57 protein-coding genes and 4 tRNA genes (2 of these 61 only partly in view) are annotated in these 54,989 nt (G+C 63.1%); 45 read left to right on the plus strand and 16 right to left on the minus strand.

Annotated elements, in window-relative coordinates; translation table 11 throughout:
• Window positions 1-833: the 5' portion of a transglycosylase SLT domain-containing protein gene (locus B0E46_RS13245; protein ID WP_343124472.1), read on the minus strand. The gene continues 235 nt to the left of window position 1, outside the view; the window shows 833 of its 1,068 coding nt (coding positions 1-833); it begins with the start codon at window positions 831-833; its stop codon lies beyond the left edge, outside the window.
• 158 nt (window positions 834-991) lie between these two features.
• A complete protein-coding gene (gloB, locus tag B0E46_RS13250) occupies window positions 992-1,753 on the minus strand; it encodes a hydroxyacylglutathione hydrolase (RefSeq protein WP_077556256.1) in 762 nt (253 codons plus the stop codon).
• 248 nt (window positions 1,754-2,001) lie between these two features.
• Between gloB and B0E46_RS13255 the strand changes: the two genes are divergently transcribed.
• The 13 genes from B0E46_RS13255 to B0E46_RS13310 all read left to right on the plus strand — a co-directional run bounded on the left by B0E46_RS13255 (window position 2,002) and on the right by B0E46_RS13310 (window position 10,919).
• Window positions 2,002-2,691 carry a methyltransferase domain-containing protein gene (locus B0E46_RS13255; protein ID WP_077556257.1) on the plus strand — a complete coding sequence of 230 codons (690 nt, stop codon included), beginning with the start codon at window positions 2,002-2,004 and terminating at the stop codon, window positions 2,689-2,691.
• 25 nt (window positions 2,692-2,716) lie between these two features.
• The gene (rnhA, locus tag B0E46_RS13260; RefSeq protein ID WP_077556258.1) at window positions 2,717-3,160 is read left to right on the plus strand and encodes a ribonuclease HI; all 444 of its coding nucleotides are present in this window, start codon (window positions 2,717-2,719) and stop codon (window positions 3,158-3,160) included.
• Window positions 3,157-3,861 (plus strand): DNA polymerase III subunit epsilon, encoded by a 705-nt coding sequence (gene dnaQ, locus B0E46_RS13265; RefSeq protein WP_077556259.1) that lies wholly within the window; start codon window positions 3,157-3,159, stop codon window positions 3,859-3,861. The genes rnhA and dnaQ overlap by 4 nt, the downstream gene beginning before the upstream one ends.
• Window positions 3,862-4,309: 448 nt before the next feature.
• A complete protein-coding gene (locus tag B0E46_RS13270) occupies window positions 4,310-5,668 on the plus strand; it encodes a site-specific integrase (RefSeq protein ID WP_139350544.1) in 1,359 nt (452 codons plus the stop codon).
• On the plus strand, window positions 5,665-6,120 hold the full coding sequence (locus B0E46_RS13275) for a hypothetical protein (RefSeq protein ID WP_077556261.1): 456 nt from the start codon (window positions 5,665-5,667) through the stop codon (window positions 6,118-6,120). Before B0E46_RS13270 ends, B0E46_RS13275 begins: the two co-directional genes overlap by 4 nt.
• A gap of 79 nt (window positions 6,121-6,199) precedes the next feature.
• Complete coding sequence (locus tag B0E46_RS17900) at window positions 6,200-6,532, plus strand: helix-turn-helix domain-containing protein (protein ID WP_077556262.1); 333 nt, start codon at window positions 6,200-6,202, stop codon at window positions 6,530-6,532.
• 29 nt (window positions 6,533-6,561) lie between these two features.
• Complete coding sequence (locus B0E46_RS17410; RefSeq protein WP_139350545.1) at window positions 6,562-7,005, plus strand: DNA primase; 444 nt, start codon at window positions 6,562-6,564, stop codon at window positions 7,003-7,005.
• The gene (locus tag B0E46_RS13290; RefSeq protein WP_077556264.1) at window positions 7,002-8,390 is read left to right on the plus strand and encodes an AAA family ATPase; all 1,389 of its coding nucleotides are present in this window, start codon (window positions 7,002-7,004) and stop codon (window positions 8,388-8,390) included. Before B0E46_RS17410 ends, B0E46_RS13290 begins: the two co-directional genes overlap by 4 nt.
• A 464-nt stretch (window positions 8,391-8,854) precedes the next feature.
• Window positions 8,855-9,166 carry a hypothetical protein gene (locus tag B0E46_RS13295; RefSeq protein ID WP_139350546.1) on the plus strand — a complete coding sequence of 104 codons (312 nt, stop codon included), beginning with the start codon at window positions 8,855-8,857 and terminating at the stop codon, window positions 9,164-9,166.
• Between the two features lie 110 nt (window positions 9,167-9,276).
• On the plus strand, window positions 9,277-10,296 hold the full coding sequence (locus B0E46_RS13300; protein ID WP_168171213.1) for a phage major capsid protein: 1,020 nt from the start codon (window positions 9,277-9,279) through the stop codon (window positions 10,294-10,296).
• Between the two features lie 11 nt (window positions 10,297-10,307).
• Window positions 10,308-10,502 carry a hypothetical protein gene (locus B0E46_RS13305; protein ID WP_139350547.1) on the plus strand — a complete coding sequence of 65 codons (195 nt, stop codon included), beginning with the start codon at window positions 10,308-10,310 and terminating at the stop codon, window positions 10,500-10,502.
• Window positions 10,495-10,677, plus strand: coding sequence for a hypothetical protein (locus tag B0E46_RS17415; protein ID WP_139350548.1), 183 nt, complete (start codon window positions 10,495-10,497; stop codon window positions 10,675-10,677). Before B0E46_RS13305 ends, B0E46_RS17415 begins: the two co-directional genes overlap by 8 nt.
• A complete protein-coding gene (locus B0E46_RS13310; RefSeq protein WP_077556268.1) occupies window positions 10,674-10,919 on the plus strand; it encodes a hypothetical protein in 246 nt (81 codons plus the stop codon). Before B0E46_RS17415 ends, B0E46_RS13310 begins: the two co-directional genes overlap by 4 nt.
• Window positions 10,920-11,088: 169 nt before the next feature.
• Here B0E46_RS13310 and B0E46_RS13315 read toward each other — a convergent pair whose 3' ends face one another.
• The 5 genes from B0E46_RS13315 to B0E46_RS13335 all read right to left on the minus strand — a co-directional run bounded on the left by B0E46_RS13315 (window position 11,089) and on the right by B0E46_RS13335 (window position 14,068).
• Entirely contained in the window at window positions 11,089-11,649 is a 561-nt protein-coding gene (locus tag B0E46_RS13315) for a TIR domain-containing protein (protein WP_077556269.1), read from the minus strand.
• Window positions 11,649-12,344 carry a macro domain-containing protein gene (locus tag B0E46_RS13320; protein ID WP_217316350.1) on the minus strand — a complete coding sequence of 232 codons (696 nt, stop codon included), beginning with the start codon at window positions 12,342-12,344 and terminating at the stop codon, window positions 11,649-11,651. The genes B0E46_RS13315 and B0E46_RS13320 overlap by 1 nt, the downstream gene beginning before the upstream one ends.
• A gap of 194 nt (window positions 12,345-12,538) precedes the next feature.
• A complete protein-coding gene (locus B0E46_RS13325) occupies window positions 12,539-13,048 on the minus strand; it encodes a TIGR02391 family protein (RefSeq protein WP_077556270.1) in 510 nt (169 codons plus the stop codon).
• Window positions 13,032-13,742, minus strand: a complete 711-nt coding sequence (locus B0E46_RS13330; protein WP_077556271.1) for a DUF5343 domain-containing protein — start codon at window positions 13,740-13,742, stop codon at window positions 13,032-13,034. Before B0E46_RS13330 ends, B0E46_RS13325 begins: the two co-directional genes overlap by 17 nt.
• Window positions 13,743-13,978: 236 nt before the next feature.
• A tRNA-Ser gene (locus B0E46_RS13335) sits at window positions 13,979-14,068 on the minus strand.
• Between the two features lie 111 nt (window positions 14,069-14,179).
• Between B0E46_RS13335 and B0E46_RS13340 the strand changes: the two genes are divergently transcribed.
• Window positions 14,180-14,881, plus strand: coding sequence for a protein phosphatase 2C domain-containing protein (locus B0E46_RS13340; protein ID WP_077556272.1), 702 nt, complete (start codon window positions 14,180-14,182; stop codon window positions 14,879-14,881).
• A gap of 68 nt (window positions 14,882-14,949) precedes the next feature.
• On the opposite strand, the gene B0E46_RS13345 is transcribed toward B0E46_RS13340, so the two are convergent.
• The 3 genes from B0E46_RS13345 to ppsA all read right to left on the minus strand — a co-directional run bounded on the left by B0E46_RS13345 (window position 14,950) and on the right by ppsA (window position 19,946).
• Window positions 14,950-16,338, minus strand: coding sequence for an outer membrane protein transport protein (locus tag B0E46_RS13345; protein ID WP_077556273.1), 1,389 nt, complete (start codon window positions 16,336-16,338; stop codon window positions 14,950-14,952).
• Window positions 16,339-16,468: 130 nt separating this feature from the next.
• Window positions 16,469-17,269 carry a TetR/AcrR family transcriptional regulator gene (locus tag B0E46_RS13350; protein ID WP_077556311.1) on the minus strand — a complete coding sequence of 267 codons (801 nt, stop codon included), beginning with the start codon at window positions 17,267-17,269 and terminating at the stop codon, window positions 16,469-16,471.
• A gap of 304 nt (window positions 17,270-17,573) precedes the next feature.
• A complete protein-coding gene (ppsA, locus tag B0E46_RS13355; protein ID WP_077556274.1) occupies window positions 17,574-19,946 on the minus strand; it encodes a phosphoenolpyruvate synthase in 2,373 nt (790 codons plus the stop codon).
• 232 nt (window positions 19,947-20,178) lie between these two features.
• Here ppsA and B0E46_RS13360 point away from each other — a divergent pair, with 232 nt between their 5' ends.
• Window positions 20,179-20,994, plus strand: a complete 816-nt coding sequence (locus B0E46_RS13360) for a pyruvate, water dikinase regulatory protein (RefSeq protein ID WP_077556275.1) — start codon at window positions 20,179-20,181, stop codon at window positions 20,992-20,994.
• 27 nt (window positions 20,995-21,021) lie between these two features.
• The gene (locus B0E46_RS13365; protein WP_077556276.1) at window positions 21,022-21,483 is read left to right on the plus strand and encodes a DUF1249 domain-containing protein; all 462 of its coding nucleotides are present in this window, start codon (window positions 21,022-21,024) and stop codon (window positions 21,481-21,483) included.
• 72 nt (window positions 21,484-21,555) lie between these two features.
• Here B0E46_RS13365 and B0E46_RS13370 read toward each other — a convergent pair.
• The 3 genes from B0E46_RS13370 to B0E46_RS13380 all read right to left on the minus strand — a co-directional run bounded on the left by B0E46_RS13370 (window position 21,556) and on the right by B0E46_RS13380 (window position 21,823).
• Window positions 21,556-21,632 (minus strand) — tRNA-Asp (locus B0E46_RS13370).
• Window positions 21,633-21,662: 30 nt separating this feature from the next.
• A tRNA-Glu gene (locus B0E46_RS13375) sits at window positions 21,663-21,738 on the minus strand.
• Between the two features lie 9 nt (window positions 21,739-21,747).
• Window positions 21,748-21,823: transfer RNA gene (locus B0E46_RS13380), tRNA-Ala, on the minus strand.
• A 176-nt stretch (window positions 21,824-21,999) separates the two neighbouring features.
• Between B0E46_RS13380 and B0E46_RS13385 the strand changes: the two genes are divergently transcribed.
• The 5 genes from B0E46_RS13385 (at window position 22,000) to B0E46_RS13405 (ending at window position 27,061) form a co-directional block, all read left to right on the plus strand.
• Window positions 22,000-23,772 (plus strand): cation:proton antiporter, encoded by a 1,773-nt coding sequence (locus tag B0E46_RS13385; RefSeq protein WP_077556277.1) that lies wholly within the window; start codon window positions 22,000-22,002, stop codon window positions 23,770-23,772.
• Window positions 23,773-23,952: 180 nt separating this feature from the next.
• A complete protein-coding gene (locus tag B0E46_RS13390; RefSeq protein ID WP_077556278.1) occupies window positions 23,953-24,723 on the plus strand; it encodes an FKBP-type peptidyl-prolyl cis-trans isomerase in 771 nt (256 codons plus the stop codon).
• Between the two features lie 146 nt (window positions 24,724-24,869).
• A complete protein-coding gene (locus B0E46_RS13395) occupies window positions 24,870-26,210 on the plus strand; it encodes a UDP-glucose/GDP-mannose dehydrogenase family protein (RefSeq protein WP_077556312.1) in 1,341 nt (446 codons plus the stop codon).
• Window positions 26,210-26,431: a SlyX family protein gene (locus B0E46_RS13400; protein WP_174567085.1), complete on the plus strand. Its 222-nt coding sequence runs from the start codon at window positions 26,210-26,212 to the stop codon at window positions 26,429-26,431. The genes B0E46_RS13395 and B0E46_RS13400 overlap by 1 nt, the downstream gene beginning before the upstream one ends.
• 30 nt (window positions 26,432-26,461) lie before the next feature.
• Window positions 26,462-27,061: a DUF2058 family protein gene (locus B0E46_RS13405; RefSeq protein WP_077556280.1), complete on the plus strand. Its 600-nt coding sequence runs from the start codon at window positions 26,462-26,464 to the stop codon at window positions 27,059-27,061.
• Between the two features lie 86 nt (window positions 27,062-27,147).
• Here B0E46_RS13405 and B0E46_RS13410 read toward each other — a convergent pair whose 3' ends face one another.
• Entirely contained in the window at window positions 27,148-29,214 is a 2,067-nt protein-coding gene (locus B0E46_RS13410) for a 3-hydroxyacyl-CoA dehydrogenase NAD-binding domain-containing protein (RefSeq protein ID WP_077556281.1), read from the minus strand.
• Window positions 29,215-29,518: 304 nt separating this feature from the next.
• Here B0E46_RS13410 and B0E46_RS13415 point away from each other — a divergent pair, with 304 nt between their 5' ends.
• The 11 genes from B0E46_RS13415 to recO all read left to right on the plus strand — a co-directional run bounded on the left by B0E46_RS13415 (window position 29,519) and on the right by recO (window position 41,777).
• Window positions 29,519-30,013 carry a hypothetical protein gene (locus B0E46_RS13415; protein WP_077556282.1) on the plus strand — a complete coding sequence of 165 codons (495 nt, stop codon included), beginning with the start codon at window positions 29,519-29,521 and terminating at the stop codon, window positions 30,011-30,013.
• 13 nt (window positions 30,014-30,026) lie between these two features.
• Entirely contained in the window at window positions 30,027-32,591 is a 2,565-nt protein-coding gene (locus B0E46_RS13420; RefSeq protein WP_077556313.1) for a GGDEF domain-containing phosphodiesterase, read from the plus strand.
• Between the two features lie 195 nt (window positions 32,592-32,786).
• Window positions 32,787-33,410, plus strand: coding sequence for an RNA polymerase sigma factor RpoE (gene rpoE / locus B0E46_RS13425; protein ID WP_174567086.1), 624 nt, complete (start codon window positions 32,787-32,789; stop codon window positions 33,408-33,410).
• Window positions 33,407-34,087, plus strand: a complete 681-nt coding sequence (locus B0E46_RS13430) for a sigma-E factor negative regulatory protein (RefSeq protein WP_077556283.1) — start codon at window positions 33,407-33,409, stop codon at window positions 34,085-34,087. Before rpoE ends, B0E46_RS13430 begins: the two co-directional genes overlap by 4 nt.
• Before the next feature lie 179 nt (window positions 34,088-34,266).
• Window positions 34,267-35,739 (plus strand): DegQ family serine endoprotease, encoded by a 1,473-nt coding sequence (locus B0E46_RS13435; protein ID WP_077556284.1) that lies wholly within the window; start codon window positions 34,267-34,269, stop codon window positions 35,737-35,739.
• A gap of 186 nt (window positions 35,740-35,925) precedes the next feature.
• Window positions 35,926-37,719: a translation elongation factor 4 gene (lepA, locus tag B0E46_RS13440; protein ID WP_077556285.1), complete on the plus strand. Its 1,794-nt coding sequence runs from the start codon at window positions 35,926-35,928 to the stop codon at window positions 37,717-37,719.
• 45 nt (window positions 37,720-37,764) lie between these two features.
• Entirely contained in the window at window positions 37,765-38,697 is a 933-nt protein-coding gene (gene lepB / locus B0E46_RS13445) for a signal peptidase I (RefSeq protein WP_077556286.1), read from the plus strand.
• 154 nt (window positions 38,698-38,851) lie between these two features.
• Window positions 38,852-39,235: a DUF4845 domain-containing protein gene (locus B0E46_RS13450; RefSeq protein ID WP_077556287.1), complete on the plus strand. Its 384-nt coding sequence runs from the start codon at window positions 38,852-38,854 to the stop codon at window positions 39,233-39,235.
• A 3-nt stretch (window positions 39,236-39,238) separates the two neighbouring features.
• Window positions 39,239-39,898: a ribonuclease III gene (rnc, locus tag B0E46_RS13455; protein WP_077556288.1), complete on the plus strand. Its 660-nt coding sequence runs from the start codon at window positions 39,239-39,241 to the stop codon at window positions 39,896-39,898.
• 118 nt (window positions 39,899-40,016) lie between these two features.
• Window positions 40,017-40,958, plus strand: coding sequence for a GTPase Era (gene era, locus B0E46_RS13460; RefSeq protein WP_077556289.1), 942 nt, complete (start codon window positions 40,017-40,019; stop codon window positions 40,956-40,958).
• Between the two features lie 105 nt (window positions 40,959-41,063).
• Window positions 41,064-41,777 carry a DNA repair protein RecO gene (recO, locus tag B0E46_RS13465; protein ID WP_077556290.1) on the plus strand — a complete coding sequence of 238 codons (714 nt, stop codon included), beginning with the start codon at window positions 41,064-41,066 and terminating at the stop codon, window positions 41,775-41,777.
• An 8-nt stretch (window positions 41,778-41,785) separates the two neighbouring features.
• Here recO and B0E46_RS13470 read toward each other — a convergent pair whose 3' ends face one another.
• Window positions 41,786-42,523, minus strand: a complete 738-nt coding sequence (locus B0E46_RS13470) for a response regulator (RefSeq protein ID WP_077556291.1) — start codon at window positions 42,521-42,523, stop codon at window positions 41,786-41,788.
• A gap of 45 nt (window positions 42,524-42,568) precedes the next feature.
• On the opposite strand from B0E46_RS13470, the gene B0E46_RS13475 reads away from it, so the two are divergent.
• The 11 genes from B0E46_RS13475 to fabV all read left to right on the plus strand — a co-directional run bounded on the left by B0E46_RS13475 (window position 42,569) and on the right by fabV (window position 53,269).
• Window positions 42,569-44,590 (plus strand): hypothetical protein, encoded by a 2,022-nt coding sequence (locus B0E46_RS13475; protein WP_077556315.1) that lies wholly within the window; start codon window positions 42,569-42,571, stop codon window positions 44,588-44,590.
• A gap of 47 nt (window positions 44,591-44,637) precedes the next feature.
• Window positions 44,638-45,243: a YdbL family protein gene (locus tag B0E46_RS13480; protein WP_077556292.1), complete on the plus strand. Its 606-nt coding sequence runs from the start codon at window positions 44,638-44,640 to the stop codon at window positions 45,241-45,243.
• Window positions 45,244-45,328: 85 nt separating this feature from the next.
• Window positions 45,329-46,669 (plus strand): 23S rRNA (uracil(1939)-C(5))-methyltransferase RlmD, encoded by a 1,341-nt coding sequence (rlmD, locus tag B0E46_RS13485; protein WP_077556293.1) that lies wholly within the window; start codon window positions 45,329-45,331, stop codon window positions 46,667-46,669.
• 9 nt (window positions 46,670-46,678) lie between these two features.
• Window positions 46,679-47,200: a CYTH domain-containing protein gene (locus B0E46_RS13490; RefSeq protein WP_077556294.1), complete on the plus strand. Its 522-nt coding sequence runs from the start codon at window positions 46,679-46,681 to the stop codon at window positions 47,198-47,200.
• The gene (gene nagZ, locus B0E46_RS13495) at window positions 47,194-48,210 is read left to right on the plus strand and encodes a beta-N-acetylhexosaminidase (RefSeq protein ID WP_077556295.1); all 1,017 of its coding nucleotides are present in this window, start codon (window positions 47,194-47,196) and stop codon (window positions 48,208-48,210) included. Before B0E46_RS13490 ends, nagZ begins: the two co-directional genes overlap by 7 nt.
• Window positions 48,207-48,767, plus strand: coding sequence for a hypoxanthine-guanine phosphoribosyltransferase (locus B0E46_RS13500; protein ID WP_077556296.1), 561 nt, complete (start codon window positions 48,207-48,209; stop codon window positions 48,765-48,767). The genes nagZ and B0E46_RS13500 overlap by 4 nt, the downstream gene beginning before the upstream one ends.
• A complete protein-coding gene (locus tag B0E46_RS13505; RefSeq protein WP_077556297.1) occupies window positions 48,764-49,510 on the plus strand; it encodes an S-methyl-5'-thioinosine phosphorylase in 747 nt (248 codons plus the stop codon). The genes B0E46_RS13500 and B0E46_RS13505 overlap by 4 nt, the downstream gene beginning before the upstream one ends.
• Before the next feature lie 159 nt (window positions 49,511-49,669).
• Window positions 49,670-49,876 carry a cold-shock protein gene (locus B0E46_RS13510; protein ID WP_072320702.1) on the plus strand — a complete coding sequence of 69 codons (207 nt, stop codon included), beginning with the start codon at window positions 49,670-49,672 and terminating at the stop codon, window positions 49,874-49,876.
• Window positions 49,877-49,955: 79 nt separating this feature from the next.
• Window positions 49,956-50,993 carry a N(4)-(beta-N-acetylglucosaminyl)-L-asparaginase gene (locus B0E46_RS13515; protein WP_077556298.1) on the plus strand — a complete coding sequence of 346 codons (1,038 nt, stop codon included), beginning with the start codon at window positions 49,956-49,958 and terminating at the stop codon, window positions 50,991-50,993.
• Between the two features lie 12 nt (window positions 50,994-51,005).
• Window positions 51,006-51,749 carry a copper homeostasis protein CutC gene (locus B0E46_RS13520; RefSeq protein ID WP_077556299.1) on the plus strand — a complete coding sequence of 248 codons (744 nt, stop codon included), beginning with the start codon at window positions 51,006-51,008 and terminating at the stop codon, window positions 51,747-51,749.
• A gap of 317 nt (window positions 51,750-52,066) precedes the next feature.
• On the plus strand, window positions 52,067-53,269 hold the full coding sequence (fabV, locus tag B0E46_RS13525) for an enoyl-ACP reductase FabV (RefSeq protein WP_077556300.1): 1,203 nt from the start codon (window positions 52,067-52,069) through the stop codon (window positions 53,267-53,269).
• A 123-nt stretch (window positions 53,270-53,392) separates the two neighbouring features.
• Here fabV and B0E46_RS13530 read toward each other — a convergent pair whose 3' ends face one another.
• Complete coding sequence (locus B0E46_RS13530) at window positions 53,393-54,310, minus strand: hypothetical protein (RefSeq protein WP_139350549.1); 918 nt, start codon at window positions 54,308-54,310, stop codon at window positions 53,393-53,395.
• Window positions 54,311-54,563: 253 nt separating this feature from the next.
• Here B0E46_RS13530 and B0E46_RS13535 point away from each other — a divergent pair, with 253 nt between their 5' ends.
• Together B0E46_RS13535 and B0E46_RS13540 are read left to right on the plus strand one after the other, a co-directional pair.
• Window positions 54,564-54,833 (plus strand): YlcI/YnfO family protein, encoded by a 270-nt coding sequence (locus B0E46_RS13535; RefSeq protein WP_077556302.1) that lies wholly within the window; start codon window positions 54,564-54,566, stop codon window positions 54,831-54,833.
• Window positions 54,830-54,989 carry the 5' portion of a type II toxin-antitoxin system RelE/ParE family toxin gene (locus B0E46_RS13540; protein ID WP_077556303.1) on the plus strand. Its footprint extends 149 nt past the window's final position, so 160 of the gene's 309 nt are visible here — the first part of the coding sequence; the start codon lies at window positions 54,830-54,832; its stop codon lies off the right edge, out of view. The genes B0E46_RS13535 and B0E46_RS13540 overlap by 4 nt, the downstream gene beginning before the upstream one ends.

Raw genomic sequence — 54,989 nt, forward strand, 5'->3', positions numbered from 1 at the left:
CTGGCGGTCGAGCGGTTGCCCTGATCCAGCAAGGCGTCGCGGAATTGCTTGGCATGACCTACCGGCAGCAGCAGGTAGGACGCGGCAGCGCTGTCGATCGTGTCGCTGCGGAATGCCGCATTGAGATCCTTCAATGCACTCACCGACATGCCGGCGTGATCGGCGGCTTGCGCGATCGGCATGGAGCGGGGAAGGGGTACCTGCACCAGATGCTGTTCGTCGGGCAGGGTCGGCAAACTGACGTTGAAGCGATCCGGCTCGCGCACGACGCAAGCCATCGCGAGCAGTTTGGCCAGGTGTTCGCGGGTTACTTTGCGTACCGGCCATGCCGGCATCGCGGGCTCATCCGCGGGCATGCCGTGCCGCTGGATGTATTTCTTTACCGTGAATTCGCCGGCGTTGTAGGCGTAGTCGGCTACGCGCCAGTCGCCAAACTCATCGTGGTATTGCTTGAGCAGTTTCATGACGGCGTTGGCGGCCGCGGGCACATCCAGGCGGCCGTCGTAATGGCCGTCGACACGCAGTCCCATCGAGCCCGCGGTGACGGGCATGATCTGCCAGATGCCGGCAGGACGGTTCCTGCGGCCGGGCACGGGCCGGAAATGGCTTTCGATCCAAGGCAGCAAGACGAACTCGCCGGCTACGTCGTACTGCGCGGCAACCTGCTGCACGTAGGCCAGTTGTGGCAACACGTCGTGCAGCTGATCTTCGAATTGCTGCGGATTGCGGGTGTAGCGCGTGGCCCAGGCCAGTATCTCCGGGTCGGCGTCGCAGTCAGCCATGGCGAAACTGCCGCGCAACTGCTCCCACATGTCGACCGTTACTGGGGTCACTGCAATTTTGTCGACCGAAGGCGTGACGGGCGTATCAGCGGTCGCCGTCGCAAGCGGCTCAACCGGGGCTCGGGGGGGTGCCTGCGTGGGTGCCCCAGCGCAGGCGGCAAGCAGAATCGAGAGGGTTAGGGGCAGCAGTTGTAGGTGGCGAATGCGCATCAGCTGAATCCGTCCTTGGCTTCGCGCACGGCGGCAAAACGCGCGACGCGGTCATCGTGGATACCGCGTTGTCGGCACCATGCAGCAATCGCATCCGTGTCGACGCGCAGGAACGGGTTGGCGGCCAGTTCATCGGCGAGTGCAACCGGCAACGTGGGAAGCCGTTGCGCTCGCAGTGCGGCGACTTCTTGCTGGCGTTGGCGCAGCTCGGGATTTTCCGGATCAATGGTGCGAGCGAATCTTGCGTTGACTTCGGTGTATTCGTGGCCGCCGCAGACCAGGGTTTTTCCAGGCAGTGTGGACAGGCGGTCCAGCGAGGCAAGCATTTGAGCCGGACTGCCTTCAAACAGCTTGCCGCAGCCCAGACTGAACAAGGTGTCTCCGCAAAGCAGCACACCCGCCCCGTGGTAGGCGACATGGCTCAGCGTATGGCCGGGTATCGCAATGACGTCGAAGTGGATCTGCGGCAGCGTCAGCTCGATCGAGTCACCGTCGTGCACCCGCACGGTAACCTCGCCGATGCGCTCGTCGACGGGTGCGTAGACGGGCACGGCATGATGCCCGCACAGCTCGCTGACACCGCCGGTGTGATCGTGGTGATGGTGGGTCAACAGAATCGCGCGCAGCTTCAGCCGGCGTGCCGCCAGGGCCCGCTCCACGACCATGGCGTCGCCGGGGTCGACCACCAGGGCATTGCCGCCGTCGTCGTGCAGCAACCAGATGTAGTTGTCGACCAGGGCCGGTAACGGAACGAGATGCAAGATTGAGCTCCGCTGCGTTTAAGGAGCATCCCGATGAACGGAATGGCGATTCCTAGATGAACGACAGACGCAGCCGTCCGGGGCGCGCATGAAGCGAAGGACTATAAAGAGGCTTTGCGGCCAGCTCGTTAGAAGATCGTTAACTGGGCGTTCGGCCATTCAGCTGCGTGCGGCAGTTCCATTTTGTCTGCTACCGAGCGGGCGTCAGCCGCTACACTCTACGAACAGATTGGGATCAGGCCGGCTGCATGCTTCAACGTGATCGCGACATCTATGCCAGTGCGCCATTGCGCCGATTGCTGGATGACCAGTCACGTGTAATGGCGACCGATCTGCAGCGCTGTTTCGGCACACATGGATTGCTGCTGAGCGCGACGGCCGACGATGCGCCGCCCGTCTTGCCGTTGCTGGGCAGTTGGACCCGATTGTGGGCGAGCGAAGACCGTTATCGCGGCGACCTGCACGCCATGGCTGACGAGCCGCTGCCATTCGTCGACGATGCGTTCGAGCTGGTGCTTTTGCGTCACGCACTGGAGGTCGTTCCGACGCCAGCAGCTGTGCTCGCCGAAGCGGTCCGTGTGCTCGCACCTGGCGGCGTGCTGGTGGTGACCGGTGTGCACCCGCTCAGCGGTTGGGCCCCCTGGTTCTGGTGGCGTACCCGCGGTGGCAAACAGGCCCTGCAAATGCCACTGCGGCTCAGTCACGGGCTGCAACAGGCCGGGCTGAAGATCGAGCGAGCCCAGCGGGTGGGGCACACCTGGCCGGCTGGCATGGAGGCAGCGGGGCCCACTGGCGTGAATGCGTGGGGTGGCGCCTATGTGCTGCTGGCGCGCAAGCGTCGCCGCATGGCCACGCCGCTGCGGATCAAACCGGTACCGGTGCGGGTACCGGCGAACAGCCGACTGTCGCCCGGTACGCGGCGCAGTGCGGCGCTGTGACTTTCAATGGAATACGTGGACAACGATGAGCGAAGTGGAAGCATTTACCGACGGTGCCTGCCTGGGCAATCCGGGCCCCGGTGGCTGGGCTGCCTTGCTAAGGGCCAAGGGCAGCGAACGCATGGTCGCCGGCGGTGACCCGGCCACCACCAACAACCGGATGGAGCTGATGGCGGCGATCGGCGCCCTTGAGGCACTGAAGCGCCCGTGCCAGGTGATGCTCACTACCGACTCGCGCTATGTGATGCAGGGCATCGAGGAGTGGGTGCCGAAGTGGCGCGCGAACGGCTGGCGTACCGCCGACAAGAAGCCGGTCAAGAACCAGGATCTGTGGCAGCGCCTGTCCGCGGCGGTCAGCACGCATCAGGTGCGCTGGAAGTGGGTGAAGGGCCACAACGGTCATGTCGAGAACGAACGGGTCGACCAAGCAGCGCGTGAACAGGCGGAACTGATGAAGGGCGCGGCATGAGGCAGATCGTTCTCGATACGGAAACCACCGGCCTGGAAGTTCGCCAGGGACATCGGCTGATCGAGATCGCCTGCATCGAGATGGTCGAGCGCCGGCTTACCGGCCGGTATTACCAGACCTATCTCAACCCGGATCGCGCGATCGATGAGGGTGCGCGCCAGGTCACCGGCATCGCCGACGAATTCCTGCTCGACAAGCCGCGCTTCGCCGAGGTGGTGGACGAGTTCCTGGCCTTCATCGATGGCGCCGAACTGATCATCCACAACGCCAGTTTCGATATCGGGTTTCTCGATGCCGAGCTGGGGCGACTGGACAACGGCAGTGGCCGGATCGGCGATCGCTGCAGCGTGCTCGACACGCTGGCGATGGCGCGCGACCGCTACCCAGGTCAACGCAACAGCCTTGACGCGCTGTGCAAGCGGCTGGGTGTGGACAACTCGCGGCGTGACCTGCATGGCGGCCTGATCGACGCGCAGCTGCTTGCGGATGTCTACCTGGCGATGACCTCGGGGCAGGAGGCGTTCGATCTGGGTTTTGCTGGTACGGCTGAACAGCGCGCCACGGCGGTCATCGCACCTGTGGTGTTGCATGCGCGTCCGCGCGTCCTGCATGCGTCGCCGGAAGAGCTGGCGTTGCATGAGCAGAGGCTGGATGCGCTGGACAAGAGTGCGGGTGGGGTGAGTGTTTGGCGGGTGGGGTGATTAGCAGGAGAGGCAACGCGTCGCATGTGCGAGGTGGCGGCGAGTGGGTGTGGGATTGTTCGGCCCATCCTTGGGCTGAACCCCTTCGCGCTATGCACTGCGGGGCCAGCCATGCGGCTGTCCAAATCTGTTCCTGACAACTTTGTCGAACCCGGGCTGGTTGTCACCGCCAGAAAAGCAAAACGCCCCACGAGGGGGCGTTTTGCTTTTCTGGCGGAGAGGGTGGGATTCGAACCCACGGTACGCTTACACGTACGCCTGATTTCGAGTGCGCCATCGGGATGACCGCAACCCCTTGAATGGCAAGGCTTTCGACGCTTCAATTCACTCGTAACTCGTTGATCACGTTGTATAATTGCGCACATGGACGGTACGGTCGTGGTGCATCCGCGTAGCATTGGCGGGGCACAAAAAATCGTACACAGACCGTACACAGACGGACGTCCATATGGCCAAGATCAAGTTTACCGAACCCTTCATCAAGACCCTGCCACTGCCTACGGCGCACCATGTGCTGTACCACGACGAGGTGGCGCGCGGCCTGGCCGTGCGCATCACCCGGACAGGTTCGCGCTCTTTCCTGTTTTGCTACTCCCATGACGGGCGGGAGCGTCGTCTGTCCATGGGGCCATGGTCGCCCCCTGCGTCTAACCGCCTGGGCACACTGGCCACCCGTAAGGCTGGCGGCACGTTGGACTGGGCGCGACAGGAGGCCGCCCGCCTGCGGCTGCTGGTGCAGTCAGGCGCCGATCCGATGCAGCAGAAACAGGACGCCCGCGCCGAGCGCGAAGCGGCCCGGCAGCAAGCTGCCCGTGAAATCACCATCGAGACGCTGGCCAGCCGCTACATCGCCGAGTGGGCCAAGCCGCGCAAGCGCACGTGGCCGGAGGACGAGCGCCGGCTGGACGCCATCGTTGTGCCAGCCTGGGGCAAGCGCAAAGTGAAATCCATAACGCGAGCGGATGTCAGCGCGTTGCTGGCACCTGTGGCCACAGGTGCGGGCATGCGCCCTGCTGAAGCCGGCGCACGACTGGCGCTGGTGCGCAAGTTGTTCTCCTTCGCGATGGATCAGGGGATCATCGACATGCACCCCTGCCTGCGTATGCAGTTGCCGTGTGGCAAACCCGCGCCACGTACGCGAGCGTTGACCACAGCGCACGACCTGCGGGTTCTTTGGCGCGTCACCGAACCGGGTAGCCTGTGGGCGCGCGAGCCCGCCAACAGTGCCCTGCGCGAGCGCCGCTTTATAGAGGCGGAAGCGGACGCGTTGCGGTTGCTCCTACTCACAGCGGCACGCGCCAGTGAGGTTACCGACATGCCGTGGAGTGAACTTGACCTTGATGCGGCCATATGGGTGCTACCTGCTGCGCGCAGCAAAAACAAGCGAACGCACCTTGTCCCGCTGGTGCCGGCTGCTGTGGAACTGCTGCGCAGGCGCCGTGAAACGTCGGACAGCGAATACGTGTTTCCTGCCACGCGCCGCGACCACATCACCGACAGGAACCTGAGCCGCCCACTCAAGGAAGTCTGTCAGCGCCTGATTGCGTATGGCGTGGACATTGCGCCCTTTACCCCGCACGACCTGCGCCGCACGGTGGAAACCGGCATGGCGGCATCACGGGTGCCAAAGGAGTACCGCGACCGTGTGCTGAATCACGTAGACAGCAGCGTGGGTGGCATGCACTACAACATGTATGACTACATGGACGAAAAGCGCGAAGCGCTAGAAAAGTGGGCGCGCCGACTTGAAGGCTTGCTCGCTGACACTGTGGCCACGGTGGTGCCGATGCGCAGGAGGATTGCATGATGGATACCACGTGCACGGTGACGTTGGTAGAACTTTGGGAATGGTCGTTGCCGGGCCTTTGCAAGATGGCTAAACAGGGCGACCCAGACGCACAAAGAGCGTGGGCCGGCACGCTGGCTCGCCTTCTTCAAGCAGGAAAAATTCCCACAGACGCGGTGGAGGTATTCCGTCAATTAGAGGCAGGTGAAGAAGCCGCTCAGGTCACCCACACACAAAAGCCACCGAATCGTCACGGCTTACGTTACCGAGATCAGCGCATCACACTTGAAGTCCAGTCGCGCATTGATCTGGTCAAACTGGTGGAAGCCCGACGCACCGAGTGGGAAGCGGAAGGTCACGCTGTACCGCAGATGCCAACCATCAAAAAAACGATCTATGGCCAAGTCGCCGAACTATTTGAGATTAAAGCGGATCGCGTGAAGGAGATTTACGAGGACAGAGGCAAAAAGTAGAGGGGGTAAAAGCACCCGTTTATTTCCCCCGCTGGGCGACCTCAGCATGTTGCGTACCTAAGCAAACGAGGTACGCAACATGCGCAGTAAGGCACAAGACTGGGTAAAGCCCAGCAGAACCACCACCAGCGCAAAGCTGGTTGGCAGCACTACGAACTGCACGCCCGATGGCGACGACATGGACAAGCAGACTGGAGAGCGCGGTGCCAAACGCGGGCTCATGGACGATTACGCTCCGCCGTCCGAAGCCGCTCGCGAGCTGCACAAGCACCCATTCACATTGAAGCGCTGGCGTCGCGCAGGCTATGGCCCGCAGCCAGTCAAGATAGGTGGCCGCCTGTACTACAGGCGATCGGATCTTGCACGGTGGCTCGAATCGCTGAATTCGCAGGGCGGCGAGGCCGAGGTATGAAAATCCCTCCGCCTCCACCGCCGCCGCGCATGACGCGACCGCTAGAAGTGCTGCTGCCTCATCTAGCAAACGTCAGGCCGTCAGGCAGCGGCTGGCGCGCCGATTGTCCCAATGGGCACAGCAAGACCCGTGGTTCATTGTCGATTACCGAAGCCGGCGACGGTCGCGTGCTGCTGCACTGCTTCGCATGCAGTGACGTGCCAGGCATCTTGTCGTCACTCGGCCTGCAACTGGCCGACCTTTTCCCACAGCGTATTCGCGACGACTGGAACCCAGCAGCGCGTAAGGCCGCCATTGAGATGGCTCGTCGTAACGATTGGGAGGCCGCACTTCGCGTGCTTGATCGTGAAGCGACGGTGGTGCTGATTGCCGCCGGCGATATGCACGAAGGCAAACAGCTTAGTAACATAGATGATGCGCGCCTTGTTCTGGCGGCGCATCGCATCACGCAGGCGCGGAGTGTGCTCGCATGACGCGCCATGAATCACTGCCGGCAAGCGTTAGCACCTTGGAAGAGCGCGCCGAACGCGACCGGGCCAAGGTAGAGGCTGCTGCCTCGCCGCCTGGACAAACGTCGGTCAGCGACTACGTCAAGTTGACTAACGCATCCAGCATCACGCCCAAACCAATTCAGTGGGTATGGCCAGGCTACTTGGCGTGCGGCAAGCTGCACCTCTTGGCGGGAGGTCCTGGTACGGGCAAGACCACCATCGCCATGGCCGTGGCGGCGTGCATTACTTCAGGGCAACAACTTCCATCTGGCCACTGCCCAACGCCCGGGAGTATCGTGATATGGAGTGGTGAAGACGACCCTGCGGACACGCTGGTGCCGCGCTTGTTAGCCGCAGGGGCAGACCTTCTCAGAGTGCATTTTATCGACGGAGTTCATAGAGACGGCCATATTCATCGGTCATTTGATCCGGCCCGTGACGTGCCTATGTTAGCGGCGCAAATGGCCAAGCTTGAGAACGTCGCGCTGATCATCATTGATCCGCTTGTGTCGGCAGTATCCGGTGATAGTCACAAAAATGCTGAGGTCCGCCGTGGTTTGCAGCCTTTGGTTGAATTGGCCGATAGCGTGAACGCCGCCCTGCTAGGAATTACGCACTACAGCAAAGGCACGCAAGGTGGTGATCCGCTTGAACGTGTCACTGGCAGCATTGCCTTTGGGGCTTTACCTCGCATCGTTTACGGCACAGTTCGGATGAAGGCCGAAGCTGGCGAAGCGAGCCGGATGGTATTCGCGCGTGCAAAATCCAATATCGGCCCGGACGGCGGCGGGTTTGCCTACACCTTCCAACAATGCGAGATCGCGGGCGGCATTTCTGCTAGCCATATCGAGTGGGGAGAACCGCTAGTGGGGACCGCTCGCGAACTACTGGCCGAGCCTGAGCAGGAAGAGAACAAGCAAGGTAGTAGGTCCGACGATCAGCAAGGAGACACGCACGATGCTGCGGCGTGGCTGCGTGATGTATTGAAGGATCAGCCTATGCTGGTCAAGGACGTCAAGAAGCTTGCCTGTGAACTGAATTACGGCTGGCGCACCGTGGAGCGTGCTGCGCACAACACAGGTGTGATGCGTCAACGTGATGGCTTCGGCGCCCCGATGACATGGTCCTTGCCTGGTGCCGGTTTGATACAGGAGCTACAACGCAAACTCGCCAACTCCGATCCATTCTCGCCCGTCTCGCCCGTCTCGCCAGCCCAAAACCCTGGTGCTGTTGGTGGCGCCAATGGTGTTGCCGGCATGCCCGCCACTATCGCCCCACCCCAAAACCTTGGCGAGGCAGGCGAGAATGGCGAGATTGCAGATGTTGGCGAGAATGCAGCCCCGCCGCAGGGTGGCCACCATGGTTAAGTGCCGCCGTCCGCCATCCCGTCCCGCAGGCTCCACGGTGCCCGCCAAGCCCTTGGGCGCTGCCCGTGTCGCCGAAGCCCGCCAGCCAGGCGCCGCGAGTCTTGCGGAGATGTTGCCATGAGAGGCCGCACCCGCAAGGTGATACAACTGGCGCCTCGCTACCGGGCGTTCCTGACCCTTCACGGGTTCAAGCCTTTGGATGAGGTGGTGCCGGCTTACTGTGATGGATGTCGTTCGCCAATCTGGTTGCCGGCAACCTGGCCAGGTAATGACTGGCGCGTTTCGCGTTGTCCTTGGTGTTGTGTACAGCCAATCAAGAGGACGACACGACCACAGGTTGATTGTGCCTCCTGCCAGCACTACCGCGCTGAACCTGTGCGCGACGGGAAAGGGTGGTGCACGGTACGGGCGATGCCGCGCCTTCCGCAGCAACTGCGGTGGTGCCCGCACTGGAAGCCTCTGCCATGAACACGCTAACCAAGGTTTGTTCTTGCTGCGGAACGTTGGTGGTGATGTCTCACATGGAGGCCATCGAGGCGCGCATCGAAGCGCGTATCGAAACCCTGCGCCGCCTTTGCATTGATAGGGGGTGGCGCATCGTCGCCGGCGACCTTGTGTCCGAGGCTGTCGCCGCTGATTTGCTGGGCAAGTCAAAAGGACATCTGCGCAACCTCCGCTTAGGCGGGCGCCCTATCCCGTGCAGGCATGTCTTGGGCGGGTGGATGTACGCGTTGCCTGATCTTGCGGCTGTGCTTGAAAACTCTGACGAGGATTAGCGGCAGCGTCAGCAAACGTCATCTTTGCACCTAGGCCCATGCCTGCCAGGACAACACCCTTGGGTTGTGCCGTCGCGTTGTGCGGTGGCCATGCCCAAGGAGGTTTCCCCATGTCGATGATCCAAAGTGCCAACGTGGCCGAATATGTACTGATGGCGAAGTGTCTTGCCAGAGCCGGAGGCAAGCTGTCGCTGGCGGCGCAGTTCGCCGACGAACACCCGAACGGGCTTCGCGTGGCGTCCGTGTTGCGCTCGGCCGTATCTGCCGGAACCGTGGCGGATGCCGGTTATGCGGGCAGCCTCATCGGCCATACCTTGGTCGCAGCAGGCTTTATTGAATCTCTCCCCGCAGCATCCGTGCTGGATCGCTTGCTGGCTGATGGAGTACTGCGCCGCGTGCCTTTGCGGACTCGTCTCGCCATTTCCACTGTGGCGGCGACGGGCCAGGTTGTTGGTGAAGGTGCGCCGACGCCAGTGAGCAGCCTTGCACTCAATGGCCAAGACCTTGACCCCATGAAGACGCAGGCGCTTATTGCCGTGTCGCAAGAGCTGATCAACGGCGCGACAGCCGCCGGCAATGTGCTGTTGGCGACGGAACTGCGAAATGGCGTTGCGGCTGCGAGTGATGCGGCTTTTCTCGGCCGCGTGGTCGCGGGGGCTTCATCGGTGACGGGTTCGGCTTCCCCGCTGGCTGACCTTGGCGCTGCGCTTGAAACCGTCAACGTCAAGGCTACCGGCAAGCCCTACCTGGTGATCGACGTGCACACCGCCAACCGACTGGCGACGAAGGCCAGCTCAACGGGTGAGCAGGCGTTTCCCTTGATGGGGCCGAACGGTGGCGAGTTGGCTGGCATCCCCGTACTGGTCAGCGACCAAGTTCCCGCCGCGGACTCAAACGGTAGGAAAGCGTTGCTGTTGGACGCCACGGCGATTGCCGGCGATGCCGAAGCGCCGATGCTAGATGCCAGCGACCAGGCGACGCTGCAACTCGCCACTAATCCTTCCGGTGGTGCCCAGAACCTGGTTTCAATGTTCCAGACAGATTCCGTGGCGCTCCTCATTACAAGGTGGCTGGGCGTCAACGTCACACGAGCATCCGGTGTGGTCGTGATCGAAGACGTGCTGTGGTGACCGCGATGTCTATGACGAAGAACCTCCCGCCTAGATCGTTCGAGCATGTGTTGGCACAGGTGCCGGAAAACCTGCGTGCACAGCCGCTCACCATGGGTCAGTTCCTGCGTTTCATGGAACTGCTGGTTAACTCAAACAAGGCGCTGAAGAAGCGGGTCGTGCAGCTTGAGGAGAAGGTCAATGGCCAGAGTGACGGCCATGGATGAGCTAGCTGCCACACGCCGACATGCCGAGCGTCAACGTCCCGAAGCACCGGCAACACAAGACCAGTTCGTTGATCTGGTGAAGCGTGTGTCGTTGGAGTTCAACGCCATGCGCAGCGAGGTGTCAACACTGCGCCGCCGTGTGGAACAACTGGAATCCCAAGGAGGCAAGTCATGAACGTGCTAAGCCCATTCGAAGCGCAAGAACAGTATCCGGACGCCTGGCGTCATATCGAGGATGAGATGGAGCAGGCGCGCGATGGTTACGCAGCTACGCTCGTGCCTGTTGCTGCCGAAGTGTTGACGGTCGATGGGGATGAAGTGCTTCAAGTTGTTGCGCTGACCGACATCAGCATTGTTGATGTCGGCGAGGACTCATTCGCTCACATGATGTTCCACGCCAAGCTCGCACCTTTCTGAGCCAACCCGGTGGGGGGGAGTGAAAAAGACAGGGACGTCTTACCCTAAGCAACGCGCGTGAAGTTTTTTTTGCGTGACCGCGAGTTAGAAAAATCTACTGCATCTAACGTGGGCGACACTAGCGTGCGAACCCGCCACGCGCACCGAATGAATGCCGGTACACGTGGCGCTATCCTTGAATTCCGAACGATTGATAGGCTTCGTTGCTATAGATTCCTAAGCCGCCACCGGTTGGCAACTTATTATGATTAAATTGGTTGATTGCATCTAGCAATGCATTCTTTTTGAAAGGAATATGAATGGCACTTGCGGACCCATTATTTATTCTCTCAGACAGGGCGCTTGGCCAATAGCCACTTAGCGCACTAGGATTTCGGATAGGTCCAGACCATTTCGTATAAGCGACAATGATCGGCAACTTATAGACGTCTACTGCCTTCGTAATCTCAAGTGGAACCCAATCAGTATCAAGGCGCGTGGTCTCGCCCAAGATCAAAACCATATTCTTGGAGTTTCTAAGCCTTTCCATCAGTGAGGCGCGAAGGGTCTCACGCTTGCTCGTGTCACGAACTGCGGAGGCCTTCTCGTGACTATTAATCATGGTGAAGTCATCGTCACCTTTTTCGGGCCACGCCTTCATGAGGTTGTAGTAGTCAATGTCGGAGTTTCCTCCAGGAATGTTTGTCCCGTCTGCATGAAACGCGATGTATGTCCCATTCCGGTAGGCCATTATTTTTCGCTCCAGTACTTCTTGACGTCTCGCAGGTCCACGTCGTCAAACCTGTCCCGATGAAGAACGATACGAATTTTGCCTGTAATTTCTTTCTCCTTGGTCTTGGTGATCGCGGACAAGATAAGGAGATTGAGCAGATCGCGTGTAGGTAGTCCGATCCCGGAGAGGCCGCTGCCAACCAGCGGTAAATTAACCGGATGTCCTCCCGCCTCGATACGCGCACGGTCCCAGGCGGCTCCAAGAGCAGACCATAAGAGCGTTACATCGGAAGATGCTTTGCATGTATGCGGGTCTGAATGCGTAAGCGCGAACAGCAGATAGGCATCTTGATTTACGCTCACAAGGGCCGTTGTGCCTATCGCGTAAGCGAGAGTCTTGCCCGCCACCTTTGCCGTCGTAGTGGAATCGACACCTGCGAGCTCCTTGGTGACAAGTAGATCGAATGATTCGGGATGTCCTCCGAAGCAGCGCTTCAAGAAAACACCGTGGAGGCTTTTGTCAGAAACTGGCCTCCCAATCTCGCTGTCAAAGTGGTCATTGACGGAAATAAGCCGTAGGCCATCTTGTTCGAAGAGGTCCCCGAATAGGATTTCCAAGCACGTGTTTGAGTTTGGAATAGGCAGTGCAACCCGCGAGGGCTTCGAGATTCTTTCCAAACCACCCATTACTCCCAGAATGGCGATGATCGTCATGGGCAGAGCACCCTCAACTTTTACTGTTGGGAGCAGAAACGTGATCGTTTTCGTCGCGGTGAAAATCAAGCTATAAGTTGTAAATACACTGAGAGCCGCTTTGCGAGGCGACCTTTTGATCGCTCTCCATAGGTCTTTTAGCCACGTCATATGTCACCTGTGTGGTTATTCTTGAATGCGGTACGCGGCTGTTTCTACTTATAACCTGCCTGCTCCAGACGACGAATCAACAATGAGACGAACGCGAGGTGGTCTAGGCACGTGTCCACGTCGTCAATTTGATCAACTTCATGGCCGCGCGGATTCCTGATCGCGATAACTCCACCCGAAAACAGGAACCTGAAGCCACGTTGCTCGTCCTGCTCGCTTTGGTTGCTGAGCGGCGTTAGCTTTAACGTCGGAGACGTCTCATTAAAAACTTCCATCATTAGTCTTTCGCCGGTTTTGTTGCTGTTGGCAAATTTCTGAACAACTTTGTCCAGGAACTTGAAAGCTTCAAAAGTCGACTCGGCGTAGTGCCCGTTGTCAAAGAAGGTGCGCACCTTCTTGGGCAATCCAGGGTGGATATTTCGCTTGTCAAAAGGATGAAGCTGCTGCTCTGACACAGCCTCTTTCACCTCATCCGGCTCGCCGCGCTCGGGATTATCCGAAAACTCTATGGCTAGCCGAACTATTGTCTCGAAGCGATCAAGAGACTTTGCCATTCAACAAATTCTCTCGAATGCTCTTAAAGATGTTGTCGTAGGTTTCCCTATCGCCACCCGCTGGCAGATTTATTTCTATGCGCACTGTGAGCGCCATGTCGCCAGAACCACTTCCGCCGGTCCCCGTGCCGGTCTCTCTGCTCGCAGGAGGCGACGTCCCGGTCGGAATGTTGGGCTTGGTCGTTGTGGACTTCGCTGTCTGTTTTTTCGTAGCGACGGCGTCCGCTTTCTTTGTTTTTGCGGTAGCGGGCTTTGGTAGTTGCCCATCAAGTTTTCCCGCAATGGTTGCTAGCGTCTGGAACGTTGACGCCTGACGGCGACCAACGATGTCGCTGGTGTGATCTGTGTTGCGGAAGAACGAGATCAATTTATCTGGTGAGGCAGTCCAGGCATCCGCCCCATGCAGCTCAAAAAGGTCTTTATATGCAGCCTGCACAATTTCCGCAAAGCCCGTCTGGAACTCGGACTCGACGTGCTGCACCAAGACGGAAGCGGCCTTCGCGTTCTTATTTCCCTCTACGTCAATAACGTCTAGGAATCGAAGGATATTGATGATGTAGGTTTCGTTGTTCGGAGCAATGCCAAGCTTCTTTAGGATTTCCGCATTTACTTTGGGCGGGAAGGATTTGCGAAGCTGAGCGATAACAGAAATTACGCCATTTGCGCCGGATGTGTACGGATGCTTGTCGGTCATGTGATCCCCCTGTCAGGTCCTTGACTAAGTTGAGTCTACGACAACAGGAGGCAAGGGTTGTGCCATCCAATGGTTTGTGCCGGGTGGTCAACACGTGGAGAGGCACAAGTTTGATCGCTGCTAGGCTCAACGTGGCCTATCGCAAAACCGTACACCAGTCGTACACAGCAAAAAATTGGTTTGTTCCGACGCAAGAAAAAAGGGCCACGCTTTTCGGCGTAGCCCTTTGATTTCATTGGCGGAGAGGGTGGGATTCGAACCCACGGTACGCTTACACGTACGCCTGATTTCGAGTCAGGTACATTCGACCACTCTGCCACCTCTCCAGTGGGTTGCATGGTGGTTCATGCGAGCCGGGAATGATACGCGAGGCGACTTGCCGTGACAACCAGCAGTAGTTCCGGCATGCTGCGACAGCTCGTCTTATCAGAAAACCCATGATCGAATTCGGACACGGAACGCATGTCGGCCTGCGCCGCACGCGCAATGAAGATACGTATTACGCCGATGCTTCGCTCGGCCTGTTTCTGGTGGCCGACGGCATGGGAGGGCATCAGCATGGCGAAGTGGCGTCCGCGCTGGTGCGCGATGCCATGGTCGATCTGGTCAGTCGCGGGCACAGTCTGATCGAGGCCGTGCATGGGGCGGCCAAGCGGCTCGAAGCACATGCGCGTCCCAGTTTCGACCTGTTGCCGATGGGTACCACGATCGCAGCCTTGCGTCTGACTGTTGATGGTTATGAAGTAGCCTGGGTCGGCGACAGCCGCATTTACTTGTGGAAGCGCGAACTGCGGCAGATCAGCCATGACCATTCACTGGTGCAGGCGTTGGTCGAGGCGGGCAGGCTCGATCCGTCACAGGCATCGCAGCATCCACAACGCAGCGTGCTTACCCAGGCGCTGGGCGTGACGGCAGCCGAGCAGCTGCATGTTGGCATGGCACGCGGCCAGCTCGAGCCCGGCATGGCTTTCCTGCTGTGCAGCGACGGCCTCACCGAAAGCGTGAGCGATACCTCGATCGCGGGAACCGTCGCGCGCACCGACCTGGCTTCACAGGAATGTGTCGATCAGTTGCTGCTCAGCGCGCTTGATGGCGGTGGCGACGACAACATTACCGTGATCATCGTACGCGCCAGCTGACGCTGCAGCAGCGGTAGAAAAGACAAGGGCCGCGTACGCGGCCCTTGTCTTTTCAGGCATGCCATCGCTCAGAAGCGATAGGTACCCGTCAGGCTGACCACGTCGCCGTGATCGTTGAACTTGCCATTCATGGTGCCGGCGCCCAGACCTACCTGGTTGGTCTGGCTCACTGACGTATCGCCGACGAACTGATGCTGATAGCCCAGATCGACGGTCATGTGATCAGTAGCCTGGTAGCCGACGCCAAAGCCGAGCAAACGGCGTGAGCCGTCCGGAATGCGCGGGTCGCGGCTGATGATGTTGGTCGGGGTTTCGTCATAGCCGACGCCGGCGCGCAGCGTCCACTGGTCGTTCAGTTTGTAATCGCCGCCGACCGCGTACATCAGGCTGTTGCTGTACTTCTGCGGCAGGTTGACGAGCGTCTGGCCGTTCGAAGTGAGCACCAGGCTCTGGAAGCTGGACCACTGCGTCCATTTCATGGTGGCGGCCATGCTCAGGCGGTCGCTGAACACGTGCAGCCAGTCGATGCTGGCGAACGCCGGCGTATTGAGATTGGCACTGGCAGCAGCCCCATTCGGATTCAGCACAGGCAGGTTGGCGTTCGGGAATACCGTTGGAGCCAACGCGATCAGCTGTTTGCCGGCATCGCTGCCATACAGTGCGTAGTGGCCGCCCAGTGTCTGGTTGACCCGCGAGTGATAGCTCAGGCCAATGGAGTCTTGTTGGGTCGGTTTGAACTCGGCGCCCAGGAAGTAGCCGAATGCAAAACTCTTTTTGACCGTCACGTTCAGTTGCACATCACCGCTCTGTGGCGCGCCGAGAATCGGTGCGCCGAACAGCGCAGCCGCCGAGCCGTACGGGTCGAGCATGGTGTTGAGCTGTGCCTTGGTGCGCTGCCCCAGAATGCCTGCACCAAGGGAGAACTGATCGTTGACCTTGAATCCGGCCGAGAAGCTCAGGGCGACCGATTCCAGGCTGGTCTTGGAGCCGAAATAGCGTCCCTGCCAAGTCGGGTTGTACTCGCTGGCCAGCCCGAACGGTACGGTGAGACTGCCGCCAAGGGTCAGGCGGTCGTTGACCGGCGCGGCAAAGGCCATGTTCGGGAACGGCACGAACTTGCCGAAGCCGTTCGGGTTGTTGCCGGTGGTCGGGTTGCCCTGCTCGTCGCGGAACGAGCCGCTGAACTGAGAACTCGGACGGATGCCGGTACCTGTGACCTGGAGCACCGGACCCGTGAAGAAAGCCATTGCGGCCGGGTTGTTGAATACGGCCGTGGGATCGTTGGCAAACAGCGAGCCGCCAGCATTGGCGCGCGCCCAACCTGCGGCATTGTCGGTCGGGAGCTGGAATGCGCCTGCTTCGGCGCGAAGGGGATGCATCAAGGCGACCGCTACGGCCAGGGCTAGGCTGGCCTGGGTGCCGAGACGTGCAAAACGCTGCAAAGTATGACGGTTCACGATAGTTCTCCTGTGATGGCAGTCTGGGGTGGGTGCCCACAGAATGTTGTTTTCTCGGTTGCGGACTGATGCAGCTGGGGCAGTCGTCGGCTAAGCCGACAGTGGTGTTGGCTGGTGTTTGTTTTCTTCTTCAGGGGGCCAGCCTCCCTTCCTTGATCCATTGTTGGCCGCCTAGCGGTCCATGGGCTTCATCATGAGGAACGACGACAGGTTCATCGTTGATGACCGCAGTGCGGCGATCCAGCTGCTGCACCTGGTCAATCAGTCGAATCTGCTCCGGGCTGCCGAAAGGGGCGGTGAGTATGGGGGATATCAGCGAGATCAGTCGCGCCAGCAGTTCGGCGTCGTTGATGGTTTCGCCCTTGCTGATGCTCGCAATCAGTTCCTGCATGTCCTCGCCGGCAAGCATGCCGGAGAGTGCCTTAAGCGCGAAATGCAGGCGCAGGCCGAGTTCATGGCGCGGCAACGCCGGCAGGGCGCGCGAGAACGCCTCGAAGAAACGCCCGGAGATCGAACGGTAATGCTCTTGCAGGTAGCCGCGGATGAACGGCGAAGGATCGCTGTAGACCCTGCCGAGCAGGCGCATGAAGGCAGGTCCCGACGCGCTGCCGTGACTGAGCCGGAAGGCCGGAACGAACAGCATGCCAAGCACCGTCGTTACATCCAGTCCTTCGGGGTTCTGCTGTTCGCAGGCACTGAGCAGTTGCAGGCGCTCGCGATTGAGGCGATCCAGGCGTTGCGACAGCAGCTCCTGCACCAGCGCTTCCTTGCTGCCGAAGTGATAGTTCACGGCGGCAAGATTGGCGCCGGCACGTGCCGTGATCTGGCGCAGCGACATGGCCTCGTAGCCGCCCTCGATAAACAGCCACTCGGTGGCCTCGAGCAGTCGTTTGCGGGTATCGCTGTGGCCGTGGCGCTGGGTTGTGCTCAAGTCCTGGTCCTGTGCGGGCGTCGCGAATGATGCTGGCATCTGCTTCAAATCATGGATTGAAACGGATGTATGAACGCTACCGATGGCATCACGATGGGGCAAGCTGCAGCGCACGATCGACTGGGCAGGCGCTGTGCAGCGCAAGCAGGGCGGGGTGAATGAGCTGCTGGTTCCTTGCGTCGCAAGGAAATGCGACAGGCTTTGTGGAGATTCCAATAAAGCGCATGCAACAAAAAGGCCGGGGCATTCCGGCCTTTTTGTTGCACTGCGATGACAAATTTCCTTGCGAAAGCGGTCCGGTGGATCAGCCAGCCTTCTTCTTTGCCAGCCGCAGCCACGTATCTACGACGGTATCCGGGTTGAGCGACACCGATTCGATACCCTGATCCATCAGCCACTCGGCCAGATCGGGGTGGTCGCTCGGGCCTTGGCCGCAGATGCCGACGTATTTGCCCCTGGCCTTCGCCGTCTGGATCGCCATCGCCAGCAGTTTCTTCACCGCCGGGTCGCGTTCGTCAAACAGGCTGGCGACGATGCTGGAGTCGCGGTCGAGGCCGAGGGTGAGCTGGGTGAGATCGTTGGAGCCGATCGAGAAGCCGTCGAAGATGTCGAGGAACTCGTCGGCGAGCAGGGCGTTCGAGGGCACCTCGCACATCATGATGATCTTGAGCTCGTGCTCGCCCTGCTTGAGGCCGTTCTTTGCCAGTACCTCGATGACTTTGCGGCCTTCGCCCAGCGTACGCACGAACGGGATCATCACCCACACGTTGTCGAGGCCCATCACTTCGCGCACGCGCTTGACCGCCTTGCATTCCAGCCCGAACGCCTCCGCGAAACTCGGGTCGACGTAGCGGCTAGCACCACGGAAACCGATCATCGGGTTTTCTTCGTGCGGCTCATAACGCGAGCCGCCGATCAGTCCGGCGTATTCGTTCGACTTGAAGTCCGACATGCGCACGATCACCGGCTTCGGGTACACCGAGGCGGCGATGGTGGCGATGCCTTCGGCCAGACGATCGACGTAGAAGCTCACCGGATCGGCATAGCCGGCGATGCGCTCATCGATCTTCGCCTTGGTCTCGGCGTCCTGCTTGGCATATTCCAGCAACGCCTTCGGATGCACGCCGATATGGCTGGCGATGATCATTTCCAGGCGGGCCAGGCCGATGCCGGCATTCGGCAGCATGCCGAAGTCGAACGCGCGCTCCGGATTGGCCACGTTCATCATGATCTTCAGCGGCGCTTCGGGCATCGCGCCGAGGTCGGCGGTGATGCGCTCGAACTTAAGGATGCCTTCGTAGATCGTGCCGGTGTCGCCCTCGGCGCAGGACACGGTGACGTCGGCACCGTCCGGGATCAGTTCCAGTGCATTACCGGTACCGACCACCGCCGGCACGCCCAGTTCACGCGCGATGATCGCTGCGTGGCAGGTGCGTCCGCCGCGGTTGGTGACGATTGCGGCGGCACGCTTCATCACCGGCTCCCAGTCGGGATCGGTCATGTCGGCGATCAACACGTCGCCCGGCTGCACCTTGTTCATGTCGGCCAGCGAGCGGATCACGCGTGCCTTGCCGGCGCCGATCTTCTGGCCGATCGAACGACCTTCAGCCAGCACCTTGCCCTTCTCGCTGAGGTGGAAGCGCTCAAGCTGGGTCGTGTGCGCGCGCGACTTCACCGTCTCCGGGCGCGCCTGCACGATATACAGCTTGCCGGTGTTGCCGTCCTTCGCCCACTCGATGTCCATCGGGCGGCCGTAATGCTTCTCGATGATCAACGATTGGCGCGCCAGTTCCTGCACGTCCTCATCGTTGATGCAGAACTTGTTGCGCAGTCCGGTCGGGGTGTCCTCGGTCTTCACGCGCTCGCCGGGGGCACTCGAATAGACCATGCGCAGCTGCTTGGCGCCGAGATTGCGGCGCAGCACGGCGGGCTTGCCGGCGTTCAAGGTGGGCTTGAATACGTAGAACTCGTCCGGATTGACCGCGCCCTGCACGACCATTTCGCCGAGGCCATACGAGCCGGTGACAAACACCACGTCGCGGAAGCCGGACTCGGTGTCCAGCGTGAACAGCACGCCGGAGGCGCCCACGTCCGAGCGCACCATCAACTGCACGCCGGCGGACAGGAACACGTCCTCGTGCTTGAAGCCCTGGTGCACGCGGTAGGCAATCGCGCGATCGTTGTACAGCGAGGCGAAGACTTCCTTCACCTTGTGCAGCACGTCGTCGATGCCGACCACGTTGAGGAAGGTTTCCTGCTGGCCGGCGAACGAGGCGTCGGGCAGATCCTCGGCGGTGGCGGAGGAGCGCACGGCGACGGCGATATCGTCGGCGCCGGCGTCCTTGCACAGCTTGGTGTAAGCAGTGCGGATCGCCTGCTCGAGTTCGGCGGGCAGGGCGGTGTCGACGATCCAGCCGCGGATCTCCTTGCCTGCCGCTACCAGGGTGTCGACGTCGTCGACGTCGAGCGAGGCAAGGCGCTCCTGGATGCGCTTGGCCAGCCCGCTCTTTTCCAGATACTGCTGGAACGCGTCGGCGGTGGTGGCAAAGCCGCCCGGCACGGAGACACCAAGCTTGGCCAGGTTGCCGATCATTTCGCCGAGTGAGGCGTTCTTGCCGCCGACCTTGCCCAGGTCAGTCATGCGCAGTTGGTCGAGCCAAAGCACCAGATCGTTCAAGGGTGTCTCCTCAAAGAGCTTTCGATGGATAACGGTATGGATGCGGCAGGCAGACCGGAAGCGGGCTGCAAAGGACTGGTATTGTCCGCTGCCGATGATGCACAGCACAAGAAGACCATTGCCACGGGATGTGATTCCAACGGCATACCAGTCAGCCGGCAGTCAATCGGCGACAGCGTTTGGTGCTTGGGTTATGGTGCGGATGAGCGCATTCCAGCAACCAGGTCCCTGTATGCATCGAACGGTCTTCTTCATTTCCGACTCTACTGGTATTACCGCGGAGACGATCGGCAACAGCATCCTGGCGCAGTTCGAGGGCGTGCAGTTCGACAAGCATCGCCTGCCGTTCACCGACGACGTGCAGAAGGCGGAGGCGGCCGCGCTGCGCATCAAGACCAATTACGCGCAAAGCGGGCAGCGCCCGATCGTGGTCAACACCATGGCCGAACGTGCACTGTGCGACATCGTTGCCACCAGCGGCGCGTTGATGCTGGATGTGTTTGCGCCGTTCATAGGGCCGCTGGAGGATGAACTGGCGACCAAGCGTTCGGGTGCGGTCAACCGCTCGCACGGCCTGGTCGACTTCGACAAGTACGAGGCGCGCATCAACGCGACCAACTACGCGCTTTCCCATGACGATGGCATCGACGTGGATTATTCGCAGGCCGACCTGATCCTGGTCGGCGTGTCGCGTTCGGGCAAGACGCCGACCTGCCTCTACATGGCCTTGCATTACGGCGTCAGCGCCGCCAACTACCCGCTGACCGACGAGGACCTGGAGAAACTCGAACTGCCTGCGCGCCTGCGTCCGTATCGCGACCGCTTGTATGGCCTGACCATCGAGCCGCAGAGGCTGGCGCAGATTCGCGAGCAGCGCCGCGCCGGCAGCCGCTACGCCACCTTGAAGCAGTGTCGCTGGGAGCTGGAGCAGGCCGACCGGCTGATGCGTCAGGCCGGCATTCCCAGCCTCAACACTACGCATGTGTCGATCGAGGAGATCGCCAGCAAGATCTTCGACCGCTTCGGGATCGAGCGAACCATGTTCTGATTGACCACTGGAGTTGCCGCACCTGTCATGAGCGCCGTACTGGACAATCGCCACAGCCTGCTACCGGGACGCTTCGAGTTCCTGATGGGGCTGTATGCGGAGAATTATCACCGGCTGACGCGGCTGTTCGGTCCGCAGCAACTCGCACCCGGTCGTTATGTCTCCGACGTGGATGACGGACTGGACGTGCATCTGCATGTGCAGGAGTGCCATCCCTACACGCTGGAGCTCGAACTCACCTACGGCTTCGTCGACGAGCATACCGGCCAGCGCGCACCGTCAGCACAGCTGCGGATGTATACCGACGCGCATGTGGCCGAGGCCATGCATTGCCACCCGGGGCGACATCTGTGGCAGGTGCTGGGGCCGTTCACGCCGGCGCATACGGTGTTCCAGCATCGCCTGCGCATGAACGGGTTTCTGTCGCGCTGGCTGGAGTACCTAGTGGAGCAGGGGCATTCCACCGGCACTTTGCGGCCAGAGGTATAGTCAGTACCTTGAAGCAATGTGGCCTAGCGGAAGACAACAAAAAACCCGCACAAGGCGGGCTTTCCGTTTCAGTGGCGGAGCGGACGGGACTCGAACCCGCGACCTCCGGCGTGACAGGCCAGCATTCTAACCGACTGAACTACCGCTCCACATTTCTTTCCAGCTATTGCGGGCCAACTTGGCGTCCCCACGGGGATTCGAACCCCGGTCGCCACCGTGAAAGGGTGATGTCCTAGGCCTCTAGACGATGGGGACAATTCAAGTTGGTGGAGCCAGGCGGGATCGAACCGCCGACCTCCTGCATGCCATGCAGGCGCTCTCCCAGCTGAGCTATGGCCCCGCCGCTGGAAGCCCGAAAGAATAGGTGGGGATCACAAGTTCGTCAAGCATTCGTAATGAAATAATTTCAAATCGATATGCAATCGCGACGGGTGTTGTCCGTCTTAGTGCCTGGCCTGCGGCTGTGTGCCGGCGAGGGCGCTGCTAGTCTTGGGGAGTCTTGTCGCAGGCCACTTCATGCACGAACTGCAATTCATCCAGGATCTTGCCACGGTCATGCTGGTCGCTGGGCTGACCACGGTGATCTTCCAGCGTCTGCGGCAGCCGGTGGTGCTTGGCTACATCATCGCGGGCCTGTTGATTGGCCCCTACATGCTGCCGGTGGTGTTCATCCACAACGAGCAGACCATCCGCACCCTTTCCGAGCTCGGCATGATCATGCTGCTGTTCGCGCTGGGGCTGGAATTCAGCCTGAAAAAACTTCGCGCGGTGGGTGGGCCGGCACTGGTGGCGGCGTTGTGCGAAATCGGGCTGATGCTGGCGGTCGGCTACGGGATTGGCCGCTTTTTCGGCTGGCGCTCCATGGATGCGCTGTTCCTGGGGGCGATGCTGTCGATGTCGTCCACCACGATCATCATGAAGGCGCTGGATGGCCTCAACCTCAAGCGCGAGCGTTTTGCGCAGTTGATGTTCGGCATCCTGATCATCGAGGACGTGCTGGCGATCGTCTTGATGGCCCTGTTGACCGGCATCGCCAGCACCGGCGATGTCGAGGCGGGCGAGGCGATGGCGGCGATCGGCCGGCTGACTCTGTTCATGGCGGTGTCGCTGGTGGTCGGGTTGCTGTTGGTGCCGCGGGTCGTCGACTACATTGCCCGGGTCAGTCGTGACGACGTGCTGCTGGTGGCCGTGCTCGGGCTCTGCTTCGGCTTCTGCCTGCTGGTGACCGAGATGGGCTACAGCATCGCGCTGGGCGCGTTCATGATCGGTGCGATCGTCGGTGAGGCCACCAGCGTTGCACGGATCGAGCAGATCGTCGGGCCGATACGCGACATGTTCAGCGCGGTGTTCTTCGTAGCGATCGGCATGCTGATCGATCCGGGGCTGCTGGTGCAGTATGCATGGCCGATCACCTTGGTGACCATCGTACTGGTGGTGGGCAAGGTGCTCAGCTGCAGTTTCGGCATCTTCATCACGGGCAACCATGGCCGCACGTCGCTGCGCGTTGGCATGGGCTTGGCGCAGATCGGCGAATTTTCTTTCGTGATCGCCTCGCTCGGGTTGAGCCTGAAGGTGACCAGCAGCTTCCTGTATCCGGTGGCGGTAGCCGTGTCGGCGATCACCACCTTCCTGACGCCATACCTGATCCGCAGCTCCGACCCGCTGGCAGACATGCTGAGGCGTCGCCTGCCAGCCGGCTTTACCGGCATGCTGACGGCCTATACCGAGTGGGTAGGCAGCATCAGCTTGCGTGGACAGGGCGCCATGGTGGCAAAGATGATTCGCCGCCTGGTCTGGCACGTGATCATCAACATGCTGCTGGTGATCGCGGCCTTCCTGCTCATGGCCTATCTGTACCGGCGCGGTGTATTCAACTGGGAGATCCTGGGCGGTCGCGAGCAGGTCATTCGCAGCGTGGCCTGGTCGCTCGCGGCGCTGGTGTCGTTGCCGATGATCGTGGCCGCCTATCGCAAGGCCACCGCGTTGGGCATGCTGCTGGCTGAACTGGGCGTTCCTGAACGGATCGGCGGCTCCAACACCTACCGGATCCGTTCCGTGCTGGCGCGGATCATCCCGCTCGCAGTGATGGTGCTGTTGGGCTTGTTGGTGGTGGCGCTGGCCTCGATCATCCTGCCGCCGCGCGAGGTGGCTATCGTGTTGCTGTTGCTGGGTATTCTGCTGACCTGGCTGTTGTGGCGCGTGCTGGTCCAGATCCATGCCCGCCTGCAGGCGGCGCTGCGCGACACCATCGACAAGCCTGGCCGGCCTGATGACGGCCACGATGCGTGAGTTATCTGCCGTACGGCGGCGCATCGCGTGGAAGCCGGAAACTTGAACCTTTATGCCGACTGACGGTCGCAGCCTTGCAACGTTGCCAAGACCGGACAAGCACCGCACAATGCGTGGCCTGCCTCCATCGGGGGGGCCCGGCCGGCAACGCCGGCATATCCAAACACGAGGGAGTTTCGAATGAAGCATTTTCTGCGTCCCACGCTGACGGCGGCCGCGATGGCTGTTGCGCTGGGCATGACGGCGGGTGTGTACGCCCAGGCCGCCAAGACTGGCACCGCCAGCAGCACCGCAGGCACGATCGACAAGGCCAAGGTCAGCTACATCGTCGGTTACCAGCTGGGCCAGTCGATCCAGCCGATCATGCGCGACGAGCTGGACTCGGCCGCGGTGGCGCGTGCGGTGCAGGCCGCCCTGTCGGGCCAGAAGCCGACCATCACCCCGGAAGAGGCCAAGCAGGTCATGGAGCCCTTCATGGCCAAGATGCAGGCCAAGTACCAGGCTGAAATGACTGCGCTGGCTGCGAAGAACAAGAGCGAAGGCGAGGCCTTCCTGGCCAAGAACAAGACTGCTCCCGGTGTGAAGACTACCGCCTCGGGCCTGCAGTATCAGGTGCTCAGCCAGGGTACCGGTGCTCGCCCGGGTCCGAACGACACCGTCGAGATCAACTATACCGGCACCCTGATCAACGGCCAGGTGTTCGATGCTTCTTCCCAGCACAATCCGCCGGGTCCATCCAAGATCCCGCTGTCTGGCGTGATTCCTGGCTTCCGTGAAGGCCTGCAGCTGATGCAGGTGGGCGGCCATTACAAGCTGTTCATTCCGTCATCGCTGGCTTATGGCTCCGAGCCGCAGCAGCAGATGGCCCCGAATGAAACGTTGATCTTCGACGTGACCCTGGTCAGCACGGCGCCGACGCCGGCCGGTGCAGGCGGTCCTGACGGCAAGTAATCAAGCCGCCGCGGAATCACCGCAGTGACATCACGAAGGGGCGCGAAGCGATTCGCGCCCCTTCTGTGTCTGGTGCGGCAGCCCATGCCGCTGCCATTGCGCGGTTAGAATAGGCGGCTCATCTCAAGGAACTCGTCGCGACGATGATGAAGGTCACGATCTTTGGTACCGGTTATGTCGGTCTGGTCACCGGCGCCTGCCTGGCGGAAATGGGCAACCACGTGGTCTGCGTCGATATCGATGCGGCCAAGATCGAGCGCCTGAAACGCGGCGAGATTCCCATCTACGAACCGGGCCTGGAAGCGATCGTCAAACGCAATCATGCCGGCGGCCAGCTGGGTTTCACCACGGATTCGGCGGCTTCGATCGCGCATGGCGAGGTGATCTTCATCGCCGTTGGCACGCCACCGGATGAAGATGGCAGTGCGGACCTCAGCTATGTGCTGGAGGTGGCTCGTACGGTTGGTCGCCAGCTGGATCGTTATGCTGTTGTAGTGAACAAATCGACGGTGCCGGTAGGTACCGCCGACCGTGTTCGTGAAGCGATTGCAGGCGAACTGGCCGCACGACAGAAGTCGGTTGCGTTCGATGTGGTGTCCAATCCGGAATTCCTGAAGGAAGGCGCCGCCGTGGAGGATTGCCTGCGGCCGGACCGGATCATCGTGGGCGCCTCCAGCGAGCGTGCAGTGGCGGTGTTGCGCAAGCTGTATGCGCCCTTCAACCGCAATCACGACCGCATGGTGGTGATGGATGAGCGCTCGGCCGAGCTGACCAAGTACGCGGCCAATGCGATGCTTGCGACCAAGATCAGTTTCATGAACGAAATCGCGAATATCGCCGAACGGGTAGGCGCCGACGTCGAACTGGTGCGCCAGGGCATCGGCTCCGATCCGCGAATCGGTTATCACTTCATCTATCCGGGCGCCGGTTATGGCGGCTCCTGTTTTCCCAAGGACGTGCAGGCGCTCGAGCGCACGGCGCGCAGTTATGGCTATCACGCCCGTCTGCTCGAAGCGGTCGAGGCGGTGAACCATGACCAGAAGGCCAAATTGTACGAACTGATCTCGCGCCATTTTCACGGCCGGCTCGCAGGCAGGACCATCGCGCTGTGGGGACTGGCGTTCAAGCCGAACACCGACGACATGCGCGAGGCGTCCAGCCGGTATCTGATGGAAGCATTGTGGAATGCTGGCGCGAAGGTGCGCGCGTTCGATCCGGAGGCGCGTGAGGAGGCGCGCCGGCTGTACGGCGAGCGCGACGACTTGGTTTTGTGCGAGCACGCGCACGATGCCCTGCAGGGCGCCGATGTGCTGGCCGTAGTGACCGAGTGGAAGACGTTTCGCAGCCCGGATTTCGCGCGTATCCGCACGGCGCTGGCCGAGCCGGCGATCTTCGATGGACGTAATCTGTACGACCCCGTGGCGGTGGAAGAGGCTGGTCTGGCCTATTACGGCATCGGCCGCGGCCGCAGCCTGCGGGTGTCCTGATGAATGCAAACGAGGTACTTGAGCAGCGGCTTGACGAAATGGAGGTCAAACTGACTTTCGTCGATGACACGGTGCAGGCTCTGGCGAGTGCGGATGCCAGCTTGTCGCAGCGCATTGCCGGGCTGGAGCGGGCCTTGCGCGAGCTGCGAGGCGAACTTTCCGCCATGCGCGTTGCGCAGGCGGACGATCCGCACAGCGAGCCACCACCTCCACACTACTGATACCCAGATCACCGACCACGGATCAAACTCATGGCCGATTCCCTGCGCGATCAGCTGCTCAAGAGCGGCATCGTCAAACAGGTTCAAGCAAACCGGGTCCAGACGGATCGGGCCCGCGAGGACCAGCGCCGTCCGGCGCCGCCATCGCCCGGCAAGCCCCAGCGCAAGGGCGAAAAACCGCGTGCGCCAGCGCACGTGTCACGACCGCCGCGGCAGAGTCAGCCGGATATCGACCTGGCCAAGGCCTATGCGATCCGCGCACAGACCGAAGCCAGCGAACGCAAGCGAGCCGAGCAGGAAGTGGCGGAGCAGGCCAGGTTACGGCGCGAGCGCAAGCTGAAGATCCAGCAGCTGCTGGATGGCAAGACGCAGAACAAGGCCGAGGCTGATCAGCCGCGCAACTTCGAATACGGCGGCAAGATTCGCCGGGTGCATGTCGACAGTGCACAGCTGGCGGCACTCAATGCAGGCGAGCTGGGCGTGGTGCAGCAGGCTGGCCGTTATTTCCTGGTCAGCCGCGAGATCGCCGAGCAGGTGCGCGACATCGATCCGCAGCAGCTTGCCTTGCTGGTCGATCCTGCCGCCGCCGGCGTGGGTGACGATGGTGTGCCTGACGACCTGATGTGGTGAGCATGGCGGGTCCCGGTACACAAACGCCTGGCCATGGCCAGGCGTTGTCATGACGGCGGCAGAGCCGCCGATCGACTCGCGGGTTGCTACGGAAGTTCGAAGCCAGTTTGCCGCAGGGCCGGATGATCCCAGCCGTTCTTCGGCTTGAAGCGATCGCCATAGCGCTGGGCCAGTTGCTCCAGTCTTGCCTTGAGCTTGTCGGCGCCTTCGCTGCGCGCGTACTGGATCGGGCCGCCGCGGAACGGGGCGAAGCCGGTGCCGAAGATCACACCGGCATCGAGCAGGTCGGCATCGTCGACCACGCCATCGGCGAGGCAGGCGACCGCCTCGTTGACCATCGGCAGGACCATGCGCTCCTGCAGGTCCGGCGGCATCACATAGTCCTTGTCGACCTCGGGTTTCTGCGGTTTGCCGTCCTGCCACACGTACAGACCCTGGCCGTCCTTCTTGCCGCGTTTGCCGGCCTCGAGTTTGTCGTCCAGGCCCGGCGGGACTTCCAGTCCGAGGAAGGGCGCGAGTTCCTTGCCGACCGAGGCGCACACATCCAGCCCCACGGTATCGGCCAGTTCGATCGGTCCCATCGGCATGCCGAATTTCTTCGCCTCGCGATCCAGTACCGGGCCAGGCACGCCCTCGCTGTAAAGCCGCATCGCTTCGAGCAGGTAAGGCATTAGGATGCGGTTGACCAGGAAGCCCGGGCTGCCCTTGACCGCCACCGGCAACTTGCCGATCGCCTTGCAGAACGCCAGCGCGCGCTTCTCGATCGCGGGATCGAGCTGATCGTGCCGTACCACTTCGACCAGCGGCATCTGGGCCACCGGATTGAAGAAGTGCAGGCCGAGGAAGCGTTGCGGCGCACTCAGGTTCTTGCGCAGCGCGTCCAGCGGAATGCTGGAGGTGTTGCTGGCGAGGATCTCGTCGGACTGGAACTGCGGCTCGATGCCGGCATACAGCGCCTGTTTGGCCTCGATGTTTTCGAAGATCGCCTCGATCGCCAGATCGGCGGTGGCGACACCCTTGCCCTCGACATCGGCACGCAGCCGACGGAGCGTTTCCTCGACCTTTTCGGGTGTCTTCAGCTTCTTCTCGTAGAGCTGGCGGGCGCGATCCAGTGCAGGCTGGATGAACTTCATCTCGCGATCCTGCAGGGTTACCTCGAAGCCCTTGAACGCAGCCCAGGCGGCGATGTCGCCGCCCATCACGCCAGCACCGACGACGTGCACGCGCTTGATGCCCGCATCGGTGCCGCCGCCCTGGCCCTTCAACCGCTCCTGCAGGAAGAAGATCCGGATCAGGTTCTGCGCCGTGGGCGTCTTTGCCAGCTTCGCCACCGAACGTGCTTCCAGCTTCAACCGCTGCTGGATATCGGAGCTACCCCGCTTCCACACATCGATCATGGCGAATGGGGCCGGGTAGTGCTCCTTGCGCACCTTCGCGGCGGTCTGCTTGAGCACCATCGGCGCCAGGACCTGCCGTGCCAGCCAGGTGTTGCTCGCCCATGCCTTGGCGCGACGCGCGAACGGATGCGCCTGCGGGCGGCGCAACAGCAGGCGTGCCTCGACCAGCAGCTCCTCGGGGCGGGCGAGGCGATCGACCACGCCCAGCGCCAGCGAGCGTTTCGCCGACAGCGATTTGCCGGTCAGCATCAACGGCAGCGCCTCGGTCGCGCCGATCAGGCGCGGCAACCGTGCGGTGCCGCCCCAGCCGGGATGAATGCCGAGCATCACTTCAGGCAGCGCGATCCGGGTCTTGTCGTCGTCGGCCGCGATGCGCTGGCGACAGGCCAGGATCAGTTCGGTGCCGCCACCCATGCAGGCGCCGTGCACGGCAGCCACCGTGGGGCAGGGCAGGCGCGCCAGCGCCTCGTAGACACGCTGGCCATGCTCGATGTTTTCCAGCACGGTGTCGTGCTTCGCATATTCGACGAAGGCCTTGATGTCGGCGCCTACCGCAAACCCCGCAGGCTTGGCCGAGTGGATGACGACACCGGCCGGCTTTTCGATACCCAGCCGCTCGACGATCTGTTCGAGCTCGTCCAGCACCGCGCGCGAAATCGCATTGACGCTGCTGTCGGCGCGGTCGAGAGTCAGCGTGACGATGCCATCGTCGCCCTCGCTGGTTTTCCAGTGGTTGAAGCGCAATCCTTCGAACATGGGGGGCACAAGCGTTGGAGGAGGAGGTTTGAACCATACCGTCCTGCCGGCATGATTGCGAGATGTGACGGGCGTGCTTGACCGTAGCGGGGAAGCGGGTATGAAATCGGATCGCCGCCGGGAACCGGCCTGCCGACGCGTTCAGGTTGGGCAGGGATATCCAGGGGACGGGTCGCCTGACTGGACGGCTGGGCGGTCAGGCATGTTTCAATGAGCCATGCCCAGCCGCTGGGCTGGATGGATGGCGTCGCCAGGGAGTTGGTCTCATCGTGATACGACACAGGCACTGCAGGACGGGGACGCAATGACTTCCGTGATGGTCTCCGCCCCGCGGCAAATCGGTGCCGAAATCTTCGAGCGCATCCTGGCGGCGCCCAGCGGCCTGGTGGTGCTGGACAGCAAGGATGTGCATGACCTGATCGGCCAGTTCCGTACGCTGGCCAGGCATACCGGCCAGGCCGTCTATCTGTGGCAACCGGATACCGGCCTCAGCAGCCTGCGCGACGCGCACGTGCGGGTGCCGGATTGCCAGCGGCTTGGCAACGCGCTGCGCTACATGCAGCAGAGCATGCATTTCGGCGTCTATTTCCTGGTGGGTCTGGAATTGCCGTTGTCGGCGATGGATGCCACCTTGCTGCGCCAGTTGGCCCGGGCACCGAAGGAGCATATGCGGCGGGTCGTGCTGGTCGGTGCCCCGGCGGCGTTGGCTGAGCATCTTGGCGAGTTGGCCAGCCATGTGAGCAGCGAAGACAGCCAGCCGCGGCGCTTGCGCCTGCGCGATGGTCGCTGGCTGGTTTGAGGTGGATGCGCGCATGAACTCAGGCATTCTCCTTGTTGCAGCCCAGCGTGAATTGCGCCGCAGCCTGTTCGATGCGCTCGATCAGGCGGGCTATTCGCAGATTCATAGTGCGCGCGATGTATCGCATGCAGCGATCCTGCTGGAAGGGCGCCAGTCGTTGTCGCCACTGCAACTGATGGTGGCGGTGCTGGCCGGCGATCAACAGCAGGCGCTCGCTACCTGCGAGCAATTGCGCCGTCTGCCGGGGGCGGCGGATACGCCGTTGATGGTGGTATTGGCCCAAGAGGCGACGATCAGTCCGTCCGACTTGCCCGCCGGCATTGTCGACTGGTTGTCTGCCCCGCAGATCGGCACCGAACTGGTCGCGCGCTGGCAGCGCTCGCAGGCGGCTCCGCAAGGCCCGCGCAGGGAGCTGGCGTCCCTCGCCAGCGACATGCATGAGGATTACCGTTTCGTCTTCGAAGAAGGCAACAGCGAATGGTTGATCGCCGATGCGCGGACCGGCCACCTGCTGGAAGTCAGCCCGACGGTGACCAGGCACAGTCGCCTGCATGCCAGCCAATGGGAGGGGCTGCCGCTGTCGGACGTAGTGCGGTTCGAAGGGGTCGTGCTGGCCCAGGTACTGGCCGAAGCCAACCGCAGCTGGTATCCGTGCCAGCGCAGGTCGGCGCAGGGCGCCGATACCGGCCAGGCCAGCGTGCGGCGCATCCGTCATGCCGGTCGCGATGCGCTGGCCTTGATGTTCCGCAGCGATCGCGCGGACTTGCGCGCCGAAGCGGCGCTGTCCCTGCTCTCGCGCATCTTCGCCTCGGCCAGTGGCGTCGATACGCAAGGTGCGGCTGGTCGCCTGTTGTTCGACGAACTCGGCCTGGATTATCTGGCCGTCTGGTCGGCACGTCTGGACGGTGCCGACGCGCCAACGCAACTGCTGCAGCTGTGGACCGGCGACGAGCCGGTGTGGCCGCCGGCTCAGCTGCAAAGCTCGCTGCAGCTGGTGCTGGGCGGCAAGACGGTCCTGCATCGGTCCGATGCAAAGCGCCTGGCGCCCAACGATCCCTTGCTGCAGCAGCTCGATCTGGCTGGATTTGCCGGCCTGCCGCTGCACGACGAACGGCATACCGTGCTTGGCGCCATGCTGGCCGGCAATCGGCGGGGATTCAGCGAAATGGGCATCATCGAACCGGTGCTGCGCTGTTCCGCAGCCCGTTTCGCACAGGTGCTGGAATTGGGGCGTACGCGCGAACAGGGGCGTGCCGAGGGGTTGGTCGACGCGTTGACCGGGCTGCCGAACCGCCTGCTGTTCAACGACCGGCTGGACACGATCATTCGGGAAGCGATCCGCAACGGCGAGTGCTTCGCGGTGCTGTTTGTCGACCTCGATCGTTTCAAGGCGATCAACGACACCTACGGTCATGCCGCCGGCGATGAGGTGCTGCGTACGGTCACGCAGCGCCTGTGCGGCAGCATCCGTGCCTCCGACACGGTGGCGCGTTATGCCGGCGACGAATTCACCATCGTGCTGCGGCATATCGTCAAGAACGACGACGTGCTGCGTGTGGCCGAAAAGATCGTGCAGGTGATGGAGACGCCGCTGTACCTCGAGGACGGTACCGAGCTTCAGGTGACCGCATCGATGGGACTGAGCTTCTTTCCGGACGATGCGGGCGATGCGGAAACCCTGCTCAAGCACGCCGACGAGGCGATGTACGCCGCCAAGCATCACGGCCGCAACAATTTCCAGATCTACGAAGTGAGCCCGGAGTACGCGCAGGAGCACGGCATGGCGCTGAAGACCCGCCTGCGCCACGCCGAGGGCAATGGCGAGCTGCGCGTGGTCTACCAGCCCCAGGTCGATGCCGAGAGCGAGGATATTGTCGGCATGGAGGCGCTGGTGCGCTGGGAGCACCCGGAGCTGGGCATGATCAGTCCCGCGGTATTCATTCCGCTGGCCGAGGAGAGCGGCCTGATCGTCTCGATCGGCGAATGGGTGATGCGCACCGCCTGCCGTCAGGCGCGGGAATGGGATCAGCGCTATGGGCTGCGGTTGCGGCTGGGCGTGAACCTGTCTGCCGTGCAGCTGATGGAGCCGAAACTGCTGGAGACCGTGACCACGGTGCTGCGCGAGACCGGCCTGGATCCGACCCTGCTGGAACTGGAGATCACCGAGAGCATCAGCATCAAGGAGGCACCGAACCTGGTGGAGAACCTGCATGCGCTGCACCGGCTTGGCTGCCATATCGCGATCGACGATTTCGGCACCGGCGCGGCCTCGCTGGACTATCTGCGCCGCCTGCCGGCCGACCGCATCAAGATCGACCAGAGTTTCGTGCGCAATATCGGCGTCGATCCCGACGACGAGGCGATCGTGCGCGCCACCATCGAGATGGCCCATCGCCTGAAGCGGGCGGTGGTGGCCGAAGGTGTCGAGACCGAGCAGCATTTCGAGTTTTTGCGCAGCCATGGCTGCGATGAACTGCAAGGCTATCTGTTCTGCCGTCCCTTGCAGACGATCAGCTTCGACAAGTTGCTGGCCGAACGGCAGCGCCTGCTGGAGCCGCACGAGGCCGAGCCGGCTTGAGCGGCTGGCAGATGTCCCCATAACTGGCATGCGCCTGGTCGGGTGCGGGTAGCCAGGCCAGGGCATGACAACCAGTGAACGGGTTGTGCGTTATCGTTGATGCGTTATTACACGCACGCTGAACTTGCGCGATCGATGGCGGTCTGAGCCGCGCGTTCAGTTTCCACGGCTCCCAACTTGAAGTTCCCGCAGCGGATGACGGCATTGACGACGGATACGGCCCGCTCGGGCGAAAATGAACTGGATCGCGCGCTGGTCGAGCGTGTCCAGAGTGGGGACAAACGGGCCTTCGACCTGCTGGTGCGCAAGTATCAGCACAAGGTGATCGGGCTCGTATCGCGTTACGTCAGGAGCCATGCCGAATGTGAGGATATCGCGCAGGAGTCGTTCATCCGTGCGTGGCGGGCGATCGGCTCGTTTCGCGGCGACAGTGCCTTTTATACCTGGCTGTACAAGATCGCCGTGAACACCGCGAAAAACCATCTGGTGGCGATGGGGCGACGGCCGCCGACCGACGATATCGACGCCGAGGATGCGGTGTTCATGGCCGGCGCCGAGCGCATGCACGACAGTGCCACGCCCGAGCGCGAGATGATGCGCCAGGAAATTGAACAATCCGTGTTTTCCACTGTCCAAGCCCTGCCCGAAGAGCTGCGGACAGCCATCACGCTGCGCGAGGTGGATGGTCTCAGCTACGATGAAATCGCCGAAGTGATGGGCTGTCCGATCGGTACGGTGCGCTCGCGCATCTTCCGGGCGCGCGAGGCGATCGACGAGAAACTGCGGCCACTGTTGTCAGACCGCGAGGATCAGACATGAACCAGGCAGGCATGAACCAGAACATCAAGGAAAATCTTTCAGCCGGCATCGACGGCGAGCTGTCGAAGGAGCAGCTGCGGTTTCTGCTGCGCCAGATCGACCACGACGTCGCGCTGCGGCAGGCGTGGTCGCGTTACCAGCTTGCCGGTGACGGGCTGCGCCGGGAATTGCCGACGATGGCGACGCCTGATTTCGCTGCCCGGGTCATGCTCGCCATCGAGCAGGAGTCGCTACCGGCCGCTGCCAGTCGGCGCCATCAATGGCTGCGTTGGTCGGCCGGCGGCGCGATCGCCGCGAGCGTGGCCGCCGCCGCCCTGATGATCGCCCAGCCGACCGGCGATGGCGATCGCCACCTGGCCGCGACGCTGGCCAGCCAGCAGCGGGACCATGGAGTTGCCCATGCCGTGCCAGCGAGCCGGTCGGCGACTCCTGCCGCCGTGCCGCCGTGGCTGAGCGGCAATTCCGCCGGTGTGCTCAGCCAGCAGGCATCGGCCACGCTGGGGGCGCCTTTTGACGTGAATCAGCCGATTTATACCCGCCGCCTGTCGACATATCCGTCGCTGCCCCGATATCGCACGCTGGACAACAAGGACGGCAGCTATCTGCTGCTGCTGGATCCGCAGCCGCAGGCTACGCCGACAGATATCTCGCACCGGTCCGCTGCCGTCGGGCAATAAACGAACCGCGTGTGCATGCCCGCGGTCTGCCTTGCATCGTCCTGCACCGTTCGGCCTGGCAACGGGCAGAACGGTGATGTGCGCGTCGATGTCGGCCGGGTTCCCCGCGCGCCAGATTCATTGATGCCGAAGACCATGCGGCCCTATGGTCTTCCGGATTAGTCAACCAAGGAGGAGTCATGAGTCGTTCCATCTTGCGCACCCTCGCGTGCTCTGCGTTGATCAGTTTTGTCGCGGCTTCGGGGGTGTGGGCACAGTCGCCGGCTCCTGCCGCCGCGTTGCCCGATTTCACATCCATCGTGCAGAAAAATGCCGCTGCCGTGGTTCATGTCGAGGCCCGATACACCGGTGATGCCACCTCGACGAATCAGGTTGCGCGCGGCAAGCAGGCGATGCCAGGCCAGGGCATGCCGGATGATCCGCAGGCCGAGATCTTCCGCCGTTTCTTCGGCATACCGATGATGCCGTCACAGCCCGACCAGAAGCGCACCTCGCTCGGCTCGGGGTTCATCATCTCCGGCGACGGGTACATCCTCACCAACAACCACGTCGTGGATCATGCCGACAAGATCACCGTGCGGCTGCAGGATCGGCGCACCCTGACGGCGAAGGTGATCGGTACCGATCCCACCTACGACATTGCCCTGCTCAAGGTCGATGCAGGCGGCAACCTGCCGGCAGTGAGCATCGGCGATTCGCGCAGCCTCAAGCCGGGTCAGTGGGTGCTGGCGATCGGTTCGCCGTTCGGCTTCGACTACACCGTGACCCAGGGCATCGTCAGCGCGGTAGGGCGCAACCTGGGCCAGCGCGACCAGCCCTATACCTCGTTCATCCAGACCGACGTGCCGATCAACCGTGGCAATTCCGGTGGCCCGCTGTTCAACCTGCAAGGCCAGGTGGTCGGCATCAATTCGCAGATCTATTCCAACACCGGCGACTACCTGGGTGTCTCGTTCTCGATTCCGATCGATGTGGCGATGAGCGCGGTGGAACAGCTCAAGAGCAAGGGTTATGTATCGCGCGGCATGCTCGGTGTGACGGTGCAGCCGGTCGATGACGATATCGTCAAGGCCTTCAAGCTCGACAATGGCGTCGGTGCCGCGGTGGTCGAGGTGACTCCAGATAGCGGTGCGGCCAAGGCTGGCATCCAGCCTGGCGACATCATTCTCAGCTACAACGGCCAGACCTTGCAGCAGTCGGCGGACCTGCCGCCGCTGGTCGGCATGACCAAGCCGGGCAGCAAGGTACCCGTGCAGGTCCTGCGCAACGGCAAGCGGCAGACGTTCGAAGTCACCATTGGCGAGGCGTCGCGCGATCAGAATGCCGTGGCTTCCGCAGCTGCCCCGTCGGCAAGTCGCGGTGCGGCGGCCTTGGGTCTTACCGTGCAGCCGCTGGACAACGACACCCGCAAGCAGCTGGGACTGAAGCCAGGCCAGGGTGTGGTGATCAGCGACATCGGTGGCCCGGTGGCGGCGCAGGCCAACCTGCAGGCCGGCGATGTGATCCTGATGGTCAACCAGGAAAAGATTGGCAGCGTGGCCGAGTTCCAGGCTGCAACCAGAGACGTGAAGCCCGGCAGCACCGTGCTGCTGCTGGTGCGCCGCGGCGACCAGAGTCAGTTCATTGGCCTCACGGTGCCGGACAGCAAGTAGTCCGGCTCGGTCGCCCCTCCTGGCGGATATGGCATGGATGTCCACGACGGGCATCCATGCCGGCGCGGAATGCGGTGGCGGTGTGGGTTCCATGCGATAATGCCGGGTTAGCGTCGCCCGATGGCGATGCACTGCCATGCATGGTGTGTGGCGGCAAACCCAAGCCTCACAGGCCACTCCCGCTCCATGGAATTGATCCGCAACTTCTCCATCATTGCCCACATCGACCACGGCAAGTCGACCCTCGCCGACCGCATCATCCAGATCTGCGGTGGCTTGGCCGATCGCGAGATGGAAGCGCAGGTGCTGGACAACAACCCGATCGAGCGCGAGCGCGGCATCACGATCAAGGCGCAGTCGGTGTCGTTGCCGTACAAGGCACGTGACGGCAAGACCTACCAGTTGAATTTCATCGACACCCCCGGTCACGTCGATTTCTCCTACGAAGTCAGCCGCTCGCTGGCGGCCTGCGAGGGCGCGCTGCTGGTGGTCGACGCGGCGCAGGGCGTCGAGGCGCAGTCGGTGGCGAACTGCTACACCGCGGTGGAGCAGGGGCTGGAAGTGGTGCCGGTGATCAACAAGATCGACCTGCCGACCGCCGACGTCGAGAAAGTGAAGCTCGAAATCGAGGCGGTGATCGGCGTCGATGCCACCGACGCGGTGGCGATCAGCGCCAAGACCGGCCTGAACGTGATCGAGGTGCTGGAAGCGATCATCGCGCGCATCCCGCCGCCGCAGCCGCGCGATACCGACCGGCTGCAGGCGCTGATCATCGATTCCTGGTTCGACAACTACCTCGGCGTGGTGTCGCTGGTGCGCGTCATGCAGGGCGAGATCAAGCCCGGCGACAAGCTGCTGGTGATGTCGACCGGGCGTACCCACGAAGTCGGCGACGTCGGCGTGTTCACGCCCAAGCGCAAGAAGCTGGACAAGCTCGGCGCAGGCGAGGTGGGCTGGATCAACGCATCGATCAAGGACGTGCACGGCGCGCCGGTCGGCGATACCTTGACCCACGCCGGCAAGCCGGCCGACAAGCCGCTGCCCGGCTTCCAGACCATGCAGCCGCGCGTGTTCGCCGGCCTGTTCCCGGTGTCGTCGGACGATTACCCGGCGATGCGCGAGGCGCTGGACAAGCTGCGCCTGAACGACGCAGCGCTGTTCTTCGAACCAGAGTCGTCGGAAGCGATGGGCTTCGGCTTCCGCTGCGGCTTCCTCGGCATGCTGCACATGGAAATCGTGCAGGAGCGGCTGGAGCGCGAATACGACCTGAACCTGATCACCACCGCGCCGACCGTGGTGTACGAGGTGCTCAAGACCGACGGTTCGATCCTGATGCTGGACAACCCGGCCAAGCTGCCGACCAACGCCAGCCTGGTGCAGGAAATCCGCGAGCCGATCATCGTGGCCAACATCCTCACGCCGCCGGACTACATCGGCAACATCATCACCCTGTGCGAAGAAAAGCGTGGCGTGCAGCGTTCGATCCAGTACCTGGCCACCCAGGTGCAGATCAGCTACGAGATGCCGCTGGCCGAAGTGGTGATGGATTTCTTCGACCGGCTCAAATCCGTCTCGCGCGGCTATGCCTCGATGGACTACCACTTCGAACGCTTCGAGGCCGGTCCGTTCGTGCGTACCGACGTGCTGATCAACGGCGAGCGGGTCGACGCGCTGAGCCTGATCCTGCATCGCAGCCACGCCGACCGCAAAGGCCGCGAACTGGTCGAGCGGATGAAGGATCTGATCCCGCGGCAGCAGTTCGACGTGGCGATCCAGGCGGCGATCGGCGCGCAGATCATCGCGCGCTCCACCGTGAAAGCCTTGCGCAAGAACGTCTTGGCCAAATGCTATGGTGGCGACGTCAGCCGCAAGAAGAAGCTTCTGGAAAAGCAGAAGGAAGGCAAGAAGCGCATGAAGCAGGTCGGCCGGGTGGAGATTCCGCAGGAAGCCTTCCTGGCCGTACTGAAGGTCGACAAATAACGCACGCGATCAGTGATGATCCGACAGGTAATCTGGAGTTAAGGCATGGAATTCGATTTTTCGGCGATTCTGCTTGGCCTCACCGTGCTGTTCGGCGTGGTGTGGGGCCTGGATCGCCTGTTCCTGTACAAGAAGCGCAAGGCGCGCCTCGATGCGGCAGGCAGCGAATACAGCGATCCGATACCGGTGGACTGGGCGCGCTCGCTGTTCCCGGTCGTGCTGGTGGTGCTGCTGCTGCGTTCGTTCGTGGCCGAGCCGTTCCGGATTCCGTCCGGCTCGATGATGCCGACGCTGGACGTGGGCGACTTCATCCTGGTCAACAAGTTCGCCTATGGCCTGCGCCTGCCGGCCTTCAACAACAAGTTCCTGAGCCTGGGCGAGCCCAAGCGCGGCGACGTGGTGGTGTTCCGTTTCCCGGGTTACCTCTGCCTGGACGAAAACGGCAAGCCGGCGCGCGTCGGCGGCGACGAGGGCGGCCCGCCGGTCCTCGGCCCCGACAATGCCTGCCCGGTACCCCGTCTGCCGGTCAAAAGCCAGAACTGGATCAAGCGCGTGATCGGCCTCCCCGGGGATACCATCGAGGTGCGCGACAGCCAGATCGTCATCAACGGCAAACCCGTCACGGCCAGCGAAGTCGGGCCATTCGCGGGCAATGAGCAGCGTGATGCGGATGCCGAGCTGCTGCATTTCAACGCCACCGTCTGGAATGAACACCTGGGCAAGGTGAACCACCTCATCGCACGCATGCCCATGCGCATGTCGACCAACGAGATTCCCAATGCCCTGGTGCCGTCCGTGGTGCCGCAAGGTTGCTACCTGGTGATGGGTGACGACCGCGAAAACAGCCTGGACAGCCGCTGGTGGGGCTGCATGCCGGAGCAGAACCTGGCCGGCAAGGCGTTCCTGATCTGGATGAGCTGGAAAGGTTGGGGTACCGGTGGCATAGACTTCTCGCGGATCGGTACCGTGATCCATTGAGCTGGGTGGGGCGAGTCAAAGCGTGAGGAGGTCGACAGCCCCGCACGCTGCCTGCCAACAGTGCGAGAATCCGCTGGCATAATCGCCCCACCTGGGGGATTGCCAGATCAAGGCAACGATGGCCACGCCGCAAAGTCGGCATAGCGAGGGGACTATGAAATCGAAGCAGTCGGGCGTCACCCTGATCGGGTTTCTGATCATCATGGCCATCGTGGCCTTTTTCGCCTTCATGGCGATGAAGCTGTTTCCGTCGTATTCGGAATACATGGGCGTGGTCAAGGCGATGAACCAGGTCTCCACCGAGGGCACCAATGGCAAGTCGCTGGACGACATCCGTCGCGCCCTGATGTTCAAGATGGGCTTCCAGTACGTCGACGACGCCACCATCAAGCCGGCGGACATCACCATCGTGCGCGACAGCGGTGGCGCCAACCAGCTGCATGTGGCCTACGACAAAAAGATCCCGTTCATGTACAACATCGACTTCCTGCTGCATTTCGAAAAGAGCGTGGCGTTGCAGGGCAATGTGGGTGAGTAATCCTTGAAGCTGCCGCACCGTTTTCGTGATCCGCAGCTGGCGCAGCTGGCGCTGACCCACCGCAGCATCGGCAAACCGAACAACGAACGGCTGGAGTTTCTCGGCGATGCGCTGCTGGGAGCGGTCATCGCCGAGATGCTTTACGAAATGCATCCCAAGGCCAGCGAAGGGGAGCTGTCGCGCCTGCGCGCCCAGCTGGTCAATGGCCAGGCGCTGGCGGTGCTGGCGCGGGAGCTGGAGCTGGGCGACGAATTGAAGCTCGGCCCCGGTGAATTGAAGAGCGGCGGTTTCCGGCGCGATTCGATTCTTGCCGATGCCTTCGAGGCCCTGGTGGCGGCGGTGTACCTGGATGCGGGGTTCGATGCCTGCCGTCATGTGGTACGCGAGCTTTTTGGCGAGCGCATCGCCGTATTGCGGCGCTCCTCCAAGGACGCCAAGACCCGCCTGCAGGAATGGTTGCAGGCCGGCAGCTGGCCGTTGCCGCGCTATGAGCTGGTTGCCAGCCATGGCGAAGACCATGCCAAGACCTTCGATGTCAGCTGCACCATCAGCGAGCCCCTGCCGGTGCACGCCGAGGCCCGCGGCGGCAGCCGCCGGGCCGCCGAGCAGGACGCGGCCGAGACCGTTCTGAACCAGCTGCTGGAGCAGCACCGCAAAGCCTGATCCCCGCGTTCGCCGGCATGTCTGGCGGCATGGCTCGCCAGTCTTGCCGTGCGTGCCAGCCGCTGCTGTTTCCGCGAAGCACTACACTTGCCATCCGACTTGCCGAGCACCCCCTGTCATGAACCACGAACTGGAACCCGCCGCCGATAACGCCGACGGCCTGCCGCATGAAGATTTTCGCTGCGGCCTGGTCGCGCTGGCCGGACGCCCCAACGTGGGCAAGTCGACCCTGCTCAATGCGCTGATCGGCTTTCGCCTGTCGATCGTCAGCCCGCGACCGCAGACCACCCGCCATCGCATCCTCGGCATCGCCAACAGCGAGGCCGGGCAGATCATGTACGTCGACACGCCCGGCCTGCACCGCGGCGCCAAGCGGGCGATGAACCGCAGCCTGAACCGCGCCGCGCGCTCGGCGATCAACGATGTGGACCTGGCGGTACAGGTGATCGAGGCAGGTCGCTTCACCGACGAGGACGAGGCGCTCTACGCCGCGCTGGTCGAGCAGTCGTCGCCGCGGTTCCTGGTGATCAACAAGGTCGACCTGAACAAGGACAAGACCGTGATGCTGCCGTTCGTGGCCGAACTGGTGGCGAAGCACAGCTACGACGAAATCCACTACGTCAGCGCGCTCAAGGCGCAAGGCTTGAAGGAGCTGGAACAGGCGATCCTGAAGCGCCTGCCGGTGCAGCCGCCGGTGTACGGCGAGGACGAGATCACCGACCGCAGCGAGCGCTTCCTGGCCGCCGAGATGGTGCGCGAGCAGCTGATGCTGCGGCTCGACCAGGAACTGCCGTATGCCACCACGGTGGAGATCGAGCAGTTCAGCGACCGCCCGGACGGCATCGCCGAGATCCACGCGATCATCTGGGTCGAGCGCGACGGCCAGAAGGCCATCGTGATCGGCAACGGCGGCGCCCAGCTCAAGGCGATCGGCACCAGCGCGCGGCGCCACATGGAGCGCATGTTCGAGCGCAAGGTGTTCCTGAAGCTGTGGGTGAAGGTGCGCGAAGGCTGGGTCGACGACGAGAACATGCTGAAGAAGTTCGGCTATACCGATTAGGAGCGAGAAGTGAGAGACAGAGCAAAAAGAATGGTAGCGGTACAGGAAGTATCGCCGCCGCTTTTCTCTCGCTCCTCGCTCCTCACTCCTCACTCCTGATTTTTCATGCGCCTCGAACAGCAACCGGCCTTTGTCCTGCACGCGCGGCCGTATCGCGAGACCTCGCTGCTGCTGGAATGCCTGACCCGGGAACACGGTCGGCTGGGCGTGGTGGCGCGCGGGGTGCGCGGTGAGCGCAGCCGCCTGCGGCGCGCCCAGCTCGAACCGTTCCAGCCGCTGGCGCTGGACCTGCTGCTGCGCGGCGAGCTGGCCACGCTCACCGCGGTCGAGGCGGTCGGCATGCCGTTGCGCTTGACCGGCGACGCCGGCCTGGCCGGGCTCTACCTCAACGAACTGGTGGTGCGCCTGACCGAGCGGCAGGATCCGCTGCCGCCGCTGTTCGATGTTTACGGGCAGACGCTCGCGCGGTTGGCCGGCGACGAGTCGTTGGCGTGGAGCCTGCGCCGCTTCGAACGCGACCTGCTGGAGGCGATCGGCTATGGCCTGCAGCTGCACTACGAGTCCGATAGCGGCGAGCCGCTGGAGTCCGGTGCGCATTATCGCTATCTGGTCGAGCAGGGCGTCGTGCGTTGCACGCCAGGCCATGCGCAGGCGCTGCGCGGCAGCGACCTGCTGGCCCTGGCGCAGGATCAACCGCCCGATCATGCCGGCCTGAAGAGCCTGCGCAACCTGATGCGCGAAGTGATCCGTTTCCACCTCGGTGGCGGCGAGCTGCGTGCCTGGCGCGTGCTGGCGCTGGCCATGTCACATCGCAGATAGCCGCGCGGCTAGCGCTCCAGCGCCTGCAAGGTCGTCAGCAGCGTCTTGCGGAAGCGGGTCAGCGCGGCGGGGGTCGCTTCGCGCTCCGCCAAGCGCTGCTGCAGCCATATCGTCTGCACCGACAGCGCGGCCGCGCCGCAGAAGCCGCAGGACGAACGCAGCCGATGCAGACGCTCGCCAAAGCCGAACCGATCCCGGCTCAGCGGCTCCAGTTCCTGTTCCAGCAGGATCAGTTCCTCGCGCAGCAGTCGCCGCAGCGCCAGCATGGTGGCGGCGTCGCCGGTGCTGGTGAGTGCGGCCTGGTCGTCGAGCACGCAGGCGTCGGACCGTTCCGGCTGAACCAGCATCAGCACGCGCCGCAGGTCGGCCATGCTGCAGGGCTTGAGCAGAATCTCGGTGAAGCCGGCGGCGAGCAGCGACTGGCGGTCGCGCGGCGCCAGTTCGGCGGTGGTGGCCACGGCGATGCATTCGGCCGAACCGGCCTGCGGGTTGCGCCGCAGCGAGGTGAGAATCTGCAGCGCACCGGCTCCCGGCATGCGGCAGTCCAGCAGCAGCAGGTCGAATACCTCGGCGCAGGCGTGCTGCAGGGCCGCGGTGCCGTCGGCACAAGCCTGTGCCTGGGCGCCCAGCGAGCGCAGGCCATCGCACAGGAAACGGCAACTGGCAGCGTCATCGTCGGCCACCAGCACCCTTGGCGACAGGTACGGGACAGGTGCGATGAAGGGTGTATCCGGTTGGGTCGGCATGACGAAATCGTTGTCGTTCAGCTTTATTTGGCAGAATGGCGCGACATGCGTTCCACATCAAGCCATCTTTTGCTGTGTTGCTGCCTTCTGCTGGGACTCGGCTGGGTGGCGCCTGCGCGTGCGGATGTGCTGCTGACGGCCAGGTCGGTCAACGTGCCTGGCGCCCATCTGCAGCAGGTGACGGTGAGGATCGCCGAAGAGGCCGGCGGCGGGTTGCACCTGCGGCTGAGTGCGGCGCAGGCGGACGTGCCGGCGATGGGTTGGCAGCGGCTTGGCCTGACGCTCGACGGCAACCTGCAGCGCGACGAGCGCCTGCGCTGGCTGTTCGACGGCAACGTGCGCCTGGCCGGGGCACCGGGCGGTGCGCTCAGCGATGCCCGCGTGAGCATCCAGTTGAGCGAGTCGGCCAATACGCTCCTGGTCGATCTGCTGCAGGGCAAGGCGCAGGCCAACACGGCGTTGCCGCTGGATCAGCTCAGCCATGCGCAGATCAGCCTGAAGAATCTTCCCGCCGGCTGGCTGCAGGGCCTGCTCGCTACGGTCTGGGCAGGGCGCTCCACCGGCGGCCGGCTCGATGCCGAGCTGGCACTGGACGTGCGCGATACCGGCCTGCAGTCCTCCGGGCAGTTCACCCTCAATGGCGTCGGCTTCGATACGCCGACCGGCACGCTGGCCGGGCAGGCGATGAACGGCAATGGCCGGTTCAGCCTGGACACCACCGTGGCGCCGGCCGCGATCGATCTGGACGCCAGCCTGCGTGGCGGCGAGTTGCTGCTGGGGCCGCTCTACGCGAAGTTGCCGGATCACACCGTGCAATTGGGCCTGCATGCCAGCATGCAGAGCGGCGCATTCGACGTGCACCACCTGCGGGTGAGCGATGCGGATGCGCTGCAGCTCGACGGCGCGCTTGCATGGAATGCCAAGGGCGAACTGAAGACGCTGAAACTGGATCACTTCCACGCCAGCTTCCCGACGGCTTACCAGCGCTATGGCCAGGCCTGGCTGAATACCCTGGGCTTGCAGGGCATGAACATCGCCGGCCAGTTGAACGGGAGCCTTGAGCTGCATGAGGAGGGCCTGCGCAGTTTTGCGTTCGACACCGACGGCCTGAGCATGGCCGATGCGAACGGGCGACTGGCGGTCGAAGGCTTGCGCGGCGGCCTGGACTGGTCGGCCCAGGGTGACCGGCCGGCAACCACGCTCGGCTGGCGCAGCCTGCAGTTCTACCGCATAGCCAATGGCGCCGCGCAGTCGCAATGGCAGAGCCGCGCCGGCACGCTCGGCCTGCGCCAGCCGTTCGAGGTTCCCGTGCTGAAGGGCCAGCTGCGTGTCGGCGAGCTGGACTGGCGTCCGGCGGCGGCGAAAGGGCAGCGGCTGGAGACCTCGCTGGTGCTGACCGGCGTCGACATGGCGGCGTTCAGTCGTGCGATGGGCTGGCCGGCCTTCCCCGGCACCCTGGGCGGGGCCATTCCCGCGCTGCGCTGGGTCGACGACCGCTTCGAGCTGCAGGGCGGCCTGTCGGCCAACGTGTTCGGCGGTTTCGTCGACATCACCCGGCTCTCGCTGCAGCAGCCGTTCGGGGCCAGCCCGGTCTTGAGCGGCGACCTCACGCTGAAGCAGCTCGATCTGGGTGTCGTCACCAGCGTGTTCGATTTCGGCAATATCACCGGTCGCATGGACGGTTCGATCGACGATCTGCGGCTGGTCAACTGGAACCCGGTCGCGTTCAAGGCGAGCCTGCTTGCCGACGGCGGCGGGCGGATCAGCCAGCGTGCCGTGAACAACCTGACCTCGGTCGGTGGCGGCAGCCTGGCGGGCGGGCTGCAGGGGGCCATGCTGAAACTGTTCAAGACGTTCGGCTACAGCCGGATCGGTCTCAACTGCAGCCTGCAGGGCACGGTCTGCCAGATGAGCGGGCTGGGGGCCAGCGGCGGCGGTTACACTATCGTCGAAGGGAGTGGTTTGCCCCATTTGCAGGTGATCGGCCATCAGACCCAGGTCGACTGGCCGACGCTGGTGCGGCGGCTGCGCGATGCCATCAACGGCACCGCTCCGGAAGTCCGCTGACCGAAGCTGCCTGCTTTTCCCATGTGTTTTGACTGCTGGAGTCTGTCATGCGCAAGCTCGTCTACCTGATCCTGACGTCGCTGGCCGTGGCCCTGGTCGGCTGCGTCACCATCAACGTGTATTTCCCGGAGGCCGCCGCGCAGAAGGCCGCCGACCAGTTCATCGGCAATGTGCTGGATGGCGCCGCGCAGCCTGCGACGCCGGCGCCGCAGCCCGCGCCTGCCAAGCGCGGCAGTGGCAGGCAGCCGTCCGCGATGCTGCTCGACCTGCTGATTCCCGCCGCATATGCCGCCGATACGCCGAACATCCTCATCCAGACCGGCACCAGTGAAGCGATTCGCGGGCGCATGCGCGAACGCTTCCAGGGCGCGCTCGGCGCGCTGCTGGACAGCGGTGCGGTCGGTTTCACCAGCGACGGCATGGTGGTGATGCGCGATGCGACGAAAGTGCCGCTCAGCCAGCGCTCGCAGGCCAGCGCCACGGTGGCCGACGAGAACCGCGACCGTGCCGCGCTCTATCGCGAAATCGCCAATGCCAACAACCATCCCGAGTGGGAGTCGCAGATCCGCGCCGCCTTCGCCAAGGGCTGGATCGAAAAGGCGCATGCGGGTTGGTATTACCAGGATGCCGGCGGCGCCTGGCAAAGGAAGTAAGCGCTGGCGCCAGGCGATGGGCGGTGCTCGGGCCGATCTGTGATAATTGGCGGCCAGCCAGCACGGCCTCATTCGTCCAAGCCTCATGTCCCGATCCAACTCCGTTCCGTCGACTCCCTTCGAAGCCCACATCACCGACCTCAGCCATGACGGTCGCGGCGTGGCCCGTATCGACGGCAAGGCGGTCTTCGTCAGCGGCGCACTGCTGGGCGAACAGGTGCTGGCCAGGCTGCGCAAGCGCCATCGTCATTTCGACGAGGCCGAAGTCGTCGAGCTGATCACCCGCTCGCCGCACCGGGTGGAGCCGCGTTGCCGGCACTTCGGCGAGTGCAGCGGCTGCTCGTTCCAGCACCTGGACGCCGAATCGCAGATCGCCACCAAGCAGCGCGTGCTGGCGGAGAACTTCGAGCGCATCGGCAAGGTGGTGCCGCAGTCGTGGCTGCCGCCGCTCACCGGCGAGCCGTGGGGCTACCGGCGCAAGGGTCGCCTGTCGGTGCGCAACGTGGTGAAGAAAGGCCGCGTGCTGGTGGGTTTCCGCGAGGAGGAGAACCCGCGTTTCGTCGCCGACATCCAGCAATGCGAAGTGATGCATCCGGCGCTGGGGCCGAAGATCGGCCTGCTCGCCGAGCTGCTCAACGGCATGGATGCGGCCAACGACATCCCGCAGATCGAGTTTGCCGGCGGCGACGACACCATGGCGCTGGTGTTCCGCCACATGCAGCCGCTCAGCGAGCGCGACCGTGCCGCCCTGGTCGCGTTTGCCCAGCAGCACGACCTGGCGATCTACCTGCAGCCGGGCGGCAACAGCAGCGTGCATCCGCTGTGGCCGGAACAACCGCGGCTGGCGTTCCGCATCGCCAGTGGCGACGCGGACATCGAAGACGTCGAGCTGGAGTTCCAGCCGCTCGACTTCGTGCAGGTCAATGCCGACATGAACCAGCGCATGATGGCGCGCACGCTGGAGCTGCTCGACCCGCAGCCGACCGACCGCATGCTCGACCTGTTCTGCGGCCTCGGCAACTTCACCCTGCCGATCGCCCGTCGTGTCGCTGAGGTAGTCGGCGTCGAAGGCGAGCACGGCCTGGTCGAGCGTGCCGCGCAGAACGCCGCGCGCAACGGCATCGACAACGCGCGCTTCCACGTGGCCAACCTGTTCGAGGACCAGCGCAGCGCCGACTGGGCGCGCCAGCCGTGGGACAAGCTGCTGCTCGATCCGCCGCGCGCCGGTGCCGACAAGGTGCTGGACTACCTGCCGCACAAGCACACCCGCCGCATCGTGTACGTGTCCTGCCATCCGGGGTCGCTGGCGCGCGATGCCGGCATCCTGGTGAACCAGCACGGTTTCAAATTGAAGTCGGCGGGTGTGATGGACATGTTCCCGCATACCGCACATGTCGAGTCGATTGCATTGTTCGAGCGCGACTGAGTCGAACGCATGGGCATCGAAATCGAACGCAAGTTTCTTCTCGCCAGCGACGGCTGGCGCGCGGCCATCGCGCGCAGCGAGTCGATCGCGCAGGGTTATCTGGTCGGTGCACAGGCATTGCGCGATGGCAATGCGCGTGCTTCGGTACGCGCACGGCTTGCCGGCGAGCAGGCGTGGTTGAACATCAAGGCCGCGACACCTGGCATCGCACGGGCCGAGTTCGAGTATGCGATACCGGTAGCTGATGCCAGGGTCCTGCTGGCCACGCTGTGCGATGGCGTGCTGGAAAAGGTCCGGCACCATGTCCGGGTCGATGGCGTGCTGTTCGAGATCGACGAATTCCTCGGCGACAACGCCGGGCTGATCGTGGCCGAGGTCGAGCTGCCGGCCGTCGATGCAGCGTTCCCGCGGCCGCCATGGCTGGGGCGCGAGGTGAGTGCGCTGATGCGCTACTACAACGTCAACCTGATCGCGCATCCGTACCGGCAATGGTCGCCGGCCGAGCGCGCCGCCGAGGATGCTGCATGCTGATGATCGGCGTGGCCGGGCTGCAACTGGCCGAACACGAAAAACCCTGGCTCACCGCGCCGGGAGTCGCCGGCGTGCTGCTGTTCGCGCGCAACTACCAGTCGCGCGAACAGCTGATCGCCCTGTGCGAATCGATTCGCGAGACCGGCGGCGACCAGCTGCTGATCGCGGTCGACCAGGAAGGCGGCCCGGTACAGCGCTTCCGCGATGGCTTCACCCGCCTGCCGCCGCTGGCGACCATCGGCGCGGTCCACGACCGCGATCCCGGCGAGGCGGTGCGCCTGGCCGAAGAGCACGCCTGGGTGATGGCCAGCGAGCTGCGCGCCAGCGGCGTCGATTTCAGTTTTGCGCCGGTGGTGGACCTGGCCCGCGGCAACGCGGCGATCGGCCTGCGCGCCTTGCATGCCGATCCGGCGGTGACCGCCGAGCTGGCGCAGGCCTATGTGCGCGGCATGCACCTGGGCGGCATGGCGGCGGTACTCAAGCATTTCCCGGGGCATGGTTCGGTCGCCACCGATACGCACAAGGCGCAGGCGATCGACCCGCGCAGCCTGGAGCAGATCCGCCGCGACGACCTGCTGCCGTTTGCCGAATGCATCGAGGCGCGGGTCGAGGCGGTGATGATGGCGCACGTGACCTATCCGGCCGTGGACAGCCAGCCGGCCGGCTATTCGAAAGTGTGGATCGAACAGATCCTGCGCGGCGAGCTGGGCTTTGCCGGCGCGGTGATCAGCGACGACATCAGCATGGCCGCCGCGGGCGCTGCCGGCAGTGTGGGCGAGCGGGTCAGAGCGCATCTGGATGCCGGTTGTGACCTGGTGCTGGCCTGCTTCCCCGACGTGGTGGACGAAGCGATCGCTGCGATGCAGGGCGATGTCGCAGCGATGCCGCCGCAGCTTGCCGCCATGCGCGGCGCGCTCGGCGCCAGCTGGGCCAGCCTTACCGACAACCCACAGCGCGACCGTTTCGTCGCGCGCATCACGGCACTGAATGCCGAACCAGGAATGGCATGAATACTTCGACCCCCTTGCTTGCCGATGCCCTCGTCCACTCCGACCTCCTGCACGAGCGTGGCGAACTGGAAACCGTGATCGCCGACATGGGCCGCCGGATCGACGCGGCGCTGGACGGCGAGTGCGCGGTCTTCCTCACCGTGATGAACGGCGCCCTGATCTTTGCCGGCCAGCTGGCCCTGGCGATACGCACCGATCTGGAATTCGACTACGTGCATGCGACGCGCTACCGCGGCGCCACCTCCGGCAGCGAGCTGCACTGGCTGCGCGAGCCGCTGGTGCCGCTGGCCGGTCGCGTGGTGCTGCTGGTCGACGACATCCTCGACGAAGGCCACACGCTCAAGGCGGTGCGCGGCGACTGCTACCGGCGCGGCGCGAAGCGCGTGCTGATCGCCAGCCTGTGCACCAAGCGGCATGACCGCCTGGTCGAAGGCATCGCCTCCGATTTCAACGGCGTCGAGCTGCCGGACCGCTACGTGTTCGGCTACGGCATGGACTACCACGAACAGGGACGCAACCTGCCGGGCATCTATGCACTGAAGGAGACCGCCGCATGAGCACCATCGACCTGGCCGTGATCGGCGGCAGCGGCCTGTACAGCTTTCCGGGCCTGGAAAATGTCACGCGACACGCGGTGGACACGCCTTACGGCACGGCTTCGGGCGATGTGGCAATCGGCGATTTCGCCGGCAGGCGGGTGGCCTTCCTCGCGCGCCATGGCGAGAGCCACACTTTGCCGCCGCACCGGGTCAACTACCGCGCCAACCTGTGGGCGCTGCACAGCCTGGGCGCGCGACAGGTGATCGGCGTCAATGCCGTCGGCGGCATCCGCGGCGACATGGGCCCGCGCGTGGTCGTGGTGCCCGACCAGCTGATCGACTACACCCATGGCCGCTACACCAGTTTCTGTGATGTCGACGGTGCGCAGGTGAAGCACATCGACTTCAGCGAGCCGTATACCGAGTCATTGCGCCAGCGCCTGCTGGCGGCCGCACGGGCGGTGGGGATCGGCGTGATCGGCAGCGGTTGCTACGGCGCCACCCAGGGCCCGCGACTGGAAACGCGCGCCGAGATCGCGCGGATGAAGCGCGACGGCTGCGACCTGGTCGGCATGACCGGCATGCCCGAGGCGGCGCTGGCGCGCGAGCTGGAGCTCGACTACGCCTGCCTGGCGCTGGTGGCGAACTTCGCCGCGGGTTGCGGCGACGAGGCAGAGATCAGCATCGAGGAGATCTTCGCGCACCTGGCCGCGGCCACCGCCGAGGTGCCGCGCATCCTCGCCGCCATGCTGAAAAGTTGAGTCCGGGCTGCGCTTTCGGTTGGCCAATCCGTCTTCACATATTGCGTTGCACCTTCACATATTGATATTTTCCCCGGGCCAGGGCGGCGAGCCGCAGGGGGGCAAGGGGTTCAGCACACATCCTGGCGCACCCATTCCATGGATCCAGAGGTTCACGCAATGCGTTTTGGTACGGTCAAATGGTTCAACGATGCCAAGGGTTTCGGCTTCATCGCGCCTGAGGATGGTGGGGAGGACGTGTTCGTCCATTTTTCGGCGATCAATTCCAAGGGCTTCCGCAGCCTGCAGGAAGGCCAGCGCGTGAAGTTCGAAGTCACCCAGGGCCCGAAGGGCGCCCAGGCTTCGGGCGTGGAAATCGCCGCCTGATCAACCCGCTCACCATGTAGTGCAAAATGAAAACCCCGCATCCTGTGCGGGGTTTTTTGTTTCCCCCGAGGAGCTTGCCATGGCCAACCGCAGAGATTTCCTGAAAACCTCGTTGCTCGGCGCCTCCGCCTCGCTGCTCGCCTGGGGCGGCAGGCTGAAGGCGGCCGCGCCGGCGGCACGGCCCGCCGCCGCGGTGCGCGTGGTCTCGACCTGGGACTTCGGCATCGCCGCGAACCAGGCGGCCTGGGCGATCCTCGGCAAGGGCGGGCATGCGCTGGACGCGGTCGAAGCCGGTGCGCGGGTACCCGAGGCCGACCTGAAGAACCACAGCGTCGGCCGGGCCGGTTATCCCGATCGCGACGGCCACGTCACCCTCGACGCCAGCATCATGGATCACAACTACAACTGCGGCGCGGTCGCCGCGATCGAGCACATCGCCCATCCGATCTCGGTGGCACGGCGGGTGATGGAGCGCACGCCGCACGTGCTGCTGGTCGGCGACGGCGCGCTGCAGTTCGCGCTGGAGCAGGGCTTCAAGAAGGAAGAACTGCTGACGCCGGAATCCGAGCAGGCCTGGCACGCATGGCTGAAGACGGCGAAGTACCAGCCGTCGATCAACAGCGAAGTGCGCGACTACGACAAGGCTGGCCGTCCGGGTGGCGCCAACAACCACGACACCATCGGCATGCTGGCGCTGGACGCGCACGGCAAGCTGGCCGGCGCCTGCACCACCAGCGGCATGGCGTGGAAGCTGCACGGCCGCGTCGGCGACAGCCCGATCATCGGCGCCGGCCTGTACGTGGATGGCGAGATCGGCGGCGCCACCTCCACCGGCGTCGGCGAGGAAGTGATCCGCAACGCCGGCAGCTTCCTGGTGGTCGAACTGATGCGCCAGGGCCGCACGCCGCAGGAGGCGTGCAAGGAGGCGGTGATGCGCATCGTCAAGCGCCGCGCGGAGGCGTCCAAGACCCTGCAGGTCGGCTTCCTGGCGATGAACCGCGACGGCGAGGTCGGCGCGTACGCGATCCAGCGCGGCTTCTCCTACGCCGTATGCGATGCGCACAAGCAGGACGCGCTGCTCCCGTCGCCCAGCGTCTACACCACGAACTACTCATGATCGCGTTCACCCATGCTGCTTGAGATCGCCGCCAACTCGGTCGCCTCCGCGCTGGCCGCCCAGGACGGCGGAGCGGGGCGGGTCGAACTCTGCACCGCGCTGGAACTGGGCGGGCTGACGCCGTCGCATGCGCAGATCGCGCTGGCCCGCGAACGCCTGCACATACCGCTGTACGTGCTGGTCCGCCCGCGCGCCGGCGATTTTCTCTACAGCGATATCGAATGCGAAACCATGCTGCGCGACATCGAAGCCTGCGTGGCACTGGGCTGCGACGGCGTGGTACTCGGCGCGCTCGATGCCGAGGGCAGGGTGGACGCCGCACGCTGCCGCACGCTGATCGCCGCCGCGGGAAAACTCGGCGTGACCTTCCATCGCGCCTTCGACCTCAGCCGCGACCCGGCGCAGGCACTGGAAGCCATCGTCGCGCTCGGCTGCGAACGCGTGCTCACCTCGGGTGCGCAGGCCAGCGCCGCGGAAGGCGCCGCGCTGATCCGCGATCTTGTCGTGCAGGCAAACGGGCGCGTGGTGGTGATGCCCGGTGCAGGCATCACCACGCAGAACATCGTCGCGCTGGCCACCGCCACGGGCGCACGCGAATTCCACGCATCCGCCAAAGGCCAGCTGCCATCGGGCATGCAGCATCGGCGAATGCTTCTATCCGACATGGAAGGCGGCGAGCTGCGTAGCGACGAGGGGCAGGTACGTGCGCTGGCCAGCTCGCTGCGGACATTGGCGCAGAAGCCCGCGCAGGCGTGACAGCTGCGGACAAGGTACGACCTCTGCGGGGAGTCTCAGGGGACCTCACATCCAAGCTCGTCTGCAGGGAATCTCAAGGAACCGCACGCCCAAGCTCGTCTGCAGGGAACCTCAAGGAACCGCACACCCAAGCTCGTCATCTCGGCGAAAGCCGGGATCCAGCGACTTCAAGCCGTCGAGGTGCAGCAGCACCGGGCTCCGGCTTTCGCCGTAACGACGGAGCCCGACGCAAGGTCATCCGAGATTCCCTACGGCAGCGCATGGCCCCCCAGCTTGGTTAATATGGCCAATTGCCGAACAGCAGCAGGAGCCCCCGAGTGATCATCAAGCCCAAAGTCCGCGGATTCATCTGCATCACCGCCCATCCGGTCGGTTGCGAGCACAACGTGCTCGACCAGATCAAGGTCACCCAGGCCGCGAACCACGACAAAACCAAGGGCCCCAAACGCGTGCTGGTGATCGGCGCCTCCACCGGCTACGGCCTTGCCTCGCGCATCACTGCCGCGTTCGGCTACGGCGCGGCCACGCTGGGCGTGTTCTTCGAAAAGCCCAGCAGCCCGGAGAAGACCGGCACCGCCGGCTGGTACAACTCCGCCGCGTTCGACAAGGTGGCCAAGCAGGCCGGCCTGTACAGCAAGTCGATCAACGCCGACGCCTTCGCCAACGAAACCCGCGCCCGCGCGATCGAGATCATCAAGAACGAAATGGGCGGCCCGATCGACCTGGTGGTCTATTCGCTGGCCTCGCCCGTGCGCAAGCTGCCGGACACCGGCGAAGTCGTGCGCTCGGCGCTCAAGACCATCGGCCGGCCGTTCACCAACACCTCGGTCGACACCAACAAGGACACCGTGATCGAGGCCACCATCGAGCCGGCCACCGAGCAGGAAATCAAGGACACCGTCACCGTGATGGGCGGCGAGGACTGGGCGCTGTGGATCGACGCGCTGAGCGCCGCCGGCGTGCTGGCCGAGCACGCCAAGACCGTCGCCTACAGCTACATCGGCACCGAAATCACCTGGCCGATGTACTGGCACGGCACCCTGGGCCAGGCCAAGCAGCACCTGGACAACACCGCCAAGCAACTGCGCAGCCGCCACCCTGGCCTCGACGCCTACGTCGGCGTGATGAAGTCCGTCGTCACCCAGGCCAGCGCCGCCATCCCGGTGATCCCGCTGTACGTGTCCATCGCCTTCAAGATCATGAAGGAGAAAGGCATCCACGAAGGGCCGATCGAGCAGGCCAACCGGTTGTTCCACGATCGGCTCTATCGCGCCGACGGCGCCCCCGCACCCACCGACGACGAAGGCCGCCTGCGGCTGGACGATTGGGAGCTACGCGACGACGTGCAGATCCCCTGCAAAACTCTCTGGCCCACCGTTACCACCGAAAACCTCAAGCAGATCACCGACTACGCCGGCTACAAGCACGAGTTTCTGCAGCTGTTCGGGTTTGATCGGGCGGATGTGGACTATGAGGCCGAGGTGGAGGCGGATCGGCGGTTTGATTGTTTGGAGGGGTGAGGGGCAAACAGTCGTAGGCGGTTGGAGACGTTTCTGCTTTTGCTCTTAACCGCCCATTTTGCTAGTTACGCAGAATCGAATGGAGCTGACGAGGCACAGCGTTGTCACCGTGTCTTTGTGTTCTTACTGATGCTCCCTCGCCAAACGGTTTTTCTCGTTGTCATGCTTGGCATAAGAGATCCAAGCTCGCCCGGTCTCTCCCATCGACAACCGGACTTTCTCGCTATCGGGCAGTCTCTCGATAAGAAAGCCCGAAAGCTCAATGCCTACTGGAATCTCGCCTAGTAATTGGCCGAAGATCGTCAAAGATAAAGTTGTGGTGCAGTAGAAATTCTTATCGAGGACGTCTACAAGAGGTAGCACGGGGTCTAACTCGATGGATTCGATGTTAACGGAACGACGTTCCCCCTTTAGCAAGGCGAAGGCCAGATCAATATCGCCTACATCCTCAGTAGAGAACTCAAAGTCCTCAGTCAAGGCGAGCTCCGAATTCAGGGATTTTGCCAAGAGGTGAAGCCTGCTCAGTGTACGGGCCAAGCGCAAGAAGGGGTACAGCCCCTTGATAGCGTCCTCTGTTGCAACCCATGGTGCACGCACTCCCATGAAGGCAAGCTCGAAAAAAATTGCTCTATGCAACATGACCTGTTCTGTCCAGTTGGCAAGGGGCCTCAGCTCATCAACAGTTTGTATGGCGCGCCCAGCGATCGAGGACAGTCTGAACCCAATGCTTATCGTTACCTGACCAGAAAAATCATGCTGGACTATTCGAATGCTCAGATCATAAGCACTGTCCTTCGTTTCATTCGAGATGGCCGCGCCTTTTATGCCGCGGAATAGCTCTGCATCGAGTGCAAATTCCTGAGCGGTAATCGAATATCTATCACCAGGATATAGCCGGACAACTCCCACGTTCGTGGACATTGGGCTAATAGCGAGCGTGCCTGTTTTTGGAAATTTTTTGCTGAGCTCATCCAGTAGCGGAGAGCCTGTGACTTTGAAATTCTCTACTTCGACGGAACGTGGTAGTCCAAACTCGATCACCTCACGAAGGTTTTCGAGGTTCTCTGGTGATCCCTGAGCTGCAAATGCGATCTTGCTCTCGACATCTTTCGATCTGGCAGTCGTGGGGAAGCAGGAAGATGGTGCTGGGCGCAATGTGTGCGGGTTCGCTTGTTCAAGCCACCCCGTGGGCGGGTGTCGGGTCCGGGAGTCGTCCCAGACTCTTTCCGGCGATTTGCCCCTGTCGCTGAATTACGCCACTATGTATCGCAATTGCATCGCATCAGGAGGTTTCATGAAGACCGCGACCTTCCCCTCGCTGCGTGTGGAGCCGGCTCTGCGTGAGGCCGCAGAAGAACTTTTGCATGACGGGGAGAGTCTGTCCGGCTTTGTCGAGTCCGCGTTGCGGGCGCAGATTCAGCAGCGCCAGCAGCAGGCTGCCTTCATCGCCCGTGGGTTGGCTTCGCGTGATCGGGCCAAAGCCAGCGGAGTGTACTTTTCGTCTGGTGCGGTGCTGAAAAAGCTTGAAGCGCGATTGGCCAAGGCGAAGAAAGCCTCGGCATGACATTCAAGATCCGCTTCACGGAGGAAGCGTTGGCCGATCTTGAACGGCTGTATGACTTTGCCTTGGCACGTGAGGATGGCGACTGGACCACGGCCGAGCGCGCGCTGGACGCCATCCGCAATGGCCTGGGCTTGCTGGCGAGTTCGCCATTCAGTT

This window comes from Rhodanobacter sp. B04 (assembly GCF_002001125.1).
In the GTDB taxonomy this organism is placed as follows: Bacteria; Pseudomonadota; Gammaproteobacteria; order Xanthomonadales; family Rhodanobacteraceae; genus Rhodanobacter.

Bases quoted from the DNA above. Each gene is read 5' to 3' on its own strand.
- B0E46_RS13255 (WP_077556257.1), top strand. From the start codon at position 2,002: ATGCTTCAACGTGATCGCGACATCTATGCCAGTGCGCCATTGCGCCGA.
- rnhA (WP_077556258.1), top strand. From the start codon at position 2,717: ATGAGCGAAGTGGAAGCATTTACCGACGGTGCCTGCCTGGGCAATCCG.
- dnaQ (WP_077556259.1), top strand. From the start codon at position 3,157: ATGAGGCAGATCGTTCTCGATACGGAAACCACCGGCCTGGAAGTTCGC.
- B0E46_RS13270 (WP_139350544.1), top strand. From the start codon at position 4,310: ATGGCCAAGATCAAGTTTACCGAACCCTTCATCAAGACCCTGCCACTG.
- B0E46_RS13275 (WP_077556261.1), top strand. From the start codon at position 5,665: ATGATGGATACCACGTGCACGGTGACGTTGGTAGAACTTTGGGAATGG.
- B0E46_RS17900 (WP_077556262.1), top strand. From the start codon at position 6,200: ATGCGCAGTAAGGCACAAGACTGGGTAAAGCCCAGCAGAACCACCACC.
- B0E46_RS17410 (WP_139350545.1), top strand. From the start codon at position 6,562: ATGACGCGACCGCTAGAAGTGCTGCTGCCTCATCTAGCAAACGTCAGG.
- B0E46_RS13290 (WP_077556264.1), top strand. From the start codon at position 7,002: ATGACGCGCCATGAATCACTGCCGGCAAGCGTTAGCACCTTGGAAGAG.
- B0E46_RS13295 (WP_139350546.1), top strand. From the start codon at position 8,855: ATGAACACGCTAACCAAGGTTTGTTCTTGCTGCGGAACGTTGGTGGTG.
- B0E46_RS13300 (WP_168171213.1), top strand. From the start codon at position 9,277: ATGTCGATGATCCAAAGTGCCAACGTGGCCGAATATGTACTGATGGCG.
- B0E46_RS13305 (WP_139350547.1), top strand. From the start codon at position 10,308: ATGACGAAGAACCTCCCGCCTAGATCGTTCGAGCATGTGTTGGCACAG.
- B0E46_RS17415 (WP_139350548.1), top strand. From the start codon at position 10,495: ATGGATGAGCTAGCTGCCACACGCCGACATGCCGAGCGTCAACGTCCC.
- B0E46_RS13310 (WP_077556268.1), top strand. From the start codon at position 10,674: ATGAACGTGCTAAGCCCATTCGAAGCGCAAGAACAGTATCCGGACGCC.
- B0E46_RS13315 (WP_077556269.1), bottom strand. From the start codon at position 11,649: ATGGCCTACCGGAATGGGACATACATCGCGTTTCATGCAGACGGGACA.
- B0E46_RS13320 (WP_217316350.1), bottom strand. From the start codon at position 12,344: ATGACGATCATCGCCATTCTGGGAGTAATGGGTGGTTTGGAAAGAATC.
- B0E46_RS13325 (WP_077556270.1), bottom strand. From the start codon at position 13,048: ATGGCAAAGTCTCTTGATCGCTTCGAGACAATAGTTCGGCTAGCCATA.
- B0E46_RS13330 (WP_077556271.1), bottom strand. From the start codon at position 13,742: ATGACCGACAAGCATCCGTACACATCCGGCGCAAATGGCGTAATTTCT.
- B0E46_RS13340 (WP_077556272.1), top strand. From the start codon at position 14,180: ATGATCGAATTCGGACACGGAACGCATGTCGGCCTGCGCCGCACGCGC.
- B0E46_RS13360 (WP_077556275.1), top strand. From the start codon at position 20,179: ATGCATCGAACGGTCTTCTTCATTTCCGACTCTACTGGTATTACCGCG.
- B0E46_RS13365 (WP_077556276.1), top strand. From the start codon at position 21,022: ATGAGCGCCGTACTGGACAATCGCCACAGCCTGCTACCGGGACGCTTC.
- B0E46_RS13385 (WP_077556277.1), top strand. From the start codon at position 22,000: ATGCACGAACTGCAATTCATCCAGGATCTTGCCACGGTCATGCTGGTC.
- B0E46_RS13390 (WP_077556278.1), top strand. From the start codon at position 23,953: ATGAAGCATTTTCTGCGTCCCACGCTGACGGCGGCCGCGATGGCTGTT.
- B0E46_RS13395 (WP_077556312.1), top strand. From the start codon at position 24,870: ATGAAGGTCACGATCTTTGGTACCGGTTATGTCGGTCTGGTCACCGGC.
- B0E46_RS13400 (WP_174567085.1), top strand. From the start codon at position 26,210: ATGAATGCAAACGAGGTACTTGAGCAGCGGCTTGACGAAATGGAGGTC.
- B0E46_RS13405 (WP_077556280.1), top strand. From the start codon at position 26,462: ATGGCCGATTCCCTGCGCGATCAGCTGCTCAAGAGCGGCATCGTCAAA.
- B0E46_RS13410 (WP_077556281.1), bottom strand. From the start codon at position 29,214: ATGTTCGAAGGATTGCGCTTCAACCACTGGAAAACCAGCGAGGGCGAC.
- B0E46_RS13415 (WP_077556282.1), top strand. From the start codon at position 29,519: ATGACTTCCGTGATGGTCTCCGCCCCGCGGCAAATCGGTGCCGAAATC.
- B0E46_RS13420 (WP_077556313.1), top strand. From the start codon at position 30,027: ATGAACTCAGGCATTCTCCTTGTTGCAGCCCAGCGTGAATTGCGCCGC.
- rpoE (WP_174567086.1), top strand. From the start codon at position 32,787: ATGACGGCATTGACGACGGATACGGCCCGCTCGGGCGAAAATGAACTG.
- B0E46_RS13430 (WP_077556283.1), top strand. From the start codon at position 33,407: ATGAACCAGGCAGGCATGAACCAGAACATCAAGGAAAATCTTTCAGCC.
- B0E46_RS13435 (WP_077556284.1), top strand. From the start codon at position 34,267: ATGAGTCGTTCCATCTTGCGCACCCTCGCGTGCTCTGCGTTGATCAGT.
- lepA (WP_077556285.1), top strand. From the start codon at position 35,926: ATGGAATTGATCCGCAACTTCTCCATCATTGCCCACATCGACCACGGC.
- lepB (WP_077556286.1), top strand. From the start codon at position 37,765: ATGGAATTCGATTTTTCGGCGATTCTGCTTGGCCTCACCGTGCTGTTC.
- B0E46_RS13450 (WP_077556287.1), top strand. From the start codon at position 38,852: ATGAAATCGAAGCAGTCGGGCGTCACCCTGATCGGGTTTCTGATCATC.
- era (WP_077556289.1), top strand. From the start codon at position 40,017: ATGAACCACGAACTGGAACCCGCCGCCGATAACGCCGACGGCCTGCCG.
- recO (WP_077556290.1), top strand. From the start codon at position 41,064: ATGCGCCTCGAACAGCAACCGGCCTTTGTCCTGCACGCGCGGCCGTAT.
- B0E46_RS13470 (WP_077556291.1), bottom strand. From the start codon at position 42,523: ATGCCGACCCAACCGGATACACCCTTCATCGCACCTGTCCCGTACCTG.
- B0E46_RS13475 (WP_077556315.1), top strand. From the start codon at position 42,569: ATGCGTTCCACATCAAGCCATCTTTTGCTGTGTTGCTGCCTTCTGCTG.
- B0E46_RS13480 (WP_077556292.1), top strand. From the start codon at position 44,638: ATGCGCAAGCTCGTCTACCTGATCCTGACGTCGCTGGCCGTGGCCCTG.
- rlmD (WP_077556293.1), top strand. From the start codon at position 45,329: ATGTCCCGATCCAACTCCGTTCCGTCGACTCCCTTCGAAGCCCACATC.
- B0E46_RS13490 (WP_077556294.1), top strand. From the start codon at position 46,679: ATGGGCATCGAAATCGAACGCAAGTTTCTTCTCGCCAGCGACGGCTGG.
- nagZ (WP_077556295.1), top strand. From the start codon at position 47,194: ATGCTGATGATCGGCGTGGCCGGGCTGCAACTGGCCGAACACGAAAAA.
- B0E46_RS13500 (WP_077556296.1), top strand. From the start codon at position 48,207: ATGAATACTTCGACCCCCTTGCTTGCCGATGCCCTCGTCCACTCCGAC.
- B0E46_RS13505 (WP_077556297.1), top strand. From the start codon at position 48,764: ATGAGCACCATCGACCTGGCCGTGATCGGCGGCAGCGGCCTGTACAGC.
- B0E46_RS13510 (WP_072320702.1), top strand. From the start codon at position 49,670: ATGCGTTTTGGTACGGTCAAATGGTTCAACGATGCCAAGGGTTTCGGC.
- B0E46_RS13515 (WP_077556298.1), top strand. From the start codon at position 49,956: ATGGCCAACCGCAGAGATTTCCTGAAAACCTCGTTGCTCGGCGCCTCC.
- B0E46_RS13520 (WP_077556299.1), top strand. From the start codon at position 51,006: ATGCTGCTTGAGATCGCCGCCAACTCGGTCGCCTCCGCGCTGGCCGCC.
- B0E46_RS13535 (WP_077556302.1), top strand. From the start codon at position 54,564: ATGAAGACCGCGACCTTCCCCTCGCTGCGTGTGGAGCCGGCTCTGCGT.